This window comes from Streptomyces niger (assembly GCF_000718305.1).
GTDB classification, from domain to species: domain Bacteria; phylum Actinomycetota; class Actinomycetes; order Streptomycetales; family Streptomycetaceae; genus Streptomyces; species Streptomyces niger.
In genome coordinates this window covers 55,709-111,660 of record NZ_JOFQ01000018.1, presented here as the reverse complement: position 1 = coordinate 111,660, position 55,952 = coordinate 55,709, and the positions used below count along the sequence as shown (strand labels likewise).

Sequence of the window (55,952 nt, the reverse complement as noted above, 5' to 3'; positions counted from 1 at the left end):
ACAAGAAGCCCATGCCGAACTGGGGCTCGGACCTCTCCGGCATCGACTTCGACAACATCAAGTACTTCGTGCGGTCCACGGAGCAGCAGGCTGCTTCCTGGGAGGACCTGCCCGAGGACATCAAGAACACCTACGACAAGCTCGGCATCCCGGAGGCGGAGAAGCAGCGCCTGGTCGCCGGTGTCGCCGCGCAGTACGAGTCCGAGGTCGTCTACCACCAGATCCGTGAGGACCTGGAGGAGCAGGGCGTCCTGTTCCTGGACACCGACACCGCGCTCAAGGAGCACCCGGAGCTCTTCAAGGAGTACTTCGGCACGGTGATCCCCGCGGGCGACAACAAGTTCGCCTCGCTGAACACCGCGGTGTGGTCCGGCGGCTCGTTCATCTACGTGCCCCCGGGCGTGCACGTCGACATCCCGCTGCAGGCCTACTTCCGGATCAACACCGAGAACATGGGCCAGTTCGAGCGGACGCTGATCATCGTCGACGAGGACGCCTACGTCCACTACGTCGAGGGCTGCACCGCGCCGATCTACAAGTCGGACTCGCTGCACTCCGCCGTCGTGGAGATCATCGTCAAGAAGGGCGGCCGCTGCCGCTACACGACGATCCAGAACTGGTCGAACAACGTCTACAACCTGGTCACCAAGCGTGCCGTGGCCTACGAGGGCGCGACCATGGAGTGGGTCGACGGCAACCTCGGCTCCAAGGTGACGATGAAGTACCCGGCCGTCTACCTGATGGGCGAGCACGCCAAGGGCGAGACGCTGTCCATCGCCTTCGCGGGCGAGGGCCAGCACCAGGACGCCGGCTCCAAGATGGTCCACATGGCGCCGAACACCTCCTCCAACATCGTCTCCAAGTCGGTGGCGCGAGGCGGCGGCCGGACCTCCTACCGCGGCCTGGTCGAGATCGGCGAGGGCGCGGCCGGCTCCAAGTCCAACGTGCTCTGCGACGCCCTGCTGGTCGACACCATCTCGCGCTCGGACACCTACCCCTACGTCGACGTCCGCGAGGACGACGTGTCCATGGGCCACGAGGCGACCGTCTCCAAGGTCAGCGACGACCAGCTCTTCTACCTCATGGCGCGCGGCCTCTCCGAGGACGAGGCCATGGCCATGATCGTGCGCGGCTTCGTCGAGCCGATCGCCCGCGAGCTGCCCATGGAGTACGCGCTGGAGCTCAACCGGCTGATCGAGCTGCAGATGGAGGGCTCGGTCGGCTGACCGACCGTCCCCCGGGGGCCGGGCAGCCGGCCCCCTCCGCCCGCAGCAAACTTCTTGACCCAGAAAGTGAGCACGACGACAGCCATGGCTGAGGCTCAGAACACCCCGGTGGGCTCCTCCACCGCCGGCTCGATCGCGGTGGCCGCGGAGTCCACCGTCGCCACCCGGATGAGCGCCCCGCCGTCCTACGACGTGGCGGACTTCCCCGTGCCGCACGGCCGCGAGGAGGAGTGGCGCTTCACGCCGCTGGAGCGCCTGAAGGGCCTCCACGACGGCACCGCCACCGCCACCGGCGGTGTCTCGGTCGAGATCAACGCGCCGGAGGGCGTGACGGTCGAGGCCGTGGACCGGGACGACGCGCGGGTCGGCAAGGCCGGCAAGCCCATCGACCGCATCGCCGCGCAGGCCTACAGCTCCTTCGAGAAGGCCTCCGTGGTCTCCGTGCCCAAGGAGACCGTGCTCAGCGAGCCCATCCGCATCGCCGTCCACGGCGAGGGCGGGGTCGCCTACGGCCACCAGGTCATCGAGCTGGGAGCCTTCGCCGAGGCCGTCGTCGTCATCGACCACACCGGTGACGCCACCCTCGCCGCCAACGTCGACTACCTCCTCGGCGACGGCGCGAAGCTCACCGTCGTCTCCGTCCAGGACTGGGACGACACGGCGGTCCACGCCGGCCAGCACAACGCCCTGGTCGGCCGGGACGCCTCCTTCAAGTCCGTGGTCGTCACCTTCGGCGGCGACCTGGTCCGGCTGAACCCCCGCGTGACGTACGCCGCTCCCGGCGGCGAGGCCGAGTTCTACGGCCTGTACTTCACCGACAACGGCCAGCACCAGGAGCACCGCCTCTTCGTCGACCACGAGGCGGCCAACTGCCGCTCCAACGTCGTCTACAAGGGCGCCCTCCAGGGCGAGGACGCGCACGCCGTGTGGATCGGCGACGTCCTCATCCGTGCCGCGGCGACCGGCACGGACACCTACGAGCTCAACCGCAACCTCGTCCTCACCGACGGCGCGCGGGTGGACTCGGTGCCGAACCTGGAGATCGAGACCGGCGAGATCGTCGGCGCCGGCCACGCCTCGGCGACCGGCCGCTTCGACGACGAGCAGCTGTTCTACCTGATGGCGCGCGGCATCCCGGCCGAGGAGGCCCGCCGCCTGGTGGTCCGCGGCTTCTTCGCCGAGCTCGTCCAGCAGATCGGCCTGCCGGACGTCGAGGAGCGCCTCATCGCCAAGATCGATGAAGAGCTGGAGGCGTCCGTAGCATGACCGCCACCTACGTACGAGTCTGTGGGCTGAGCGAGCTCGAAGAGGACACCCCGAAGCGGGTCGAGCTCGACGGCACCCCGGTCTCGGTCGTCCGCACCGAGGGCGAGGTGTTCGCGATCAACGACATCTGCTCGCACGCGAACGTCTCCCTTTCGGAGGGCGAGGTGGAGGACTGCTCCATCGAATGCTGGCTGCACGGCTCCAGCTTCGACCTCCGCACCGGCAAGCCGTCCGGCCTTCCCGCGACGCAGCCCGTCCCCGTGTACCCCGTAAAGATCGAAGGGGACGACGTGCTCGTCTCCGTCACCCAGGAGTCCTGAGTTCCCCATGGCAACGCTTGAGATTCACGACCTGCACGTCTCCGTCGAGGCCGAGAACGGCCCGCGCGAGATCCTGAAGGGCGTCGACCTGACCGTGAAGCAGGGCGAGACGCACGCCATCATGGGCCCCAACGGCTCCGGCAAGTCCACCCTCGCCTACTCGCTCGCGGGTCACCCCAAGTACACGATCACCGGTGGCACCGTCACCCTCGACGGCGAGGACGTCCTGGAGATGTCCGTCGACGAGCGCGCCCGCGCCGGCGTCTTCCTCGCCATGCAGTACCCGGTCGAGGTCCCCGGCGTCTCCGTCTCCAACTTCCTGCGCACCTCCGCCACCGCCGTCCGCGGTGAGGCTCCCAAGCTGCGGACGTGGGTCAAGGAGGTCAAGGAGGCCATGGAGCGCCTCTCGATGGACCCGGCGTTCGCCGAGCGCAACGTCAACGAGGGCTTCTCCGGCGGTGAGAAGAAGCGCCACGAGATCCTCCAGCTGGAGCTGCTCAAGCCGAAGATCGCGATCCTCGACGAGACCGACTCCGGCCTGGACGTCGACGCGCTGCGCATCGTCTCCGAGGGCGTGAACCGGGTCCGCGAGTCCGGCGAGGTCGGCACCCTGCTGATCACCCACTACACGCGGATCCTCCGTTACATCAAGCCCGACCACGTCCACGTGTTCGCCAACGGCCGGATCGCCGAGTCCGGCGGCCCGGAGCTGGCGGACAAGCTGGAGGCCGAGGGCTACGAGGCATACGTGAAGGGTGGCGCAACCGCGTGACACAGCTGCCGGGCCTCCTCGACACAGAGGCGATCCGTAAGGACTTCCCCATCCTGGGGCGCGAGCTCCATGACGGGAAGAAGCTCGTCTACCTGGACAGCGCTGCGACCTCGCAGACGCCCAGCCAGGTCATCGACGTGCTGAGCGAGTACTACGAACGCTACAACGCCAATGTCCACCGCGGCGTGCATGTGCTCGCCGAGGAGGCCACGGCGCTGTACGAAGGTGCTCGCGACAAGGTCGCCGAGTTCATCAACGCACCGAGCCGGGACGAGGTGATCTTCACCAAGAACGCCTCGGAGTCGCTCAACCTCGTCGCCAACATGCTGGGCTGGGCCGACGAGCCCTACCGCGTGGACCACGAGACCGAGATCGTCATCACGGAGATGGAGCACCACTCCAACATCGTGCCGTGGCAGCTGCTCTCGCAGCGCACGGGCGCGAAGCTGAAGTGGTTCGGGCTGACCGAGGACGGCCGGCTCGACCTCTCCAACATGGACGAGATCATCACGGAGAAGACCAAGGTCGTCTCCCTGACCCTGGTCTCCAACCTGATGGGCACGGTCAACCCGGTCGAGGCCATCGTCCGCAAGGCGCAGGACGTCGGCGCGCTGGTCGTCTTCGACGCCTCGCAGGCCGCGCCGCACATGCCGCTGGACGTCCAGGCGCTCCAGGCCGACTTCGTGGCCTTCACCGGCCACAAGATGTGCGGCCCGACCGGCATCGGCGTGCTGTGGGGCCGCCAGGAGCTGCTGGAGGACCTGCCGCCGTTCCTCGGTGGCGGCGAGATGATCGAGACCGTCTCGATGAACTCCTCCACCTACGCCCCGGCGCCGCACAAGTTCGAGGCCGGTACGCCCCCGATCGCCCAGGCCGTCGGCCTCGGCGCGGCGGTGGACTACCTCAACTCCATCGGCATGGAGAACGTCGCGGCGCACGAGCACGCGCTCACCGAGTACGCGGTCAAGCGGCTGCTGGAGGTCCCCGACCTGCGGATCATCGGCCCGACCACGGCCGAGGACCGGGGCGCCGCGATCTCCTTCACGCTCGGTGACATCCACCCCCACGACGTGGGTCAGGTGCTCGACGAGCAGGGCATCGCGGTCCGGGTCGGCCACCACTGCGCCCGCCCGGTCTGCCTGCGGTACGGAATTCCTGCGACGACACGAGCGTCGTTCTATCTGTACTCCACGCCGGCCGAGGTCGACGCTCTGGTCGAGGGCCTGGAGCACGTCCGTAATTTCTTCGGATGAGGACGAGGACTGACTGACCCGTGAAGCTGGATTCCATGTACCAGGACGTCATCCTGGACCACTACAAGCACCCGCACGGCCGGGGCTTGCGGGACGGCGACGCCGAGGTGCACCACGTCAACCCGACCTGCGGTGACGAGATCACCCTGCGCGTCCGCCTGGACGGCGCGACCATTGAAGACGTGTCGTACGAAGGCCAGGGCTGCTCGATCAGCCAGGCCTCCGCGTCCGTCCTCAATGAACTCCTGGTCGGGAAGGAGCTCGGCGAGGCGCAGAAGATCCAGGAGACCTTCCTGGAGCTGATGCAGTCCAAGGGCCAGATCGAGCCCGACGACGCCATGGAGGAGGTGCTGGAGGACGCCGTCGCGTTCGCCGGCGTCTCGAAGTACCCCGCCCGCGTCAAGTGCGCCCTCCTGTCCTGGATGGCGTGGAAGGACGCGACCGCCAAGGCCCTCTCCGAGGAGGCGAAGACCGCATGACCGAGAACGCAAGCGCCACGGAGGCGCCGGCCGGGGCAGCCGCCCTGAAGCCGGCCACCGAGGAAGAGGTCCGCGAGGCCCTGTACGACGTCGTCGACCCCGAGCTGGGCATCGACGTGGTCAACCTCGGCCTGATCTACGGCATCCACATCGACGACGCCAACATCGCCACCATCGACATGACGCTCACCTCGGCGGCCTGCCCGCTGACCGACGTCATCGAGGACCAGGCGAAGTCCGCCACGGACGGCATCGTCAACGAGCTGCGGATCAACTGGGTCTGGATGCCCCCGTGGGGCCCCGACAAGATCACCGACGACGGCCGCGAGCAGCTGCGCGCGCTGGGGTTCAACGTCTGACGTTTCCCGGCGGCCGGGCCGCGTACAACAAGCCAGTGGGGTACTACGCTGAGTAGTGCCCCACTGGCTTTTTCCGGGGACGACGAGGACGGCGGGCCGATGACGGCTGATAACGCCGGCCTGAGCGACTCCGCCGCCCAGACTCCGCTGCTGGACCGCCGGGCCGAACTACGGACGATCGGCAACATGCTCAGGGCGTTTGCCGCCGACCCCAGCGCGCGGCACGGTCCGCTGCTGCTGGAAGGCATGTCCGGGATGGGCAAGACGACCCTGCTGGACGTGGTGCGGCGACAGGCCGCGGGACTCGGCCTCAGCACGCTCGGGGCCGTGGGCTTCCCGCACAGCGACCGGGCCTACCTCATGGCGCGGCAGTGGTTCCTCGACGTCGCGCGGGAGCTGGCGCTGACGCCGCTGGAACGCCGTCTGCTCGGCCTCGAACCACCGGGCCGGCTGGTCGATCGCAGCGTGAACAGCGTCTTCGCGCCGCTGGAGAGAGCCGTCGTCCTGGACGCCTGGGACGGCATCGCGGCCGGTGTCGTAGGACTGCGCGGCCCCTTGGTCCTGCTGCTGGACGATGCACACTGGGCCGATCCGTACAGTCTGGACTGGCTGCACCGGCTCATCCGGCAGCAGCCCGGCCGCCCGCTGCTGGTGGCCCTCGCGCGCCGCACGGAGGAACCGTCGCGCACCCACCGCCCGCTCACCGAGCTGGCCGGGCTGCCCGGCGCCGTGCGCATGGCGCTGCGCCCGCTGACGTACGCCGCGGTCTGCTCGATGGCCGAGGACCTGTTGCGCGCGCCGCCCGACCCCGCCTTCGGCAGCGCGCTCTACCGGGCCACCGGCGGCGTGCCCTTCACCGTCGTCGACACCTGCCGGCGGGCCGCGGCGGACGGGATACGGCCGGTTGCCGGGAACGCGCAGCTGATCGAGGGATATGCGCTGCCCGGGATCGGGGAGGGGCTGATCCGATTGCTCGGCCGCCTCGGCGCGGTGCACATGCGTACGGCTCGCGCGCTCGCCGTACTCGGACCGAACGCCACGCCCGTCCTGACCGGACGGCTGGCCGGGCTCACCCCTGACCGGGCCGCCGCCAGCCTGGACCGGCTGCGCAACGCCCTCCTGCTGGCGAACGAGCGGACGGCGTTCGTCCATCCGCCGTTCGCCGACGCCGTGTACGACGCGATTCCCCAGGGGGAGCGCGGCCGGCTGCACGCCAGGGCCGCCAGACTTCTCGTCGAGGCCGGGCACGGCCCCGAAGTGGCCGCGGTCCACCTGCTGGCCGCCCCGTCGGAAGGCTCGGAGTGGGCCGTCGAGCACTTGCGGGCCGCGGCCGCCCAGAGCCTGGCGGCGGGCGCTCCCGAGGACGCCGACCTGCTGCTGGCCCGCGCCCAGGAAGAGCCACCGATGCCCGGTCTCCGCGGGGACCTGCATTATGAACGGGGCGTCGCCACTTTCCCCGTCGACCCGCAGCGCTCGGCCGCCCACCTACGGGCCGCGCTCGCCGACGGCAGGCCCCGCGATGCGGCGGTACGGCTGTTGGCCAAGGCACTCGCTCACGAGAACCGGCTGCCCCAGGCGGTCGGCATGCTGCACCAGGAGTCCCGCCGGAGCACCACCTCGGGCAGCAGGAGACGGCTGCTCGCCGAGCGCTTCCTGTGGAGCGCCTTCTGGGAGGACGCCCCGGACGCCGCCGACCAGCACCGGCTGCTGGGCAAGCTGACCGACCGGCTCACCGGTGACACCGTCGAGCACCGCCGGTTGCTGATCCTGCGGGCCTGGTACGCCACCCTGCGGGGTGATCCGGTGGCCGGCGTGCTCGCCGCGGTCCGGCCGGGCACCTGCATGGGGCTTGTGTGGACCGGCGACCGAGGGGACTTCGACTGCGGCCTCCTGGCGGCGCTGGTGTACTTCTACTGCGGGCGGACCGGGCGCGCCGAGCAGATCCTCGACGACGGCATCGCCGAACTGCGGGCCCGGCGGTGGTGTGGCGGCCACCTCGCGCTCGCGCTCGCGCTGCGTGCCCTGGTCCTGCTGCACACCGGACGGCTCGCCGCAGCCCAGGCCGAGAGCGAATGTGCCCTGCGGATCGCTGCGGGGCTGCGGCCGATGGCCTATGCCCGGTGGTACGCGCTGAGTACCGCGCTCAGTGTGCTGCTGGCCCGAGGGAAGGCGGCGCAGGCGGCGGAGCTGTGCGCACGCGAGCGCTTCGACGCACCGTTCCCGGCGGCGGTGGTGCTGCCCACGCCGCGGTGCGTGCTGGCCGAGTTGCGCGCCGAGCAGGGCCGGACCGCGGAGGCCGTGAAGCTGCTGATGGAGGCGGGGCAGCGACAGTGGGCCCGCCTGGCGGAGAACCCCGCGGTGTACCCGTGGCAGTCCCTGCTCGCCCAGGTCCTGTCGGGGCGCGACCGGGCGGCGGCACGGGACCGTGCCGACGAGGCAGTGCGACGCGCCCGGGTGTTCGGTGAACCTGCCGCGACCGGTGAGGCACTGTCCCGTGCCGGGGTCGCGTACGGCGGCATGGCCGGGCTGCGGCTGCTGGCCGAGGCGGTGGAGCTTCTCCGAGGGACCGACGACACGTACCGCCGGGCGCAGGCGCTGACCGAGTACGGTGACGCGCTGCGCCGTGCCGGACGGTCGGCCGAGGCCCGGAAGGTGCTGCGGGAGGGCCGGGCGACGGCGTGCCGGGCGGGCGCCGAGAAGCTCGCCGAGCGCGCGCGAGCGGCGCGGCGGCTGGCGGGTGGCCGGGACCGCACGCGGATCGTCCCCGGCCTGGAAGGACTGACCGAGCGGCAGTGCGAGGTGGGGGCGCTGGCCGCGGCCGGCCTGACCAACCAGGACATCGCGAACCGGCTGGTCATCTCGACCCACACCGTTGCCAAGCACCTCACGACGATCTACGGGCTCCTCGGCGTCACCCGGGAAGCCCTGGGTGATCTGCCCTGGCCGGGCCTCGGGCCGGTGTGACCGGGCCGCCGCCCGCGCGGGAACGGTCCGCTTAAGGGTAGAGGGGGGTCGGTAATCGACGCGCGGCGGACCGGCTCGCATGCTGTGCAGGACGGTCCGGTCGTCCCGGCCTCTCCCTCGGGAGCGGCCGGGAACGGCGTGCGGCACCCGGCCCCCGTGGCGCGTCGCCGGTCCGGACCGTACGGCGAAGGCTGACACCCGGCAAGGACCGGGGAAACCGGGGAAACCCGGGGAAAATCGGGGAGAGGGGTGCCGAGATGCGCCACCTGTGGTGGGGAACAGCGACCCGTACGGAGAGCCCGAGTTGGGAGGACGAGACGTACCGGAGGGCGCTGGAGGCCGTGGAACGCCACGACATGGACACGGCCCGCAGGCGGGTGGAGCGGTTGCTGCGTGCGACCGGCGCCGCCCCCGCGTCCTGCTCCGGCACCGTGGCGCGGGCGCTGTACCTGATGGCGGGGCTGGACGCGGCCGAAGGGCTGCTGTTCACGGCACGGTCCCGGTACGCCGCGAGTGCCGATGCGCTGGAAGGGGCGCGGGACCGTGCCGAGCGCGACGGCGACGACGCATCGGCCGCCATGCTCGCCGAGTTCCGCGACCTTGCCCGTGCCGTCGCCGCCGACCTGACCGAGACCTGCGGCGTCGACGGCCAGGGACCGGACGGCCGGTGGCATCGGCCCCCACGCGAGCCGGCCGGCGCACCCGGACAGCCGATCCGTACCGGGGCAGGAGGGGAGGGGAGCGGGCGATGCAGCTGAGGACGTTGGTCCGGCGCCCGCCGCGGGTGCGCTGGCGGGGTGAGCTGCTGCTGCCGCTGGAGCGGAGCCACGGCGGTGCCTGGTACGGGTACGGCTTCGCCCTGGACGCGGTGCCGGCCATGGTGACCGGGGTCGAGGACGATCTGCGCATGAGCCGCGACCGGATCCAGGTGGCCTCCGGCCGATGCGTGGACCTGGGGCCGGGAGTGGTGGCCCCCGAGGCGGCCGTGGCCAGGAAGAGCCTGGCCACGGCCCACCCGGGTGCGCCGTGTCTGGTGCCGGTGCGGCCTCTGGAGCGCTGGCTCGCGGTGATCACGCGCCGCGGTCGGACCGCGCTGGTGCGGCCGATGGCCGTGGAGGCGCTGGCGGTGGTGGTCTGGGTCCAGGTCTGGGAGTGAGGGAGTCGAGCTGCCCGGGTCCGCCAGTGAGAGGAGCGAGCTGCCCGGCCAGGGCTCCGGAAGGGTTTGTGTACGGTCGTACGCATCGTTGTGTACGCTTGTACGCATGGCTTACGTGACGCTCGGTGCGGCGATTCTGGTGGAGGTGCTCGCGACCACCGCGATGAAGTACAGCGAGGGGTTCACGAAGCTGTGGCCTTCGCTGGGCACCGCGGCGGGCTACCTGGTCGCCTTCGTGCTGCTCGCGCAGACGCTGAAGACGATGAGCGTGGGCACCACGTACGCGATCTGGTCCGGGGCCGGCACCGCCGTGATCGCCGCCATCGGCATGCTGTTCCTCGGGGAGGCGGCCAATGCCGCGCGGCTGATCGGCATCGCGCTGATCATCGGCGGTGTGGTGCTCCTGAACCTCGGCGGGGCCCACTGATGCCCCGGCGCTACGACCCCGAGCGGCGGCAGCGGATCATCGACGCGGCGATCCGGGTGGTCGAGGAGCAGGGCATCGGGGCGCTCACCCACCGCGTGGTGGCCCGCGCGGCGGACGTCCCGCTGGGCTCGACCACGTACCACTTCGCGTCCCTGGACGACCTGCTGGTGGCCGCGTTGCGGCAGGTGTGCGGCGAGGCGGGCACCACGGTCGAGGGCTGGACGGAGTACCTGGACCGCGACGCGCCGCTCGCGGACCGGATCGCCGACCTGCTGGCCGCCTACATGGACGAGAGCCGGGACAGCGATGCCGCGCGCAGCGCGTCCGCCGGGGGCGGTGGCCGGGCGACGGGCGGGCGCGTGCGGATGGAGTACGAGCTCTACCTCGCGGCGCTGCGGCGGCCCGCGCTGAGCCCGGTGGCCGCCGAGTGGCTGGACAGCACGCTGGACGTGCTCGGCCGGTACACCGACACCGGCACGGCGCGCGTGCTGGGCGCGCTGATCGACGGGCTGCTGCTGCAGCTGCTGCTCACCGGCCGGCCGTTCGACCGGGACGAGGTGCGGGCCGAGCTGGCCCGGGTGACCGGCGAGCCGCCCACCGGGCGCCCTCGCACGTCTGACGGCTGAGACCGGTTCGCCAGGCCGGGGGCGCGCCGGTTAGGTTTTCCGCATGACCGAAGCAACCTCCCGCACCACCGGCGCCGTCGCCGCCGGCCTCGCCACCGTCACCACCGACGGCACCGTCCTGGACACCTGGTTCCCGGCGCCCGAGCTCGTCGCCGAGCCCGGCCCGGCCGGCACCGAGCGGCTCAGCGCCGAGCGCGCCGCCGAGCTGCTGGGCGATGCCGCACCCAAGGCGCTCGGCACCGACGCCCGCCGCGGCGTGGAGATCGTGGCCGTGCGTACGGTCATCTCCTCCCTGGACGACAAGCCGCTCGACGCGCACGACGTCTACCTGCGCCTGCACCTGCTCAGCCACCGCCTGGTCCAGCCGAACGGCCAGAACCTGGACGGCATCTTCGGCCTGATGGCCAACGTCGCGTGGACCTCGATCGGCCCGGTCGCCGTGGACAGCCTGGAGACCGTGCGTCTCAACGCCCGCGCCGAGGGCCTGCACCTCTCCGTCTTCGGTGTCGACAAGTTCCCGCGCATGACCGACTACGTCGCCCCGGCCGGTGTCCGCATCGCCGACGCCGACCGGGTCCGCCTGGGCGCGCACCTCGCGGCCGGCACCACCGTCATGCACGAGGGCTTCGTCAACTTCAACGCCGGCACGCTGGGCACCTCCATGGTCGAGGGCCGCATCAGCCAGGGCGTCGTGGTCGGCGACGGCTCGGACATCGGCGGCGGCGCGTCCACCATGGGCACGCTCTCCGGCGGCGGCAAGGAGCGCATCCGCATCGGCGAGCGCAGCCTGGTCGGCGCCGAGGCCGGTGTCGGCATCGCGCTGGGCAACGAGTGCGTGGTCGAGGCGGGTCTCTACATCACCGCCGGTACCCGCGTGACGATGCCCGACGGGCAGATCGTCAAGGCCGCCGAGCTGTCCGGCGCCGACAACATCCTCTTCCGCCGCAACTCCACCACCGGCGTGGTGGAGGCCCGCCCGAACAACGCGGAGTGGGGCGGCCTGAACGACGTGCTGCACCACAACTGAGCAGTGTGACGGCAGACGGCGGGCGGTCCGTACGGACCGCCCGCCGCTGTCGGTGGCACCGGCTAGGGTTGCCTCATGCGTGATCTTGTAGCCGGGGTGCGGTACTTGGGGAAGGGGCAGCGCTGGGTCGCACAGCATGGCAGGTGGTGGGGGTTCGGGTTGATTCCCGCGCTCATCGCGCTGGTGCTGTACGCCGCGGTGCTGACCGTCTTCGCCTTCTGGACGGACGACATCGCGGCCTGGGCGACGCCCTTCGCCGACGGCTGGGGCTCGCCCTGGCAGGGGCTGCTGCGCGGGCTCTTCGTCGCCCTGCTCTTCGGCGGCGGGCTGCTGCTGGCCGTTCTCACCTTCACCGCCGTGACGCTGCTCATCGGCGACCCCTTCTACGAATCGCTGTCGGAGAAGGTCGAGCAGTCGGAGGGGGACTGCCCGGACGGGCCGGACCGCTCGCTGTGGGCGGAGATATGGATCGCGCTGAAGGACAGTGTGTACGTGCTGCTGCGCGCGGTCGGCTTCGGACTGCTCTTCTTCCTTCTCGGGTTCCTGCCCGTCATCGGCCAGACCGTGATCTCGGCGATCGGGTTCTGCGTCTCGGGTTTCTTCCTCGCCGTCGAGCTGACCTCCGTGGCCATGCAGCGCCGCGGCATACCCGTCCGCGAGCGCCTGCGCCTGCTGCGTACCCGCAAGGGGCTCGCGGTCGGCTTCGGCACCCCGCTCGTGCTGCTGTTCCTGGTGCCGTTCATCGCCGTCGTCCTGATGCCGGGCGCGGTCGCGGGCGCCACGCTGCTGGTCCGGGACCTGGTGGGGGAGCCGGCGCCGGAGCCGGAACAGGGCTTCGCGGGCGGCACGGGGGAGGTTCCCGCGCCGCACCGCGGATTCACGGCCTGACGCGGCTCACGGCTTCACGCGCAGCACCTGCGGGTCGTGGTCGCTGGCCTGGTCGGCGAACTCGGCGTTGAGGTGGACGATGTCGTAGTCGGTACGGGTCAGGGCCGGGCTGGTGAGCATGTGGTCCAGGGCCTGGGAGTTGCCGTTGTAGACGTAGCCGTAGCGCTCGGCCTTCGGGAGCCGGTTCACCTGGTCGGTGAGGACGCCGCCCGCGGTGAGCTTCTTGAGCGCCGGGGAGAACTGGTAGTCGTTCAGGTCGCCCGCGACGATCACGGCCGCCTTCGGGTCGGCGGCGAGCACGTCCGCCACGAAGCCGTGCACGGCCTCGGCCTGCGCGGTGCGCTGCGTCTCCGAGGTGCGGGCCGGCGGCTGGAACCGGCTGTCCAGGCCCTGGTCGCCGCCCTTGGAGTTGAAGTGGTTGGCGACCACGAAGACCGGCTTGCCGCGGAAGGAGAACTGGCCCGCGAGCGGCTTGCGGCTGTCCTTCCAGGCCGCGTTGGCCGGGTCGATCCGGCCGGGGGAGACGGACAGGGCCGCGTGCCCGTTCTTCTTCTCGACCTTCACCGGCGTCGTCGCGTCGCCGCCGGGGATGTCGGTGAAGGAGACCCGGTCGGGGTTGTAGAGGAACGCGACGCGGATGTTGCCGCCCGGCTGGCCGCCGTCCTGGTCGTTCGCCGGGTCGATCTGCGCCCACTTGTACGCGGGACCGCCCGCCTTCGCGATGGCGTCGGTCAGCTTCTTCAGCGTGGCGCCGGCGGTCACCACCCCGTTGTCCGTGGGCCCGTTGTCGTCCTGGACCTCCTCCAGGGCGACGACGTCGGGCGCGGCGAGGTTCTTCACCAGCGCCTCGGCCAGCCGGTCGAACTTCGCCTGCGCGGTCTTCGGCGAGAGGTTCTCGACGTTGTACGTGGCCACCGACAGCTCGTCGGCCGACTGCTTGCGCGTCGTCTCGCGCTGCGGCCCGTGGTCGGCGAGGTCGCCCAGGTCGGTGGCCTCGATCGTGTAGCCGCCGAAGTTGTCGTAGTCCAGCGGGCCCGCGGTGGTGCCCCGCAGCGCGTCACCGACGTCGGCGACGGGGAAGGGCCGCTCGGCGAACGGAATCAGCGAGGCGACCTTCAGCCGGCCCGCGTTCGGGTCGGCGTACGAGCTGTAGAGCGTGCCGCCGCGGGCGGTGCGGTGGTGCTTGGGCTCGGCGGTCACCCACAGCTCGTGGTACGAGTTCGTCGGGCCGACGACCGGCGCGTCGGAGACCGCGACCCGCATGCCCTCCAGCGACTCGTAGCGATCCAGCGCGTAGGAGCCGGGGCGGAGCTTCAGCGGCTCGATGTCCTTGCCGCCGTTGCTCGGGGCGTATCGATTCGGCACGGACGCCGGGTCCAGCCGGAACGCCGCGGGGAGACGATTCTTCGCCGAGGTCACCGTCCACTTCGCGCCGGTGATCTCGGTGACGGACTGCAGCCCCGCGTCCTTGCCGCCGGGGTAGTACTCGCTGACCGTGCCGGTCACGTCCACCGCGTCGCCCACGGCGACGTCCGGGGTCTCCTTTCCGGTGAAGACGAAGATCGCCTCGCTGGTGGCCGCGTCGCGGTCCGGATGCGGGTCCTGGAACCAGAAGCCCCGCGCCGAGCCGAAGGCGCGTACCGCGGTGACCACCCCGGGTACCCCCGTGACCTGCTTGCCGGCCAGCGGGGATATGCGGGTGGTGCCCTGGATGTCGTGGATCCTGGCCTCGGCGGCCGCGGCGGACTGCGGGACCGCGAGCAGGCCGGCGGCGAGGGCCGCTGCGGCCACCGCGGAGAGCGTGAGCGGTCGGCGGAGCGTACGGCGGGACGGCATGGCTGCCTCCGGAAGCGTGGGGAAACGAGGGAGGAACTGCGTATCGGGCGACGGCCCGCTACGCGCGTCAAGCTCAGGAACTGCGTATCGGAGGACGGTCCGCTACGCGCGTCAATCTCTTGCGTGCGCACGGAAGTTGTCAAGGCTCGTCCGGTGTACGGGGGCGGGCGGACCGGTGAACCGCCCGGGATCGTCACGATTCCGTCTACGCTGGGCGGCGCACCAGCTGTAGTCCGCCCGAGGAGCTGAACCGTAGATGTCCGACGAGCGCCCCACCCTTCCCCCGGTGCGGCTGCACCCTGAAGCGGAGCTGGCCGGGGACGCACTGAGCGCCCCCCTCTTCGCCCGCGCGGCGAAGCTCGCCCGCTGGGCCGAGCGCGAGGTACCGGTCGGCGTCGGCGGCGACCTCCTCGAAGAGCAGCTCGCCGAGGCCGCGACCCACCTGGGCCTCGCCGTCGACGAGGACGGCACCGGCTACGCCGCCGAGGCCTGGCAGCTCGCCGTGGACACCGGCCTCGTCGAGATCGAGGAGCAGGCCGGCGACGACGAGGACCTGCCCGACGGCGCTCCGGCCGGCACCGCGACGCCCGGCGAGGAGCTGCGCCTGCTGACCGCCGGCAGCCCGCAGGACGTGCTGGCGATCTGGCTCGGCGGCATGGAGACCGTGCTGGCCGACGCCGCGGCGCCGGACCTCGGCGACATCGTCGAGCAGATCGCCGAGGGCGGCGAGCTCGACCTGGACTCCATCGACTGGAACCCGGAGGACGAGGCCGAGCTGCTGGACGGCATCCTCGGCAACCTCTACATGCTCTGCGCGCTGGCCGAGGACCCGGAGCAGAGCGTCCCGCTGCCGGCCCTCGCCGCCTCCATGATCGTCCCGGCCGACATGGACGAGCCCACCGACGACATCCTCGAAGAGGTCTCCGAGGCGATGATGCGCCTGGACGACCAGTTCCGGGTCCTGGAGCCGATCGGCCTGGTCGCGTACCAGCCGGTGGACGAGGCGCTCATCGAGGAGCTGGACGAGGACGGCGAGACGGTCCGGGCTTCCGAGCCGCTGGAGGAAGAGGACGTCAGCCGGTACGGCATGGTCCGCCTCACCCCGCTGGGCATGTACGCGGTCCGGGCGCGGATGCTGGACGCAGGCGTCGAGGCCCCGGCCGTCGGCGACCTCGTCGACAAGGGCGCCGACGTCCTGCTCGCCGCCCTGCCCGACTACCCGGAGAACCTCGCGCAGGCCGAGTCCGAGCAGTGGCTCGCGGCCCGCGACGCCCGCACCGCGGCGCGCGACCTGCTGTCCGCGGCACGCGGCGACGACGAGCGGGCGCCGCAGCGCCGGCTCGCCTGCCAGCAGACGCTGTCGCTGGTCGGCGCGGAGGCCGAGCCCGCGCTGCGCGAGGTGCTGGACGACCGGCAGCTGGGCGGGCTGGCGCGGGTGTGGCTTGCCGAGCACGGCGCGCCCGGCATCCCCGAGCCGTCCCAGGACATGATCTTCTGGCTCACTGTGGACACGCTCGCGGCGCAGCTGGGCACCGCCGACGAGGACGCGGCCGAGCTGCGCGACCTGGTCGAGGGGCTGGTGGGCCAGCACGCCGGCTTCTTCGACGCGGTCTGGCGGGTGGACCACCCGGCGACCGCCGACGTCCTGGAGGCGATGGGCCGGCTGCACCCGGACAAGAAGGCGGCGAAGGAGGCCCGCAAGGCGGCCTTCAAGGCGCGCTCCAAGAAGAGCGACTGACCGCAAGCCCTCGGCCGCAGCGGCCCGCCGCCGTACGTGCTCAGGCGTACGGGCGGCGGGCCGTTCCCGTTGCGGGCGGGGCCGCGCCGACGGGGGAGGGAAACGGTTCCTGGACGTAGTGCCCCGTTCAACTGGAATTCGGGCGGACCCGCCAGCCTGGCGCGCGGAAGCAAGGAAAGAATCCAGCCAGCCAGGAGATGACCATGCCCCTCACCCGCAGGGACTTCGCCAAGCGCGCGACGTACACCGGCGCCGGAGTGGCGCTCGCCGGCAGCGTCGGGGTGCTGGCCACGGCTCCCGGGGCCATCGGCGAGGAGGCCGGGGAGGCCGCCGGTGACGACGGGAAGCGGCAGCTCGGCTACGGCCCGCTGATCGACGACCCGAAGGGCGTCCTGGCCCTTCCCGCCGGTTTCAGCTACAAGATCATCACTCGTACCGGCGTCACCAAGCTGGAGAGCGGCGAGTACACGCCCGCCAAGCACGACGGCACCGCCACCTTCGAGGGCCCGCGCGGCGCGACCCTGCTCGTGAACAACCACGAGGTCAAGGGCCCGCGCAGCAAGGCGGAGCACCCGGTGCCACTCGTCGAGGGACTGGTCTACGACCCGGCGGCGGCCGGCGGCTGCACCGTCGTGGAGGTCTCCAAGGACGGCGAGCACATCAGTGAGTGGGTCGGCGTCGCCGGCACCTCCACCAACTGCGCCGGCGGGCGCACCCCCTGGGGCACCTGGCTGAGCGGCGAGGAGACCGAGGACAAGGCCGGCCAGAACGGCATGACCAAGGATCACGGCTACGTCTTCGAGGTCGACCCGCGCGACCACCGGGCCGCCCGCGACCCGAAGCCCGTCAAGGCGTTCGGCCGCTACCCGCACGAGGCCGTCGTCGTCGACCCCAAGCGCGGCCACGTCTTCCTCACCGAGGATGCCTCCGGCCCGAACGGCCTCTTCTACCGCTGGACCCCGCCGCAGGGCTTCCGGCACGGCCGCGGGCAGCTGCGCACCCTCGCCGACGACGCCGGCGTGCTCGCCGCCTTCAAGTGCTTCGACTCCGGCGGCCGCTTCGTCGACGACCTCTCCCGCGCCACCGAGCCGGGCACGGTCTACGGCGTGGACTGGGTCGAGGTGCCCGACCGGGACGCCCGCACCACCTCGGTCCGCAAGCAGTTCAAGGACGGCGAGGTCACCCGCGCCCGCAAGCTGGAGGGCATGTGGTGGGCGGACGGCGGCGCGTACGTCGTCTCCTCCTACGCTCGCGAGGAGAGCCCGGTCCAGCACGACGGCCAGGTGTGGTTCTACAACCCCGCGCGCCGCACGCTGACCTTGAAGGTCCGCTTCGGCGTCAACCCGCACCCCGAGCAGGACGGCGCCTTCGACGGCCCCGACAACATCAGCGTCTCGCCCTACGGCGGGCTGATCATCGCCGAGGACGGCGAGGGCGTGCAGCACCTCTTCGGTGCCACCGAGGACGGCCGCACCTACCCGGTCGCCCGCAACGAGATCAACATCGGCACCGCCGAGGAGCCGGAGTACAGCGAGTTCACCGGGCCGGTCTTCTCGCCCGACGGGCAGACGCTGTTCGCCAACATCCAGGAGCCGGGCATCATGCTCGCCATCACCGGCCCCTGGCGCCGCCAGCGCTGACGCTCGTGCCGACGCGCCGCCGGACCGGCCGGTTTCAGGGGGAACCCGGCCGGTCCGCGGTGAGTGCGTCCGGGTCAGGGGAACCCGGCCGGTCCGCGGTGAGCACGTAGTAGTCCAGCAGTCCCTTCTCGTACGCGGTCAGGAACCGGCGCGGCCACAGGTCGCACAGCTCCGGCAGCTGACCCAGGTAACGGTCGTACGCGGCCCACACCGACTCCCCGATCGCCCGGACCCGCACGTCCGACAGCCCGGCCGCCGCCAGCGTGGCGGCCACCTCGTCCGCCACGTGGGCGAGGTCGAGGCCGTCGGCGTAGGTGGGCAGCAGTCCGGGCAGCGCGCGGGCGGCCTCCTGGCCGGTGGCGAAGAACGTCGTCAGCGCCAGCCGGCCGCCCGCGCGCAGCACGCGCGCCGCCTCGCGCGCGAAGCCCGGCACGTCGGGGAAGTGCTGGGCCGCCTCGACCGAGAACAGGCAGTCGACGGAGGCGTCCGGCAGCGGCATGCGCTCGGCGGCGCCGCGCCGGTACTCCAGCCGGTCGGGGTGCGCGGCTCGCGCGTCGGCGTTCCGCTGGCGAGCCCGCTCCACCTGGTCGGGGTGGACGTCCAGGCCGGTCACCGAGGCGAAGCCGTATTCGCGGAGCGCCAGCGCCGAACCGAGGCCCAGCCCGCAGCCGACCTCGACGGCGTCCCGCCCCTCGGTCCGGCCGAGGTCGCGCAGCACGAGTCGGTAGAGCTCCTGCTCCGTGGAGATCCGGTCGGCCTCGGTCAACGGGCGGCCGGTCGGCGCGTCCGCCCAGTAGCCGAAGTTGATGAACCCGCCGGCGAACGCGGGGATGGTACTGAGGTCGAACTCCCCGTAGATCTGATCCAGGGGTGGGACGGTGGGCGGCTGGTCGGCGGGCATCGGGGGCTCCTCGCTGCTCGGCGGGGCCCGGAAGACCGGTGCGGAATCCCGTGCGCCCGAGAACGTTGTACGGAAGGTGAACTCCACGACAGCGGCCCCACGATTCTCGGTCCTGGACCGGTCCCGCACCAGAGCGGGACGGCCGCAGGCCGAAGCCCTTCAGGAGACGGTGCGCTTCGCGCAGGAGGCGGAGGCACTCGGCTACCACCGCTTCTTCGTCTCCGAGCACCACAGCGTGCCCGGCGTGGCCGGCTCCGCGCCCACCGTGCTCGCCGCGGCCGTCGCCGCCGCCACCGACCGCATCCGCGTCGGCACGGGCGGGGTGATGCTGCCCAACCACCGGCCGCTGGTCGTCGCCGAGCAGTTCGGCGTACTCGCCTCGCTCTTCCCCGGCCGCATCGACATGGGCCTGGGCCGCTCGGTCGGCTTCACCGACGGCATCCGCCGGGCGCTGGGGACGGAGAAGGACGCCACCGAGGACTTCGGTGCACAGCTCGCCGAGCTGACCGGCTATTTCACCGGCACCCAGACCGCCCACCCGCAGGTGCACGCGCGGCCCGCCGAGGGCCTGACCGTGCCCGCCTTCGTCCTGGCCACCGGCGCGGGCGCGGACATCGCGGCGGAGGCCGGGCTGGCCCTGGTCATCGGCGACGTACGCGGCCGGGACGCGCTGCTGCGCGCGATCGAGCGCTACCGCGCCGCCTTCCGTCCCTCGGCGCTGTGGCCGCGCCCCTACGTCGTCGTCTCCGCGACCGTGGCGGTCGCCGCCACCACGGAGGAGGCCCGCCGGCTCCTGCTCCCGGAAGCCTGGTCCATGGCCTACTCCCGTACCCACGGCGTCTTCCCGCCCCTGGAACCGGCCGAGGACGTACTCGCCCGCGAGCCGGCCATGACGCCCAAGGAACGCGACTTCTACGAGGCGGCGCTGAGGGGCCAGATCCACGGCACGGAGGCCGAGGTCCGCACGGCCCTCACCGACCTCTTCGCCACCACGGGCGCGGATGAGCTGCTGGTCACCACGAGCACGTATGACCGAGCGGCCCAACTGGACTCGTACCGACGGCTGGCGGGGCTGGCCGGGCTCTAGCGGCCGGCGCCGAGAATGAACGTGCCCTTCGCAGGCAGAGTCGCCACCACACCGCGCTCCCGGAGCAGCGCGACGGCGCGGCGCACGGTCCCGATGCTGACCCCGTAGACCTCCGTCATGCGGCGTTCCGCAGGCAGGGCAGCGCCCGTCGCCAGCTTCCCCGACCGGACCTCCTCCTGGATCTGGTCGGCCAGCTCTTCGTACCGATAGCGCGGCAGCTCGCTCACGATTCGTCAGCCGCTCCGGCGATGACGAACGTGCCCTTGCCGGCGAGGGTTGCCACCAGGCCCCGAGCGCGTAGTTCCTGGACGGCGCGGCGCACCGTTCCGGCAGAGACGCGGTAGACCTCCGCCAGCTCCCGCTCATTCGGCAGGCGGCCACCTTTCGGGATCTCCCCAGCCTCGATCTGGCGGGCCAGGGCCTCAGCGACGCGGACGTACTCGTAGACGATTTCCACGCCTACCAGTCTCCGCGCACGCCGTGCGCTGCGCGCGGTGGGGAGCACCCTGTGCGCACTGTGCAGGCTGTGCACAGTGCGCGTAGGCTAGACGAAGGAGACCCCGGCGGCCGGATCGGACCCGGCCCCGGGGCGTGGCCCTCGCTTCGAAGGAGCGAAGACATGCAGAGCCTACGACGACTCCCGTGGACCGATGAGGGGCGGGCGGCGTTCGTCCCGCCCGGGGACGGGCTGGTGAATGACCTCGCCGACGCCGTGGAGGCGGAGATGCTGGGGATGGCCCGAGCCGATGCCTCGCGGGGGCGGGCCCTCGCCGATGATCCGGCGGCGTGTGGGGTGGAGCTGCGCGGGGCGGTCTGGTACCTCGCTCGCGCGGTCGAGGACGCGGCTCTGGTCGCCGACCTGCGGGCGGAGCGGCTGGGGGGTGCGGAGGCGTAGCCGACACACGCAGTCGGCGCACGTGGCCGACAAGGGCTTGGCTCGCCGGGGCGGCGGCTCGTTGGCGTCGCCCCGGCGCGTCCGTCAGAGCGCCTGCGCGCCCGGCTTGATCATGCCGCGGACCGTGCGGGAATCGACGTATTCGCCGAGGGCCGTCATCTCCCACTCGCCGCTGTACTGGCGGATGAGCTTGGCCATCAGGACGCCCGTGCGCTTCTCCGAGCCGGTCAGGTCGAAGCGGACCAGCTCCTCGCCGGACTGGGCGTCGAGGAGGCGGCAGTAGGCCTTGGCCACGTCGGTGAACTTCTGGCCGGAGAAGCTGTTCACCGTGAAGACCAGGCCTGTGACCTCCGGGGGGAGGCCGCCGAGGTGGACGGTGATCGCCTCGTCGTCGCCCGCGCCTTCGCCCGTGAGATTGTCCCCCGAGTGCTGGATCGCGCCGTTGAGGATCGCGAGCTTGCCGAAGAAGCAGTTGTCGATCTTCTTGCGGTCCGGGCCGTACGCGATGACCGAGGCGTCCAGGTCGACGCTCCTGCCGCGGAAGGCGGGCTCCCAGCCGAGGCCCATCCGGACCGAGGAGAGCAGCGGCTTGCCGCCCTTGACCAGGGAGACCGTCTGGTTCTTCTGGAGGCTGACCCGCCCCTTGTCGAGGTTGATCTTCCCGGCGCCGGGAGCGGGCGCCTGCGGGGCGGCCGGCGGCGGCGCGGGAGTGCCCATGGAGCCCGGTGCGCCGGGGACGGCGGTCGGCGGGGCGAGCGGGGCGGGGGCGCCGCTGGGCGGTCCCCACTGGCCGGCGGCCGGGACGCCCGGGGTGTCGGGGGCGCCCGGGGCGGTCGGCGCGCCCGGGTGCGGCGGCGCGGGCGGCGTGACGGGCTGCTGCGGCTGCACCGGAGTGGCCGTGGGCACCGCGGGCTCCTCGACGGTCACGCCGAAGTCGGTGGCGATGCCGGCCAGGCCGTTGGCGTACCCCTGGCCGACGGCGCGGACCTTCCAGGCGCCGTTGCGGCGGTAGACCTCGACCACCACGAGGGCGGTCTCGGGGCCCAGCCGGGGCGGGGTGAAGGTGGCGAGCACGCTGCCGTCGTCGGCGCTGCGGACCGTGGCCGTCGGCTCCGTGCCCGCGAAGGTGGCGCCCGGCGCGTCGAGGCTGGCCGTGACGACGATCTTCTCGATGCCGGGCGGCACGGCGGCGGTGTCCACCGTGATGGTGTCGCCGCTGCCGCCCCCGCCCGCGGTGTGGGTCACGCCGGGGCCGCTCGGTTGGTTGTAGAAGACGAAGTCGTCGTCCGAGCGCACCTTGCCGTCGGCGGTCAGCAGCAGGCCCGACACGTCCAGCCGCACGGGTGCGGTGACGTCCACCGCCACCCGCGCTGCGGAGAGCGGGAGGTTCGAGCCAGGAGTCATAGCGGTCATGTCCTGGGTAACGACCGGCGCCGCTTTACGGTTCCATTACCAGCGGAGCAACCCGCGCACGCCGCCGGAGTCTCAGTGCCGTTCGCGGGAGTTGCCGAAGAGCAGCCGGTAGATGATCAGCAGGACCAGGGCGCCGGCGATGGAGGCGATCCACATGGACGGCTCGAAGAAGTCCTTCGGTATCGGCCGGTCGAGGAGCTTGGTGGAGAGCCAGCCGCCGACGAACGAGCCCACGATGCCGGTCAACGTGGTGCCGACCAGGCCACCCGGGTCCCGGCCAGGCAGCAGGATCTTGGCGATGACGCCGGCGACCAGCCCCAGTACGAGCCAGCTGACGATGCCCATGATGGTGTTCCTCGTTCCTGCAGTTTCTGCACAGGGGTTGTTACGCCTTCAAGGACGCGAGGAGGCCGCCCGGAGTTCCGTGCGGTATACCGCTACCTGCCGCCGGCCGGCGGGCCGTGCTCAGTACGGCCAGATCGGCGGGTCCGTGCAGAAGGCGCCGCCGAGGTGCGCGTGTTCGGGGTTGTCCGGGTCCAGCGGGCCCTGTTCCGCCAGGAGTTCGGCGGCGTACGCCTCGGAGTCGTCCTGCGGCTCGTACCCGAGGGCACGGGCGCTGGAGAGGTCCCACCACAGGCGGGTGTTGGCCGAGGAACCGTAGACGACAGTGTGGCCGACGTCCTGTGCGGTGAGCGCCGCGTGCAGCAGCCGGGCGCCGTCGCCGGGGCTCATCCAGATGGACAGCATGCGCACCGACGTGGGGCGCGGGAAGCAGGAGCCGATGCGGACGGAGACGGTCTCGATGCCGTGCAGGTCCCAGTAGAGCGAGGCCAGGTCCTCACCGAAGCCCTTGGACAGGCCGTAGAAGGTGTCCGGGCGGCGCGGGGTGTTCAGCGGGATGGCGCCGGAGCCGTCCTCGGGACGCGGGGTGAAGCCGACGGCGTGGTTGGAGGAGGCGAAGACGATCCGCCGCACGCCGGCCTCGCGGGCCGCTTCGTAGAGGTGGTACGTGCCCTCGATGTTCGCCGCGAGGATCTTCTCGAAGGAGGACTCCAGGGAGATGCCCGCCAGGTGGATCACCGCGTCGACGCCCTCCACGGCCTTGCGCAGCGCGTCCCGGTCGGCGAGGTCGGCGACGATCGCGTCCGGCTCGCCCTCGATGGGCAGCCGGTCGAAGAGCCGCAGCCGGTAGCCGTAAGGGGGCAGCAGTTCTCGCATCAGGGTGCCGAGGCCGCCGGCGGCGCCGGTCAGCAGAACGGTGCGGGGTGCGGTCATGGTCGTCAACGTAAAGAAGTGCGGTGTCCCGGTCAAGATGGTGGACGCGGGAGGGCTCTTGACCGGCCGTACGGGCTGTCTTAGCGTCATCGCGTTCATGCACATGGACAACGGCCATGAATGCGTCCGCCGCAGCCTCGGTGGACGTGATTCTTCGAAGGGAGCCCGATGCGCGCCGCCGCCTTCCTCTACCCCTGGGACGTCGTCGGGGATCCGGACGCCGCGCGCCGGATCGCCGGCCTCGGGGTCGCGCAGGTCACCCTCGCCTCCGCCTACCACTCCACCCGGGCCCTCACCCCGCGCCACCCCCGCCACCGCGTCGTCACCGCCCGGCACTCCGCCGTCCTCTACCCGGCGGCCCCGGAGCGCTGGGCGGGCCGCGCGCTGCGCCCGTACGCGCAGGACTGGCTCCCGGAGGCCGACCCGTACACGGAGGCCGCCCGCGCGCTCACGGACGCGGGCCTGGAGGTGCACTCCTGGGTCGTGCTCGCGCACAACTCCCGGCTGGGCGCCGAGCATCCGGAGTCCGTGGTCCGCAACGCCTACGGGGACGCCTACCCGTGGGCCCCCTGTATCGCCCGCGCCGAGGTGCACGAGTACCTGGTGACGCTGGCCGCCGAGGCCGCCGTACGGCCGCACACCCGCGGCACCGAACTGGAGTCGTGCGGCTGGTACGGCCTCGCGCATCTGCACGCGCACGACAAGACCGGCGGCGTCCCGCTGAGCGGCGCGGCGCAGTACCTGATGTCGCTGTGCTTCTGTGGCGCGTGCCGCGACGGTTACGCGGCGCTGGGCGCCGATCCCGAGGAGCTGCGGCAGACAGTGCTGCGCGCCCTGGAGCCCGTGTGGGCGGGCGGCGGCACCGGGGGAGCGGCAGGCCGCGACGGGGAGTGGGCCGACGTCGTCGAGGCGCTGGGGGAGGAGTACGCGCGAACCGTCGCCGACTGGCGGAACCGGGCCGCCGGGGAGCTGCGGCGCGCGGCCGTGGCCGCCGTACGGGCCGCCGCCGGGCCCGACTTCCGCGTCATGCTGCACGCCGACCCCGCCCCGCACCGCTGCGGCGCCAACGTCGGCGTCGCATCCCGCCAGGTCTTCGCCTACGCGGACGGCGTGGTCGTGCCGTGCACGGGGAGCGCGGCGGAACGGACCGCCGCGCTGACGCCGTTCGAGGGGCGCGGCGTACGGGCGGCGAACTTCACCGTCGTGCGGGGGATGGGGGGCAGCCCGGAGACGCTCGCGGCGGACGCCGCCCACGCGGCCGCGGCCGGCGCCGATGAACTCCGCCTCTACCACGCGGGGCTGGCCTCGGACGCGGACCTGGAGGCGGTGCGCACGGCGCTCACGGAGCTGAGCGGTTCGGGCGCCTGAGGAGCGGCGCGGCTCCGGCTCCTGAGAGGGGTGAGCCACGCGGCTCTTGAAGGCGAGCTCCGCGGCCCTTGAAGAGGCTGCGCCCCCGGTGTCCGAGGGAGCCGCTTCCCCGGCGCCCTAGAGGCGCCGCGTCGCCAGCGTCAGACGGTCCCGTGCGTCGAAGAGCGCGTCCTTGATCATCTGCTCGTGTGCCGGGGTGAGCCGGGCGACCGGCACCGAGCAGCTGATGGCGTCGCGGGCCGGCGTGCGGTACGGGATCGCGACACCGAAGCAGCGCAGCCCGAGGGTGTTCTCCTCGCGGTCCACGGCGTACCCCTGCTCCCGCACCGCGTGCAGCTCCTCGATCAGCTGCTCCCGGTCGGTCGTGGTGTGCTCGGTGAGCTGCGGCAGCGTCTCCGGGAGCAGCTTGCGGACCTGCTCGTCCGTGTGCGTCGCGAGCAGCGCCTTGCCCAGGGACGTGGAGTGCGCGGGCAGCCGGCGGCCGACCCGGGTGAACGGGCGGAGGTAGTGCTGGGACTGCCGGGTGGCCAGGTAGACGACGTTGGTGCCGTCCAGGCGGGCGAGGTGGATGGTCTCGGTGGTGTCGTCCGAGAGCCGGTCCAGGGTCGGCCGAGCGGCCGCCACGACCTCGTCGCCGTCGATGTAGGACGTGCCGACGAGCAGGGCCCGCACCCCGATGCCGTACCGCGTGCCGGTGGCGTCCGTCTCCACCCAGCCGAGGTCCACGAGCGTGCGCAACAGCATGTAGAGGCTGGACTTCGGATAGCCGACGGCCTCTTGTACGGAGGCGAGGCTGTGCATCCCGGGGCGGCCCGCGAAGTACTCCAGCAGTTCGACCGTCCGCACTGCGGACTTGACCTGTGATCCCCCGGTCTCGGCAGCCGGCATCGCCCTTGACCCCTCAGTTCGGACAGTCATAGAGTCACCGGTGTTCACACTCCGGGACGGAGTTCAGTATATCGAACAACGCCCGGTGTGCAGCAAGTACTCGGCCCGGGAGGAATGCACGGTGGCAGCACCAGTCTGGAGCGTCGACCCCCGTAGCGGGAAGCAGCGGGAAGAGGTTGCGGCCGAGGCCACAGCCGAGGAGGTGGACGCGACCGTACGGGCCGCGCACGAGGCGCGCGGCTCCCTCGCCGACCGGACCGTGCGCGCCGCCTTCCTGCGCCGCGCCGCCGACCTGCTGGACCAGGCGGGCGATTCGGTCATCGAGGCCGCCGACGCGGAGACCGCGCTCGGCCCCGGCCGGCTCACCGGTGAACTGGCCCGTACCACCGCGCAGTTGCGCGCCTTCGCGGACATCGTCGACGAGGGCGCCTTCCTGGACGTGCTCATCGACCACGCGGACCCGCAGCAGACCCCGCCCCGGCCCGACCTGCGGCGCTACAAGATCCCGCTCGGCGTGGTCGCCGTCTACTCGGCCTCCAACTTCCCGCTCGCCTTCTCGGTGCCCGGCGGCGACACCGCCAGCGCCCTGGCCGCGGGCTGCCCGGTCGTCGTCAAGGCCCACCCCGACCACCCCGCCACCTCCGAGCTGTGCGCGGCCCTGCTGCGCCGCGCCGCCACCGAGTCCGGCCTGCCCGCTGCCGTGGTCGGTTTGGTGCACGGCTTCGACGCCGGCGTCGAGCTGGTCCGCCACCCGCTGATCTCCGCCGCCGGCTTCACCGGCTCCGTACGCGGCGGTCGCGCCCTCTACGACGCGGCGGCGGCCCGCCCGCACCCGATCCCCTTCCACGGCGAACTCGGCAGCCTCAACCCCGTCGTCGTCACCCGGGACGCCGCCGAGGAGCGCCCCGAGCAGATCGGCGCGGGCCTGGCCGGTGCGATGACGCTGGGCGTCGGACAGTTCTGCGTGAAGCCCGGCCTGGTGCTGGTGCCCGAGGGCGCGGCCGGCGACGGGCTCGTCAAGGAGCTGACCGCCAAGGTCAGCGACACCGAGGCCGGCGTACTGCTGGACCACCGGATGCGGGACGCCTTCGTCGCCGGGGTCCAGGCGCGCGCCGAACTCCCCGACGTGGAGGCCCCGGTGACGCCCGGCGCGGGCGGCGAGCACACCGTCTCCGCCGGCTTCCTCACCCTCCCCGCCGCCCGGCTGGCCACCGAGGGCCCGCACGACCTCCTCCTGGAGGAGTGCTTCGGCCCGGTGACCGTCGTCGCGCGGTACGCCGACGACGCCGAGGCGACCGCCGTCCTCGGCCGGCTCCCCGGCAACCTCACCGCCACCCTGCAGCTCTCCACCGCCGAGGGCGCGGGCGAGGGCCGGGGCGGCGAACTGCTCGCCGAGGTCACCGCGCTCGCCGGCCGCGTCGTGGTCAACGGCTGGCCCACCGGCGTCGCCGTGGCCCCCGCCCAGCACCACGGCGGCCCCTACCCGGCGACCACGTCCACCTCCACCTCCGTGGGCGGCACGGCCATCGAGCGCTGGCTGCGCCCGGTCGCCTACCAGGACACCCCGCCCGCGCTGCTGCCCCCCGAGCTGCGCGAGGAGAACCCGCTGGGCCTGCCCCGGCGGATCGACGGCGTGCGCGAGGCGTAGCGGGCGGACACGACACCGTGCGGAACACCGCGAGCGGCCCGGACCTCACCGTCCGGGCCGCTGCCACGGCCGACCTCGATGCGCTGGCAGCGCTGCACTCCAGGGCCCGCGCCCAGTACTTCCGCGGGCGGCTGCCCGACACGATGCTGGACACCCCCGCCGAGCGGGCCCGCTGGCGGGAGACCTGGGAGCAGGCGCTGACCTGCCCCGGGACGGCCGTGCTGTGCGCCGACCGGTCCGGGGCGCCCGTCGGCGTCGCCGCGTACCGGCCCGGCACGGGCGCGCCCGTGACCGACGTGGAACTGAGTCAACTCCACGTCGACCCCGCCTACTGGCGCAGCGGCGTCGGCAGCGCCCTGCACGACGCCTGCGTCGCCGCGTGGCACGAGGCGGGCCACACCACCGCCCGGCTCCAGGTGTACTGGCACAACCGCCGGGCGCGGGACTTCTACGCCCGGCACGGCTGGCGGCCGGACGAGGTGCGCCGCCCGGTGCCCGACGCCACCCACCTCAGCCTGCTGCTCACGCTGACTCCCGGCGCGCGATGAGCTGCACCCGCCGTACGGAGTGACCGTGCAGCGCGCCGACGGTGACGCTGCGCTCCTCGGTCACGGCGAAGCCGTGCATCCGGAGCAGCCGCCGCAGCCGCTCCGGCTCGTGGTGCCGGACCACCGCGCCGTCCTCGGTGCGGAACACCCCGTACGCGCCGAACTCGTCCTCGTACGCGGCGTACCGGGCGCGTGCGCGCGGGTCGGTCTGCAGCGGCACGTCACTGAGGTGGAGCAGGCCGCCGGGGCGTACCAGGCGCGCCGACTCCCCGAGGACCGCCCGCTGCCCCGCGTCCTCCGGGATGCGGGTGAGCACTCCGAAGAGCAGCGCCGCCGCGAAGCGGCCGGCCTCGAAGGGCAGCGGCAGCCCGGGGCAGTGCGTCAGCCGCACCCCCGGGTGCTCGCGCCGTCCGTGCTCGACCGGCGTCCGTGACCCGTCGACGCCTTCGGCCGCGTACCCCAAGGACACCAGCGCCGCGACCCGCCGGCCGCGGCCGCAGCCGAGGTCCAGGATCCGCGCGCCGGGCGCCAGTTGTGCGCGCAGGACGGCGGGGTCGAAGGGGTGGCTGTCGGTGGTGGCGGTCCCGGCCGTCTCCCATGAGCCGAGACGTCCCTGCGGCGTCCTCATGTGCGGGACCGTACCGGGGCGCGACGGCGCGGACCGCCGAATGCACGGCACTTGCATCGGCGGGCGGGCAAGGACAGCGGAAAACCGCCCATGAATGGGTAAAAGTTATTGCTGACCCATCGGGGGAGGCGGCGCAGGGCGCCTGCTGGACGCGGTACTCCAAGCCGTCCTTGGAGCGTCCCCAAGGCGAAACGGGATGGACGGCCGGACCGCCGGCGATCACAGTGGGGGCCATGAAGCGACTGGCCGGCGCGGAGTTCGCGCCCGAGACGACGTACCTGAACACCCCGGGCAGCGGCCTGCTGCCCGCCAGGGCCATCGATGCGCTACGGGACGAGGCCGAGGCGGCCGCCTCCTACGGCACGATGGGCCGGGACTACTTCGGCCCGGCCGCCGCTGCCCGGGCCTCCTTCGCGCGGCTCGTCGGCACGACCCCCGAGCGGGTCGCCGTCGGCAGCTCGGTCGCCGTGTCCACCGCGGTGATCGCGGCCTCGCTGCCCGAGGGTGCCGAAGTGCTGCTTCCCGAGGACGACTTCAGCTCGCTGGTCAATCCCTTCACCGTCCGCGCCGGGCTGCGGGTGCGCTTCGCGCCGCTGGCGCGGCTGGCCGAGGCGGTACGACCGGGCACCGCGCTGGTCGCCTGCAGCGCGGTGCAGGCGCTGGACGGCCGGCTCGCCGACCTCGCGGCCGTCCGGGAGGCGGCCCGCGCGCACGGCGCCCGCACCCTGGTGGACATGACACAGGGCGCGGGCTGGCTGCCGCTGGACGCCGAGCAGTACGACTACGTCGTGTGCGGCGCGTACAAGTGGCTGCTGTGCCCGCGCGGCACCTCGTTCCTGGTGGTCGCCGAGGACGCGCCGCAGCCGCCCGCGTCCCACGCGGGCTGGGTGGCCGGCGCCGACCCGGGCGAGGCCAACTACGGGCCGATCGCGCACCTGGCCGAGGACGCCCGCCGGTACGACGAGCCGCACGGCCACCTCGTCCACGTCGGTGCCCAGCACTCCCTCGCGCTCCTCGAAGAGGTCGGGGTGGCCGCGGTGCATGCCCACGACACCGCGCTGGCCGAGCGGTACCGCGCCGGGCTCGCCGAGTTGGGGTACGCGCCGCTGCCCGCGTCGGGGTCGGCGATCGTCACCGTCCCGGCGCTGGCCGCCGCGCACGACGCGCTGGCCGAGGAGGGGATCCTGACCGCCGTCCGGGCGGGGAAGCTGCGGGCCGGGTTCCACCTGTACAACACGGCGGAGGACGTGGACCGGATGCTGGAGGTCGTCAAGAGGCTCGACCTGCCGAGGAGTTGACGTGGCGCGGGCGGGGCGGGAATTCCGCGGCGGTCCGGCTCGTTGGTCCCCGTGACCGCACCGCCCGTGAAAGGTAACCCTTGACCACTGCTTTCGACCCCGTCGACCTGGCCGGGCTGACGCTCGCCAACCGCCTCGTCATGGCACCGATGACGCGCAACCGCGCCACCGCCGACGGCGTCCCCACCCCGTCCATGGTCCGCTACTACACGCAGCGCGCCACGGCCGGCCTGATCATCACCGAGGCCACCCAGCCGAACGTGGTGGGCCGCGGCTACCCGCTCACCCCCGGGCTGCACACCCCCGAGCAGATCGCGGGCTGGCGCGAGGTCACCGACTCCGTGCACGCCGCGGGCGGCAAGATCTTCGCGCAGCTGTGGCACGGCGGCCGCATCGGCCACCCCGTCACGCTGCCCGACGGCCTGATACCGGTCGCGCCCTCGGCCGTCGTCGCCGACCAGCGGGTCTTCACCGACGAGGGCCTGAAGGACTGCGTCGTCCCGCGCGAGCTGACCGACGAGGAGATACGCGAGACCATCGCGGACTTCGCGGCCGCCGCGCGCAACGCCATCGAGGCCGGCTTCGACGGGGTGGAGCTGCACGGCGGCAACGGCTACCTGATCCACCAGTTCCTCTCGCCCGCGAGCAACCTGCGCACCGACGACTGGGGCGGCTCGGACGAGGCCCGCGCCCGGTTCGCCGTCGAGGTCGTCAAGGCCGTCGCCGCGGAGATCGGCGCGTACCGCACCGCCCTGCGCATCTCGCCCGGCAACCCCTTCAACGGCATGACGGCGCCCGAGCCCGAGGCCACCTACACCACGCTGGTCGAGGCGATCGCCCCGCTCGGCCTGGCCTACCTGCACGCCTGCGACGTGCGCGACACCGAGCTGCTGGCCCGGCTGCGGAAGCGCTTCGGCGGCATGTTCATGCTGAACCCCGCCACCGACGGCGCCCCCGCAGGGCCCGAGGTGCTGTCCGTGGTCGAGGACGGCGAGGCCGACCTGCTGGCGTACGGCCGGCTCTTCCTCGCCAACCCCGACCTCCCCGCGCGCCTCGCGGCCGGCGGCCCGTTCAACGAGCCCGTACGGGAGGCCTTCTACGGCGGCGACGACAGCGGCTACGTGGATTACCCCGCGCTGACCGGCTGATTACCCCGCGTTGACCGGCTGACGTCCCCGCGGGACCCCGGGCGCCCGGCCGCGCACCGCGACCGGCCGCCCGAGCCCGCGCCGGTCGTCCAGGACCCGCCCCGGTCGCCCCGGCTCCGCACCGGCCGGTCCTCAGACCTCGCCGCGCGCCATCCGCAGCAGCCGGTCCAGGACCGCGCCGTCGCCGGCGGTCAGCCCGTCGTGCTCCCACTCGTTGGTCACCCACGCCCGCAGGCCACGGATGCGCTCCGCGGTACGCAGCGAGTGCCCGGCGTCGACGTACATGTCGTCCGCGTACACCGCCGCCACGACCGGCACCTCGCACGCCGCCAGCCGCTCCACGTCGTACAGGTCGGGCCAGTCGGTGCGCTCGGCCAGCGCATGGGCGGTCTCCTTGAGCGGCCGCAGCGCCGGGTCGGTGTCGAACAGCCAGGGGAAGATCGTCTCGCCTGTGAAATGCAGCGGGCCGCCGTCCGCCAGCGCCCGGTCCACGTCGAACTGCGGGAACTCGCCGCGCACCGCCTCGGCCGCCCAGCCCGTGCCCTTCGCGTCCACCGACCGCTGGCCGTAGATCGACTCGTGCAGCACGGCGAACATCGGGGACTCGGCGAACGACAGCCGCGCCCGCACCCGCTCCAGGAACGCGTCCGACAGCTCGGGCCCGGACACCCCGGTCACCCAGGCCTCGGCCAGGAGGTCGTGCAGCGCGTACGAGCCGCTGCCGGCGCCCAGCATCATCCCGAGCCCCTGGAACGCCTCGGCGGTCAGCCGCCCGCCGCCCGGCAGCCGCACCTCCCGCTCCCGCAGGCGCGCGGCGATCCGCAGCACCGCCGCCACGTCCTGCGGGTAACGGGCGTAGTGCGCCGCGTTCTTGCGCGCGATCCGCGGATACGCCGCCCGGTAGACGTCCCGGGCGCTCACGTCCAGGCCCGGCAGGCCGCCGGTGACGAACGCCTCGCGCAGCCCTTCGGGGGCGTACGAGAGGTAGTGGACGGTACAGAAGCCGCCGAAGCTCTGGCCCAGCACGCTCCACGGCTCCTCGCCGATCAGGTGGCGGCGGAACAGCTCGGCGTCCCGGACGATCGAGTCGGCGCGGAAGTGGGCGAGGTAGTCGGCCTGTTCCCGCGGCGAGCCGCGGCGCGCGAGGGTCTGCCGGGTCGCGGGCGTGGAACGCCCCGTGCCGCGCTGGTCCAGGAACAGCACGCGATAATCGCGCAGCGCGCGGTTCAGCCAGGAGTCGCGGGCCAGTGGGCGGGGCGTCGCGAGCCCCGGGCCGCCGCGCAGGTACAGCAGCCACGGCAGCCGCTCCCGCTCCCGTCCGGCCGCCACCGCCTCCCGCGCGAACACCTCGATCCGCTCGCCGTCGGGCGCGGCATGGTCCAGCGGGACCTGTAGGACGTGATCGGTCAGAACGACCCCCGGGCGGCGGTCGACGGTCATGTGGCTCCCTCGGTTCGAGTCGCTGAGGTGTGTCCGCTTGTTCCCTGCCGGGACGGCGCCACGTCAGGCTAGCCTCCGGTGCGCGCCGGGCAATTCGGCCGGGCGGACGGCTACCGCGCGGCGGCGCGGACGGCTAGGAATGGCAGCACGACCTCACGAGGTGGTGCCGGTGGACCGGAGAGCTGCAAGCCCATCAACTCCGCCGCGCGACGAGGACCTGCACCGGCGACTGGTGTACGGCGACGAGTCCGCCCTCGGCGAGGCGTACGACGCCTTCGGCGGGCTGGCGCACGCCGTGGCCCACCGCGTCACGCGCAGCACGCACACCGCGGAGGAGGTCGTCCAGGAGGTCCTCACCCACCTGTGGGCCCGCCCCTACGCGTTCGACCCGGCACGCGGCTCGCTGCGGGCCTGGCTCAGCATGCAGGCCCACCGGCGGGCCGTGGACCGGATGTCCGAGGCGGCGGGGTGCGGCACCCTGCCGGCCGGCACGGCGCTGCTGCCGCACGCCGCGCTCGCCGAACTCCCGCCGGCCCAGCGGCAGGTGCTCCACCTCGCCTACTTCGCCGGGCGCACCTACCGCCAGGCCGCGGTGGAACTGGGCATTCCCGAAGGCACTGCCAAGACCAGGCTCCGCGTCGCGCTGCGCAGCCTCGCCGACCGGCTGGCCGACCCGCCGGATCCGGCCGTCGAGAAGGGCATGTGATGGGCTGGGACCCCGCGGAGGAGCACCCCGAGATCGCCGAGCTGCTCGCCGCCTGGGCGCTGGACGCGGTGATGTCCGGGGACGCGGAACGCATCCGTGCGCACGTCGAGGACTGCGCGGACTGCGCGGAGGAACTGGGGCGGCTGCGGGAGGCGGTGCACCGGCTGGACGGGCCGCCCGCCGCGCCGGCCAAGGGCGCCCGCCGGGGTGCGGACAAGGTCGGCCGGGGGCGGCTGATGGCGGCGGCCCGGGCGGCGCGCACCGGGCACGACGCGCCGGCCGCGCACGCGGCGCCGTACGCCGCCGCGGTCGCGAGCCTGGAGGCGCTGCTGCGCGAGCTGGACGGTACGCCTGCGCGCTGGGGCACGCCGGTGGTGCACGACTGGGACGTCCAGGGCACGGTCGCGCACCTCGTCGCGGCGGACGAGCCGCTGGCCGAGCGGCTGGGGATGCTGCCGGTGACGCGGGCCGAGGCGGGCGGCACCGGGGACGCGGCGCCCTGGGAGGTGCGCTGGGCGGCCCGTACGGAAGAGGTGGTGGCGTACGAGCACACCCGGCCGCCGACCGAGACCGCCGAGGCGTGGCGGACCCAGGCGCACGGCCTGCTGGACCTGCCGGAGGCCAGGGCGGAGGAGCCGGCGTCCCTGCCCACCGCGCTGATGGGCAAGCGGCTGCCGGTCGCCGACCACTACGTGATCCGGGCGTTCGAGACCTGGATCCACACCCGGGACATCGGGCGGGCGCTGGGGCTGACCGTGCCCTCGCCGCCGTCCGTGCACCTGCAGCGGCTGGTGGTGCTCGCGGTGCGGATCGTGGACCTGGCGCTGGGGGACGGTACCCGGCCCGTGCTGCTGGGGGTGGAGGGTGCGGCGGGCGGCGACTGGGTGCTGGGCCCGGCCGCCGAGCCGGTCGCCGCCGAACTGGTGCTGGACGCGGTCGACCTCTGCCTGCTGGTGGGCGGCCGGCTCACCCCGCAGGAGGTGAGCCGGGGCCAGGCAGGCGACGCGGCCGCCGCTCAGCACGTGCTGGCGACGGCCGCGTCACTGGCCTGGTTGTGAGCCGGGGACCCCTGGCGGGGCCAAGACCCCCCGGCCCGGAACCGGGCTCCTGCTCACGAGGGAGCGGACACCACGGACTCGCGCGTCACTTGACCGGGGTGAAGTCCCGGGCACCGATGTACTCCGGGCGCCGTACCGGGGCCGCGAAGGGCTCCACGGCGGCGTTCTCCACGCTGTTGAACACGATGAAGACGTTGCTGCGCGGGTACGGCGTGATGTTGTCGCCGGAACCGTGCATGCAGTTGCAGTCGAACCAGGTCGCCGAGCCGGCCTTGCCGGTGAACAGCTTGATGCCGTACTGGTCGGCCAGCTTGGTCAGCGCCTCGTCCGAGGGCGTGCCCGCGTCCTGCATCTGCAGCGACTTCTTGTAGTTGTCCACGGGCGTCTCGCCCGAGCACCCCAGGAAGAACTTGTGCGACCCCGGCATGATCATGAGACCGCCGTTGGTGTCGTAGTTCTCGGTCAGCGCGATCGAGACGGACACCGTCCGCATGTTCGGCAGGCCGTCCTCGGCGTGCCAGGTCTCGAAGTCCGAGTGCCAGTAGAACCCGGACGCACCGAATCCCGGCTTGACGTTGATCCGCGACTGGTGGACGTAGACGTCGGAGCCGAGGATCTGACGGGCGCGTCCCACTACGCGCGGGTCGGAGACCAGCTTGGCGAACACCTCGCTGATCTTGTGCACCTCGAACACGGACCGGACCTTGTCCGACTTCGCCTCGACGATCGAGCGCGGGTCGGCCTTGACCTCCGGGTCATGGGTGAGCCGGTCCAGTTCGGCGCGGTACACCGCGACCTCGTCCGCCGTGATGAGTTCCTCTTGGGCGAAGAAGCCGTCGCGTTCGAAGTCGCTCAGCTCGGACGGCTGGAAAGGGCCTGCCGTGCCGGGCTGCGACCACACCACCGGGTCCTGCCGCGGGGTGATCACCTCGGTGGCCCCACGGGTCGGGTACAGGTCGGCGGTGCGCTCGGGTGCGGTGGTCATGGTGTTGCCTTCCTCTCCTCTCGTACGTGCCTTCCTCAACTGCCGGACGGGGCAGCGGGCCTGATTCCAGCGGCGTCAGCTCGTCTCGGGCTCGGTGAGCAGCGGGTACACGCCGTTCTCGTCGTGGTCCTCGCGACCGGTGACCGGCGGGTTGAAGACACACACGCAACGGAAGTCCGTCTTCGGCCGCAGGGTGTGCTTCTCGTGGCCGTTGAGCAGGTACATCGTGCCGGGCTCGATCCAGTGCTTCTCCCCGGTCTCCCGGTTCTCCAGCTCCGCCTCGCCCTCTACGCACAGTACGGCCTCGATGTGGTTCGCGTACCACATGTCGGTCTCGGTGCCCGCGTAAAGGATGGTCTCGTGCAGCGAGAAACCGACGCGCTCCTTGGCGAGCACGATGCGCTTGCTCTCCCAGGTCCCCGAAGCGGACTTGACGTGGCGGTCGGTGCCTTCGATGTCCTTGAACGAGCGAACGATCACGTGGTTGTGCCTTTCTGTTCTGCGGGTGGTGAGGTCCGAACGGAGGGGCCGGCCGGATGGCCGACCCCTCCGAAGAGCGTCCGTCAGACGCTGTCGCGGACCGCGCGGGCGAGGATGCGCAGACCCTCGTCCAGTTCCTCGGGGGTGGTGGTGAGCGCCGGAAGCAGCTTCACGACCTCGCTCTCCGGCCCCGAAGTCTCGATGAGCAGACCCAGTTCGAAGGCCCGCTTGGAGATCTTGTTCGCGAGACTCTTGTCCTCGAACTCCATCCCCCAGACCATGCCGCGGCCGCGGTAGTCCACGCCGGCCCGCGGGTGCTCCTCGGCGATGGCTCGCAGGTGCGACTCGATGATCTCACCGCGGGCGATGGTCTGCTTCTCCATCTGACCGTCGGCCCAGTACGTGTCCAGGGTCGCGGCGGCCGTGACGAAGGCCGGGTTGTTGCCACGGAAGGTGCCGTTGTGCTCGCCCGGCTCCCAGATGTCCAGCTCCGGCTTGAACATCGTGAGCGCCAGCGGCAGGCCGTAGCCGCTGATGGACTTGGAGACGGTGACGATGTCCGGCACGATGCCCGCCTCCTCGAAGGAGAAGAAGGCACCCGTTCGGCCGCAGCCCATCTGGATGTCGTCGACGATGAGCAGCATGTCGCGGCGCTGGCACAGGTCGGCGAGCGCGCGCAGCCACTCGGGCCGGGCGACGTTGATGCCGCCCTCGCCCTGGACCGTCTCGACGATCACGGCGGCGGGGGTGTTCAGGCCGGAGCCCTGGTCCTCCAGCAGCCGCTCGAACCAGAGGAAGTCCGGGTAGCGGCCGTCGAGGTAGTGGTCGAACGGCATCGGGGTGCCGTGGACCAGCGGGATGCCGGCGCCGGCGCGCTTGAAGGCGTTGCCGGTGACGGCGAGCGAGCCGAGCGACATGCCGTGGAAGGCGTTGGTGAAGGACACGATCGACTCGCGGCCCTTGACCTTGCGGGCCAGCTTCAGCGCGGCCTCGACCGCGTTGGTGCCCGTCGGGCCCGGGAACATGACCTTGTACGGCAGGTCACGCGGGCGCAGGATGACGTTCTGGAAGGACTCCAGGAACGCCCGCTTGGCCGTGGTGGACATGTCCAGGCCGTGGGTGATGCCGTCGCGCTCGATGTAGTCGATCAGCGCGCGTTTCAGCACCGGGTTGTTGTGGCCGTAGTTCAGCGACCCGGCACCGGCGAAGAAGTCGAGGTACGCGTGGCCGTCCTCGTCGTAGAGACGGCTGCCCTGGGCCCGGTCGAAGACGGTGGGCCAGCCGCGGCAGTAGCTCCGCACCTCGGATTCGACGGTCTCGAAGACGCTCAGGTCCGGCTGGGTGATGGTCACAGCATGCTCCTGGGAGATGTGGGGTGTGACGGAGAGGGGAAGTCTTGGGGTGGGCTCAGCGCTGCGACGGTGCAGGAGGAGCGAAGGGACCGATGCGGTGCAGGACCTCCGGCTCGTGTCCCTCTTCGGGGAACACACCGGCGTCGAAGAGGACGTCGCGCTCCACGGAGGCGTGGTGGCGCTCGGCGAAGGCGGCGAAGAGCCGGTTCGACGCGGTGTTGTCCGGTGAGATCGTGGTCTCGAGGCGAGTGACACCCTGCTCCTGCGCGACACGGCCGGCCAGGCCGTCCAGGAGAGCTGCTGCCAGTCCGCGGCCCCGGTGCGCGTCGTCGACGGCGACCTGCCAGACGACGAGGGTCTCGGGGCGGGCGGGCCGGATGTAGCCGGTGATGAAGGCGGCCGGCTCGCCCTCCGTGTCGCGGGCGACGACGGAGGTGGCGGCGAAGTCACGACACCACAGCAGGTAGCTGTAGGACGAGTTGAGGTCCAGCGTCCGGGAGTCCCGGGCTATGCGCCAGATGGCCGCCCCGTCCTCCACTCGCGGGGCATCGAGCTTGAAGCCCTCCGGCATTTCTCTGAATTCGCTTCGGGCACGTGCAAGGTCTGCTTGTGCGGCGGTCATGGGAATTAAATTTACCGAGGGAAATTGGAAAATGCATCGCGGGTTGGGGTTACGGAGACGGGGGGTTCTGTGTTATCGCGCGGGGGCGCACGGGCGCACGAATGACCTCTGGGATGTCTTGGTTTGCCCGGAAAATACTGGGCAAATCACCCCGCTTGTGTGGTCGGTCACATGTGCGTAACGACCGCGAGATCCGTCCGAATTACGGGCCTTGCCGGTCACCCGAATCGACGCGTTTGAGCTGCGGAAAAGCGGGCAGAAGAATACGGGAAGCTGCGCACCCGAAGAATTGGAAATTCTTCGGTAACAGGTGTACAGCAAGGAAAGCCCGGAGCGCCATGGGGTTTCCGTGATTCTTCCGCCGGGACCGCCCCGTCCAGGCCGCGGCGCCCGGCTCGTACAGTGCGTGCATGACCGATAGCGCCGTGCTGCACATCAAGGGGAGGGTCCTGGCCGGGCCCGACGACGTACGTGAGGATCTGTGGGTCGTCGGCGGACGCGTCACGTTCACCCGACCGGCCGAATCGCGGGAGATCACCACCGTCGAGGGCTGGGCGCTGCCGGGCCTGGTCGACGCCCACTGCCACGTGGGCCTGGACGCGCACGGCGCGGTCGACGAGGCGACCAGCGAGAAGCAGGCGCTCACCGACCGGGAGGCGGGCACGCTGCTCATCCGGGACGCCGGCTCGCCCGCGGACACCCGCTGGATCGACGACCGCGAGGACCTGCCGCGGATCATCCGCGCCGGGCGGCACATCGCGCGCACCCGTCGCTACATCCGCAACTACGCGCACGAGATCGAGCCCGAGGACCTGGTGGCGTACGTCGCCCAGGAAGCGCGGCGGGGCGACGGCTGGGTCAAGCTCGTCGGCGACTGGATCGACCGCGAGACCGGCGACCTGTCGTCCTGCTGGCCGCCCGGCGCGGTGGCGGCCGCGATCGCCGAGGCGCACCGCCTCGGGGCACGCGTCACGGCCCACTGCTTCGCCGAGGAGTCCCTCGCGCCCCTCGTGGAGGCCGGCATCGACTGCATCGAGCACGCGACGGGCCTCACCGAGGAGACCATTCCGCTCTTCGCCGAGCGCGGCGTCGCGATCGTGCCGACCCTGGTGAACATCGCGACCTTCCCGCAGCTGGCGGCCGGCGGCGAGAAGAAGTACCCGCGCTGGGCCGACCACATGCGGCGGCTGCACGAGCGTCGTTACGACACCGTACGGGCGGCGTACGACGCCGGGGTGCCGGTGTACGTCGGTACGGACGCGGGCGGGGCGCTCGCGCACGGTCTCGTCGCCCAGGAGGTGGGAGAGCTGGTCAAGGCCGGTATCCCGGCTCTGGACGCGGTGTCGGCTGCCGCCTGGGGTGCGCGGGAGTGGCTGGGCCGTCCCGGGCTCACCGAGGGTGCCTCTGCCGACCTGGTGGTGTACGAGGCCGATCCGCGGGCGGACGTACGGGTTCTCGGTACGCCGCGGCGGGTGATTCTGCGGGGGCGGGTGGTGAGCTGACGCCTGCGGTGCGGGGGCGCTCGATGGGCGGCTGCGGGCCGGTGGCCGGTACCGGGCCGTCCGCAAACGCCGGACGGGCTGGAGGGGGACGCGCGCTTACGCGCCGTCCCTCCGGGCGCCGCGGGCCATCCAGGCCGCGACCACCGCGCCGGAGATGTTGTGCCAGACCGAGAACACCGCTGCCGGGAGCGCGGCGGCGGGGCTGAAGTGGGCCGTGGCCAGGGACGCCGCCAGGCCGGAGTTCTGCATGCCGACCTCGAAGGCCATCGCGCGGCTCGCCGGGCGGCCCAGCCGGGCCAGCGAGCCGGCCCCGTAGCCGAGCGCCAGGCCCAGCCCGTTGTGCAGCACCACGGCCAGCAGCACCAGCGCCGCCGCGTCCTTGATCTGCGCCGCGCTGCCCGCGACCACGACCAGCACGATCACCGCGATGGTCAGCGCCGACAGCCAGGGCAGCGCGCGCAGCAGCCGGGCGATGAAGCGGCCGGCGACCAGCCGCACCAGCAGGCCCGCGAAGACCGGCAGCAGGACGGTCTTGAGGATGTCGGTCACCATCACCCCGGCGTCCACATGCATGAACTGGCCGGCGAGCAGGTACGTCAGCGGCGGCGTCACGAACGGCGCGACCACGGTGGAGACGGTGGCCACCGACACCGACAGGGCCACGTCGCCGCGTGCCAGGAACGTCACGACGTTGGAGGCCGTGCCGCTCGGGGCGCAGCCCACCAGGATCACGCCGGCCGCCAGCGCGGGCGGCAGGTCCAGCACGGTGGCCACCAGCCAGCCCAGTCCTGGCATGATCACGTAGTGCGCCACCAGGCCCAGCCCGACCGCCCACGGCCGCTTGGCGACCGCGGCGAAGTCCGGGACGGTGAGCGTGAGGCCCATGGAGAACATCACGACGCCCAGCAGCCACGGCACGGCCGGGGCCCAGCCGGTGAAGTGCGCAGGCCGGAACAGGCCGATCAGCCCGGCCACGATCACGAGCAGCGGAAAGAGGGTGACGGCGCGCCGCGCGGCGCGGTCGGACGCGGGGAGGTCGTCGCCGGCCGGATGAGGGGCCGCCGCTGGCTTCTGGTTCGTCTGCTCGTTCGTCACGGCCGCACCTTACGGCGACCTTACGTGTAACGAGCAACGGGGTTCCGGATGGTGGACAGCCCTCGGACCGCCTTCGATCGGCCCTCGGACCGCCTTCGGTCGGCGCTCAGACCGCCTTCGCCAGGGCTGTCACGAACCGGTCGGTGGTGTCCCGGTCCCGCACCGCCAGCCGCAGCCAGTCGGTCCCGAGGCCGGGGAACGTGTCGCCGCGCCGGGCCGCGAAGCCCAGCTGCCGCAGCCGCTCCCGTACGCCTGCCGCGTCCGGCAGCCGGATCAGTACGAACGGCCCGGCGGCCGGCTCCGCCACGGTGACGGCCGGGAACTCGGCCAGCCGCGCGATCAGGTACGCGCGGTCGGCGGCGATGTCCGCGGCCGCCGCCTCGGCCTCCGCGAGCGCCTCCGGCCCGCAGCACGCCTCAGCGGCGGTGAGCGCGGGCGAGGAGACCGGCCACAGGGGCTGGGCCCGCTCCAGCGCGGCGACGACCTCCGGCTCGGCCAGCACGTAACCGACCCGCAGCCCGGCCAGCCCCCAGGTCTTGGTCAGGCTGCGCAGCACCACCAGGCCCGGCAGGTCCGTACGGGAGGCCAGCGACTCCGCCTCGCCCGGCACCGCGTCCATGAACGCCTCGTCGACCACCAGCGTGCGGCCCGGCCGCGCCAGCGCCGCCACGGCCTCGGCGGGGTGCAGCACGGACGTGGGGTTGGTCGGGTTGCCGAGCACCACCAGGTCCGCGTCGTCCGGTACCGCCTCCGGAGTCAGCCGGAAGCCGTCCCCCTCGGGCAGCAGCACGCGCTGCACCTCGTGCCCGGCGTCCCGCAGGGCCGCCTCCGGCTCGGTGAACTGGGGATGCACCACGACCGGCCGCGCGGCGCCCACGGCCCGCGCGAGCAGCACGAACGCCTCGGCGGCGCCGGCCGTCAGCAGCACCCGGGACACCGGCAGCCCGTGCCGCGCCGCGACCGCTGCGCGCGCCGCCGTGCCGTCCGGGTACGCGGCCAGCCCGTCCAGCGACGCGGCGATCCGGGCCTTGAGCCAGGCCGGCGGGGTGCCCGTACGGACGTTGACGGCCAGGTCGGTCAGGCCGGCCGCGGCGCCGCGTACCTCGGCGTCCCCGTGGTGGCGAAGGTCGGGCAGGGGGGTCACGGCATCTCCTCGTGCGTGCGTACGGTCTTTTGCGTGCCGCTGTCGTGGGGCGCGGCGCGGCGGGCGACCGCACAGGTGGCCCGGGCCGTGCCGCCGCCCGCGGGCGCGGCGGTCCGCTTCGGGACGGCCAGTGTGCCGTCGGGGCCGGCCGCGGCCAGCGCGGCGGCCTCGGCGACGGAGGGCGTCCCGGTGGCGGCCAGCACCGTGCCCGAGGGATGCGGCACCGGCACGGTGGCCAGCAGGGCGGGCGGGTACGCCAGCAGCTCCACCCCAAGCAGTGCAGCGGCGGCCCGCAGCCCCGGCTCCCGGGCCCTGGCGTCCACGGTGGCCAGCGCGCCCACCGCGGCGAGCGGCAGCGCGGACTCCGCGAGTACGGCCCTGACCAGCGCCGTCAGCTCCTCCGCCGGTATTCCGGGCCGTGCGCCGACCCCCACCACCAGGTCCCGCCGCGGCCCGTGCACACCACGCTCAGCAGGCACGGCGGGTCCTTTCAGGGGGAGGGAGCCGGACATGCGGGACCGGCCGGGGATCAGTAAGCAGGTGACACGGGTACCGGCAGCGGTACCGGTCCGCAACCGTCGGCGAGAGGGGCGGCACAGTGCCTGTGGTCATCGCGGTCGGCGCGTTCCTGATGACCCTCATCGGGGGCTGGGTCGCCCACCGGGTCACCGACCGCCGCCACCTCGTCCTCGGCCTCGCCGGCGGCCTGATGCTCGGCGTCGTCGGCCTCGACCTGCTGCCGGAGGCCCTGGAGGCGGCCGGTGTGCAGCTCCTCGGGGTGCCCGCCGCGCTGCTCTGCTTCGTGCTCGGCTTCCTCGCCGCGCACGCCGCCGAACGCCTGCTGGCCGTACGGAAAGCCGCGCACGGCATGGACCCGGAGGAACGCGTCCCGCAGGTAGGGCTGACGGCCGCCGCCGCGATGGTCGTGCACAGCCTGATGGACGGCTTCGCGATCGGCGCGGCCTACCAGGTGGGCAGCGACATGGCGGTGGCCGTGGCACTCGCCGTGATCGCCCACGACTTCGCCGACGGCTTCAACACGTACACCATCGCCAGCCTCTACGGGAACGCCCGGCGCAAGGCGCTGCTGCTGCTCTCCGCGGACGCGCTGGCCCCCCTCGTGGGCGCGGCGGCCACGCTCCTGGTCACCCTGCCGGAGCAACCCCTCGGGTTCTACCTCGGTTTCTTCGGCGGCGTCCTGCTCTACCTCGCGACCTCCGACATCCTGCCCGAGGCCCACCACGACCACCCGGCCCTGTCGACGCTGGCCTGCACGGTCGCGGGCGTGGGCTTCATGTGGCTGGTGGTCGGCGTATCGGGCTGAGGCCCGGCAGCCGGACGCCGCGGCGGTCATCAGGCGCTCGCCGCCCATGCCGCGGCGCGCGCCGCCAGGCGGTGCGCCAGCGACGGCTCGGCGGCCCAGTGCACATGCAGGTACGAGGCGTGCACCCCGTCCCGCACGAAGCCCTCGGTACGCCGCTCGGGGCGCACGAACCCCCACGCCGGGCTGTCGCCCGTGCCCGGCTCCAGGACCGTGCGGTGGAACTCGTGGCCGCGCACCCGCGTCCCGGCCGCCGCCAGCGCGCTGTCGCCGACCGCCACCGCCTCCCGGTAGCCCAGCGTCAGCCGCTCCGACATCCGCCCGTCCGCCGGCAGCACCCCGCACATCGGCTTCCCGTCCAGTGACCGGGACAGGTACAGCAGACCCGCGCACTCCGCGGCGACCGGGGCACCCGCAGCGGCCAGCCGGGCGACCTCCGCGCGCAGCGGCTCGTTCGCCGACAGCTCCGGCGCGTACACCTCGGGGAAGCCGCCGCCGATCACCAGCCCCGCGGTGCCCGCCGGCAGCTTCTCGTCCCGCAACGGGTCGAAGGTGACCACCTCGGCGCCGGCCGCCGTCAGCAGCTCGGCGTGCTCGGCGTAGGAGAACGTGAAGGCGGCGCCGCCCGCCACCGCGATCACCGGTCGGCCCGCGGCGGGCGCTTCCGGGGCCTGCGGCTCCCACGCCGGGCCGGACAGCTCCGGCGCGCTGTGCGCCAGCGCCAGCAGCCCCTGAAGGTCGCAGCCGGTACGGATCTGCTCCGCGAGCGCCGCCACCGAGTCCACCGCCTCCGGAGCCCGCTCCGCGACCGGGACCAGACCCAGGTGCCGGGCCGGGGTGTTCATCCGCGGCGCGCGCCGCAGACAGCCCAGCACCGGTACGCCCGCGCCGCCCAGCGCCTCGCGCAGCAGCGCCTCGTGCCGGTCGGAGCCGACCTTGTTGAGGATCACCCCGGCCAGCCGCACCTCCGGGTCCCAGGACGCGAAGCCGTGCACCAGCGCGGCCACCGAGCGGGACTGCGAGGACGCGTCCACGACCAGCACGACCGGCGCCCGCAGCAACTTCGCCACCTGCGCCGTCGAGCCCAGCTCGCCCATCCCCGAGGCACCGTCGAACATGCCCATGACGCCCTCGACGAGCGCCAGGTCCGCACCCGCCGCACCGTGCAGGAACAGCGGCTCGATCCGCTCCGGACCGCACAGGTACGCGTCGAGATTGCGGCCCGGACGCCCGGTCGCGAGCGCGTGGTAGCCCGGGTCGATGTAGTCGGGGCCGACCTTGTGCGGCGACACCGCGAGGCCCGCCTCGCGGAACGCCGCCATCAGGCCGGTGGCGACGGTGGTCTTGCCGCTGCCCGAGGAGGGCGCGGCGATCACCAGGCGCGGAACGTTCACCACTGGATCATCACTTCGGTCATCGCTGCGGTCGTCACCACTCGATGCCCCGCTGGCCCTTCTGACCCGCGTCCATCGGGTGCTTGACCTTGGTCATGTCGGTGACCAGGTCGGCGAAGTCCTGGAGCTCCTGCGGCGCGTTACGGCCCGTGATCACCACGTGCTGGGTGCCGGGACGGTTCCGCAGCACCTCGATCACCTCCGCGGTGTCGATCCAGCCCCAGTGCATCGGGTACGCGAACTCGTCCAGCACGTACAGCTTGTACGACTCCGCCGCCAGGTCCCGCTTGACCTGCTCCCAGCCCTCGCGGGCCGCCTCCTCGCTGGACTCGATGTCGCGCTGGACCCACGACCAGCCCTCACCCATCTTGTGCCAGGCCACCGTGCCGCCCTCGCCGGTCTCGCCCAGGACGCGCAGCGCACGCTCCTCGCCGACCTTCCACTTGGCGGACTTCACGAACTGGAACACCCCGACCGGCCAGCCCTGGTTCCACGCCCGCAGCGCCAGCCCGAACGCGGCGGTGGACTTGCCCTTGCCGGTGCCGGTGTGGACGAAGACGAGCGGGCGGTTGCGGCGCTGACGGGTGGTGAGGCCGTCGTTCGGTACGACGGTCGGCTGTCCCTGCGGCATCAGGCGGCCCTCCGGTGGGTGGTGTCGGTGACGTTTCGTACGAGCGCGGAGACGCTGTCCGCGCGCAGCTCGTCGAGGGTGACGGCGGTGCCCTGCAGATCGCGGGCCAGCTCCCCGGCCAGCCCGAGGCGGACCGGGCCCGTCTCGCAGTCCACGACCACCGAGGCGACGCCCTCGGAGGCCAGCAGCTGCGCCGCCTTCGAAGCACGCGGGCGCGGCTCCACGCCGCCGGTCGCCCGGCCGTCCGTGACGACCACGACCAGCGGGCGACGCGAGGCGTCCCGCAACCGCTCCACGCGCAGCACCTCATGGGCCTTCAGCAGGCCCGCGGCCAACGGCGTCCGGCCGCCGGTCGGCAGCTGCTCCAGCCGGGCCGCGCCCGCCTCGACGGAGGAGGTGGGCGGCAGCGCGAGCGCGGCGTCCGCGCCCCGGAAGGTGATCATGCCGACCTTGTCGCGCCGCTGGTACGCGTCCATCAGCAGCGACAGCACCGCGCCCTTGACCGCGGTCATCCGCTTCCGCGCGGCCATCGAACCGGACGCGTCCACGACGAACAGCACCAAATTGCCCTCGCGGCCCTCCCGTACGGCCTCGCGCAGGTCGTCCCGGCGGACGACGAGCCCACGGCCGCTGCGCCCGCGCACCTTCTGGTGCGGCGCCGCGGCCTGCACGGTCGCGGCCAGGTGCAGCTTGCCCAGCGCACCCTGGGGGCGACGCGAGCCGGTGGTACGGCCGTGCGCGGTACGGGCCCGCGAACGGCGGCCGTCGGCGCCCTCGCCGAGCCCCGGCACGTCGAACCGCTTGGTCTTGAACGGCTCGGCGGCACCGACCGCGGCCTTCTCGGGCGCGGTGCCGCCCTCGGCGGCGTCGTTCCCGGGGTTCCCGGGCTGGGCGGGCTGCTGTTCCGGAGCGCTGTCCGAGCGCTGGTCCGGTACGGAGGGCTGCTCGGGGCCCGCGTCCGCGCCGGACGGCTGCGGCGCGTCGTCCGGACCGTCCTGCGGCGGCAGCCCGCCGCCACCGTCCGGGCCGCCACCGTCGGGGCCGTCGTCCGGGCCCTCCGGCTCGGGGTCCGGCTCGTCGTCCGGCGAGTCCTGGGGGTCCTGGGCGTCCTCCTGGGGGCCGTACTCCTCCAGCGTCCGGTCGAGCTTGTCCTCGTCGAGGCCGGGGGCGTCGAAGGGGTTGCGGCGGCGCCGGTGCGGCAGCGCGAGCAGCGCGGCCTGCCGCACGTCCTCCTCGGCCACCTCGGCCCGGCCCGCCCAGGCGGCCAGCGCCGTCGCGGTACGCGCCATCACGATGTCCGCGCGCATGCCGTCCACCTCGAACGCCGCGCAGGTCGCGGAGATCTGGCGGAGCGCCGCGTCGCCGAGCACGACGTCCGGGAGCAGCGCGCGGGCCGTGGCGATCCGCTGCCGCAGCGCCTCCTCCTCGTCGGCCCAGCGCGCCGCGAAGCCGGCCGGGTCGGCGTCGTACGCGAGCCGCCGCCGGACGACCTCGACCCGCTGGTCGGGCTCGCGGGAGGCGGCGACCTCCACGGTCAGCCCGAAGCGGTCCAGCAACTGCGGCCGGAGCTCGCCCTCTTCGGGGTTCATCGTGCCGACCAGCAGGAAGCGCGCCGCGTGCCGCACGGAGACGCCCTCGCGCTCCACGTAGGAGGATCCCATGGCGGCGGCGTCCAGGAGGAGGTCGATCAGGTGGTCGTGGAGCAGGTTGACCTCGTCGACGTAGAGGATGCCGCGGTGCGCGTCGGCGAGCAGGCCCGGCTCGAACGCCTTGACCCCCTCGGACAGCGCCCGCTCGATGTCGAGGGCGCCCACGAGGCGGTCCTCCGAGGCGCCCACGGGCAGCTCGACCATGCGGGCGTCACGGTGTTCCGTGGGCCCCGCCCCGTGCGGCCCGTCGGGGCACTGCGGGTCCGGGGCCGCGGGGTCGCAGCTGAAGCGGCAGCCGGGAACGACCGGGACGTCGGGCAGCAGCGCGGCCAGGGCACGTACCGCCGTCGACTTGGCGGTGCCCTTCTCGCCGCGTACCAGGACGCCGCCCACCGCCGGGCTGACGGCGTTGAGCAGCAGCGCCAGCCGCAGGTCGTCCATGCCGACGACGGCGGTGAACGGGTACCGGGTGCTCACGTGCTGATCACTCCTTCGAGTGGCTTCGGGTCTGCGTCTGCGTGTGCGTACGGGAATCGGTCGTCGGTCACGGCGCCCCCGGTGGTACGAACGGCAGGCCCTCGGGGACGCCGTTCTCGATCAGGCGCAGCAGGGCCTCCGTGTCCGCGTGTTCCTCGATCAGGTCGCCCAGCGCGTCGAGCTGTTCCTCGCGCAGCGCGTCGAAGCAGGTGTCCGGCGCGGGCACGAACGCGCGCCCCGCGGCCGCGGCCACCCGGCGCAGGAAAGCGCGCCGGAAGCCGTCGCTCTCCAGGGAGCCGTGCCAGTGCGTGCCCCATACGGAGCCGACGCGGCAGCCGTCCAGGAAGGGCTCGTCGCCCGCCCGGACGTCGGCGACGCCGTGGTGGATCTCGTACCCGGCCACCGGCTCGCCCAGGGCCTCACCCTCGGGCCTGGCGAGGGTCTTCTCGGCGGCGAACCGCACCCGTACGGGCAGCAGGCCGAGCCCGTCGACCGCGCCGGCCCGCGACTCCACCTCGTCCTCGATGTGCTCGGCGAGCATCTGGAAGCCGCCGCAGATGCCCAGCACCGGACGGCCCTCGGCGGCCCGGCGGGCCACCGCGTCCGCGATGCCACGCTCACGCAGCCACTGGAGGGCCCGTACGGTGCCGCGGGTGCCGGGCAGCACGACCAGGTCGGCGTCGGCCAGCTCCTCGGGGCGGTCCACGAAGCGGACGACGACGCCCGGTTCGGCGGCGAGCGCGTCCACGTCGGTGAAGTTGGACATCAGGGGGACCGCGGCGACGGCGACGCGGAGGATGTCGGCGCCGTGCGGCGCCGCGACCACGCTCTCGCGGACCGCGCCGCGCAGCGAGACGCGCAGGCCGTCCTCCTCGTCGATGCCGAGCCCGTGCCGGAAGGGCAGCACGCCCAGCGTCGGCCGGCCGCTCAGCTTCTTGAGCATGTCCAGGCCCGGCTCCAGCAGCGTCACGTCGCCGCGGAACTTGTTCACCAGGAAGCCCGCCAGGTGCGCCTGGTCGGCCTCGGAGAGCAGCGCGGTGGTGCCGAAGAAGGACGCGAAGACGCCGCCGCGGTCGATGTCGCCGACGACGACCACGGGGAGGTTCGCGGCGCGTGCGAGGCCCATGTTCACGATGTCGGTACGGCGCAGGTTGATCTCGGCCGGGCTGCCCGCACCCTCGCAGATCACCGCGTCGTGCGTACGCCGCAGCTCGGTCAGGCAGTCGGTGACCGTACCGAGGAGCCGCTCCTGGCGCCCCGAGTGGTAGCCGCGCGCGCTCAGCTCGCCCACCGGCTTGCCCAGCAGGACGACCTGGCTGCTGCGGTCGCTGCCGGGCTTGAGCAGCACCGGGTTCATCAGCGCGGTCGGCTCGACCCGGGCCGCCGCGGCCTGCATGGCCTGGGCCCGCCCGATCTCCGCGCCCTCGCGTGTCACGTACGAGTTGAGCGACATGTTCTGCGCCTTGAAGGGCGCGACCTTGACGCCCTTGCGCGCCAGCCAGCGGCAGATGCCCGCCGTCACCACGCTCTTGCCCGCGTCCGACGTCGTCCCCGCGACCAGCAGGCCGCCGCCGAGAGTCCTGTCCGTACCGCTCACCGGGATCTCCTCGCCTTCCGGGCCGTACGGACCGCGCCCACGGCGATCCGCGCTCCGACCGTCGTCGCCAGCGCCAGTGCGCTCACCCGGCGCGAGAGGCGCACCGCGCGCGCGATGTCCGCGCCTTCGACGGTGCGGCCGCCGTCGTTGAGCACCGGGCGGTGCTCGACCCGCCCCGCGTACGCCAGCGTGCCGCCCAGCCGTACGCCGAGCGCCCCGGCGAACGACGCCTCCACGGGGCCCGCGTTGGGGCTGGGGTGGCGCCCGCCGTCGGCCCGCCAGGCGCGCCACGCGCCGCGCGGATCGGGCCCGGCGACGGTGGCCAGCAGCGCGGTCAGCCGCGCTCCGGGCCAGCCCGCCACGTCGTCCAGCCGGGCGGAGGCCCAGCCGTAGCGGCGGTAGCGGTCGGACTTGTGGCCCACCATCGCGTCCAGCGTGTTCACCGCGCGGAAGGCGACCAGGCCCGGTACGCCGCCGACGGCGCCCCAGACCAGTGCGCCCACGACCGCGTCGGAGGTGTTCTCGGCGACGGACTCCACGACGGCGCGCGCCATCTGCTGCCCGTCCAGGGCCTGCGGGTCGCGGCCGCACAGGTGGGGGAGGAGCTCGCGCGCCACATCCAGGTCGCCGGCCTCCAGCGCGCTGCCGAGGGCGCGCGCCTCCCGGCCCAGCGTGGTGCCGCCCAGTACGGCCCAGGTGGCGGCGGCGGTCAGCGCCACCCGTGCGGGGGCGCAGCGGCGTACGGAACGGGCGAGCAGGGCGGCGCCCAGGGCGGCACCGCCGGCGCACAGCGCGGTGTGCGCCGCGCCGTATCCGCGGTGGTCGCGCCACAGCCCGCGCTCCACGGCGGCGGCGGCCCGCCCGAAGGCGGCCACCGGGTGGCCGCGGCGGGGGTCGCCCACGGCCAGGTCGCCGAGGAAGCCCAGGGCCGCGCCGCACGCATAGGTGGCGTGTTCGGCACGCATGATCGGATCAGCCCGCCGTGCCTCGGTCGGACGGCCGTACGCGGCGGTGTGCCGGGCGTACGGCGGAGGGCTGGGGTCTCGGCTCGGAGCCCGGCATGGCGTGTGTCCTCACTCAGGGTCCGCGCCCTGGCTCGACGTGACCGGCGACGAGAGTCTCCTGGCTCCCGGATCGACGCTTCCCCCGGCCTTCCAGCCCGTGCTCGCGACGGGCCGTGGCTTCTCTGGAGGAGCGCTCCCCGGTGACAGTGGCGGGACCGCGCCGGATTCTCACCGGACTTCCTCATCTGTCGCCGAATGGCACCGGGCAGTCCACCACGTGCCGCGAATGCCGTCAACTCACCCTTGACCTGCGACGCAGTCGTATGGCACGGCCTGTGGTCAAGGACACAGCGTGGACCGTTGTTGACGGCCTGTTGCCTGCCGCGCGTCCGGCGCGACACCATCGGTGCACCTATGGCAAAGGTGCCGCAGGAGGGGGACGGGATGACGGAGAGCCGGCAGCGTCACGAAGTACGCATGAGAGTCACCGGGACCCATGACGGGGGCCAGGATCTGGAAGACCTCCGGCGGTGGCTGGAGCGCGAGTCGTGGCTGACGCCCGACAACCACGGCTGGCGCCGGGCACCGGGCGCGGGGACCGCCCCGCCCACCGGCGCGGACGCGGCGGGCCAGGGACCCGAGATGGCCGTCGGCGTCGACGACCTCGTCCTGGTCCTCATCGGCGCGGTCGCCGCGCCGATGACCGAGCAGCTCCTCATCGCCCTGCGGGAGTGGCTCGCCCACCGCAGGGAGACCGCCGCCGACGGCGAGACACCGGCACTCGACATCAGTGATGCCTCCGGACTCCACCGCCTCGACGACCCCGATCCGCGTGCCGAACGCGGCGACCAGGGTGGCCGCGTCGGCACGGAGTAACCGGCATGCCCCTCTACGACGCGCGGGGCAAGCAGAACCGCGCGCTCCTCATCGGCGTCAGCAGCTACCAGGACCCTCGGCTGCCCGACCTCGACGCGGTCTTCGCCAACCCCGACGAGCTGGGCCGGGTGCTGTGCGCCCCGGCCACCGACCTCTTCCTGCCCCAGGAAGTGACGCCGCTGCGCCCGAAGACCCCGGAGGAGCTGACCGCCGCGCTGCGCACCGCGGCCCACGAGGCCCGCGGACTGCTGCTGGTCTACTTCTCCGGACACGGCCGGGTCCGGCGCGACGGCGGCGACCTGCACCTGCTGGTCGAGACGTCGCGGGTGGCGCAGGACAAGCCCCGGGTCGCCTCGTACGAAGCGGTCTCCTGGGTCAAGGACGTCCTGCCGCGCCTGGAGAGGTCGCGCGCCGACCGCGTCGTCGTCGTGCTCGAATGCTGCTTCGCGGGCAACGCGGACGACAGCTTCCGCACCGACGACAAGCCGGTCTCACTGCTGATGGCCGCGCAGCCGAACCGCCGGATCTTCAGCGGCACCGAGCCCGGCGGCGGCACCACCTTCACCCGGGCCGTGCTCGACATCCTCGAACACGGCATCGAGGGCAAGGAGTGCGTCACCTTCGAGGACCTGGCCGGTGAGCTGCGTCGGCGACTCGCCGACCACACCACCCCGCAGGGCGGCGCCTGGGTGCCGCGCGCCTCCAAGCGGAACACCGTCGACGACGTGGTCGTCTCCTTCGCCACCAGGGAAGCGCGCCCTCGTACGCCGTTCGTCGTCCGCGCCCGACGCTGGTGGCGCTCCCGCCCGCGGCGCCGGTTACAGCTGCTGTCCGCCGCCGCCGCGCTGGCCCTCGTCGCCACCGCCCTGGTGGTCACCGACCGGCTGCGGCCGCCGGGGGACTGCCCGCCCGCCCAGGAACTGCGGCTGCTCACCGCCCCCGAGGCCGAACCGACGCTGCGCGCCGCGGCCCTCGCGTACGAGATGTCCGACCTCAACACCGCGCCCGTGCCGGGCGAGGACGACGTCCCCGACGGCTGCCGGCGCACCCAGATCACCGTCTACTCCGCCGCCAAGGACCAGGTGGCACAGGGCTTCGCCGCGGCGGACCGCTGGCGGGGCGAGGCCGAGGGGGAGGACGAGGCCCCGGAGGGAGGCGCCGGCGGCGAGGCCGTCGAGCCGCTGTATCGCCCCGGTCCCCAGCCCGACCTGTGGGTGCCCGAATCGACCGTCGACCACCTCCAGGTCCGCCAGGGCATGGCCGCACACGCCCCCGTCACCCTGCACCGGGTCGGCCCGGTCGCCTACACCCCGCTCGTCGTCGGCGTCCCCGAGACGCGCGGCCTGTCCGACGTGGAACAGGCCGGCAGCAGCTGGCACGAGATCCTGGACGACGCGGCCGACCGGAAGCTGCGGCTGCTCCGCCCCAGCCCCGTACTGTCCGGCGTCGGGCTGATGCACACCATCGGCCTCTACCTGGCCGACGACGGCACCCCCGTCGCGCTGGACGGCGGCGCGCCCCGGACGGGCGTGGCCGAGCGCGCCGAGAACCGGCTGCGGGCGCCGGGCAGCCAGTACGCCGGCAGCGCGGAGCTGCTGTGCTCCCTGCGCCCGGGTGCGGCGTCGGCCGGCGCGGTGTCACGCGCCACCGCGGCGCCGCTGGTCACGGAGAAGTCCCTCACCGACGCCAATCTCGGGCACGCCGTCGGGAACTGCCCGGCCCTCGCCACCGTTCCCGAGAAGGAGGACCGCTACGAGGCCTACTACCCGTCCGGCGTGCCGGGCCTGGACCACCCGCTGATCCGGGTGGCCTGGAAGGGGGCGGCGGACGCCGCCCGCCGGCGGGCCGCCTCGGACCGGTTCGCCGACTGGCTGCGGCGGCCGGACGGTGGCCAGAAGGTGATCACGCGGGCCGGGTACCGCGGAGTGAACGCGAAAGGCGCCGCCGCCCCGGCACCCACCGACTCCCCGCTCCGGGACAGCCGCGCCGGCGTCCTGCCGGACATCGGCGTGGAGCCGTACACCGCAGGGCGGCAGCGGGTCTCCCAGGTGCTGGCGGCGTACGACTCGGCGCACCGCCCCGGTCAGCTCCTCTTCCTCCTCGACACCTCCACCTCCATGGCGGACGGGGGCCGGATCTCCGTGGCGGCGGACGCGGTCGGCCGCGCCCTGGAGGTGCTCGGGCCGAAGGACACGTACGGACTGTGGACCTACCCCCGGGCCGGCACCGCGGCCCGGGACCGCGAGCGCCCCGTCGAACGGGTCAGGGCCGGCAGCACCGACCCGGCAGCGGGGCGCGAAGTGCTGGACCGCCTCCAGCGGGACGACGGCGGCCTCGTCGACCAGGGCGCGTGGATGCAGGAGGCGCTCACCGCCGCGCTGGACCGGCTGCGCGACGGCCCGGCCGAGCGGACGAAGGCCGTGGTGCTCGTCCTGGACGAGGACGACGGCGCGGGCAAGCGGTCGGCGGCGGCGCGCGAGGCGCTCTCCGACGCGCTCGCCGCGCACCCCCGGATTCCCGTGGTCGTGCTGGCGGCCGGCAAGGGCGGCTGCGACGCGGCCCCGGTGCGGCACGTCGTCGAGGGCTCGGGCGGCAACTGCGTGGCCGGTGGTCCGGGAGCCGCGGACACCCTGGCCGGGTTGGTGGCCTCCTTCGGTACGGGCGGACAGGAGGCGGGCCGGTGAAGCGCGTGGCCGCGGCGGTCGCCGCCGTGCTCTGCCTGCTCGCGGGGGGCTGTACGGACCCGGGGCCGACACCCGCGGCGGACGGCGACATCGTCCTGGCCACCGGCAGCGATCTCAGCAGTACGGGGGTGCGCCGCGAACTGATCCGCGCGTGGGAGCGGCGGACCGGCAAGCACGTCCGCATCGTGAAGCTGCCGGACACCGCCGACGCGCAGCGCAGCCAGCTGCTGGCCGCGGGCCAGTCCGGCAACGGCGGGTACGACGTGCTCAACATCGACGTGGCCTGGACCGCGGAGTTCGCCGCGGCGGGCATCATCCGGCCCTGGGGCAGGGAGCTGAGCGGCGACTTCCTCGCCAGCGTCAAGAAGACGACCACCACCGGCTCCGACGGCACCGTCTGGGCCGTCCCCTTCAACACCGACGCCGGGCTGCTCTACTACCGCAGCGACCTGCTGGCGAAGTACGGGTACGACGGGCCGCCCGACACCTGGGAGCAGCTGCGGACCTGGTCGCAGAAGATCATGGCCGAGGAGAACGCCCACCGCCCGGCGGACGAGAAGCTGTACGGCATGGTCGCCCAGCTGCGGCCCTACGAAGGCCTCACGGTCAACACCCTGGAGTCGGTCTGGGCGTCCGGCGGCGACCCGGAGCGGACCGCCCATCTCGCCGGGGCGTTGCAGCAGGGCGTGTACGCGCTCAAGGAGCGGTTGCGCACGATCATGCCGCAGGAGGCGACGGCGATGGACGAGACCGCCAGCCGGCAGTGGTTCGCCGAGGGCCGGGCGCTGTTCATGCGGAACTGGCCGGTGGAGTACGCCTCGGTCGCCGAGAAACTGGCACCGGGCCGGCAGTTCGACGTGGCCCAGCTGCCCGCGGGCTCGCCGGAGGGCCGGCACCGCACGGTCCTGGGCGGCCAGAACCTCGCCGTGGCGGCCGACGCCGCGCACCCGGCCGAGGCCCGCTCCCTGATCACCGCCCTCACCTCGGCCCGCAGCGAGCGCTGCCTGCTGCAGCGCGGCTTCGCGGCCACCCGCGCCTCGGCGTACGACGGCACGGCGCCCGCGTGCGACCTGCCGCCCGAGGACGCCCGGCGGGAGGAGGACGACGGCGCCCGGCACGGCGCCGCGCCGGCAGGGCAGGACCCGCCGTACACGGACCTGCTGCACCGCGCGCTCGACGACGCGGCGCCCCGCCCGCGGAGCGCGCACTACGCCACGTACAGCAAGGTCGTCCAGCTGTACGTCTCCGCCTACCTCACCGGCAAGGACGATGCCTCGATCGCCGACGAGCTCGCCGAGGAAGCGACGAAGGCGCTCAGCGGCCGCGGGGAACGCGGCGGCTGAGCGCCTTCGGGTGGTGCGGGGCGTCCGGGCGCGGGCGCGCCCGCCGGTCAGCCGGCGACGATCAGGAAGATGCCGTAGCCGACGGCCGCGAGGCAGAGCGCGAAGCAGACGTATCCGCCGGCGCGGGTTGCGGCCGAGGAGCCGCTGCCGGCGACCGCGGTGCCGCCCGCCTCGCCCTCCTGCGCGGCCTTGCGGGAGGTCCCCACGATGCCCAGGGTGAACAGGCCCACCATGCCGACGGTCACCGCGAGCGTGGTGCCGAAGACCTGGCCGAGTGCAGCCCAGTCGATGTTCATGGCGTCGGTTCCTTAACGGGAGCGGCCGCGGTCAGCGGACGGCCGTGGTGGCGGGGGTGGGGGAGTGCGGCGCGGCCTGCGCCGGGATGCCGTCGATGGTGCCGGCTCCGGTCGTGGTCGTGCCCGCGGGCGGCGGGGAGACCGTCTGGAGCGCGGCGGTGACGACACCGGCCGGCTCGGCGGACTCGACGGGTGTCACGTCGTTGACGTTGCTGCTGTCCACCGGCTTGCGGCGGGAGGCGGCCCAGATGGCGCCGCAGATGGCGAGGCCCAGCACGGCGACCGTGGTGATGCCCCAGTCGCCCTGGCCGGCCAGGAACGCCGCGCCCGCGGAGACCAGCCCGGCGGCCGGCAGCGTCAGGCCCCAGGCGATCACCATGCGGCCGGCCGTCGACCAGCGCACGACGCCGCCCTTGCGGCCGAGGCCGGAGCCCATGACGGCGCCGGAGCAGACCTGGGTGGTGGAGAGCGCGAAGCCGAGGTGCGAGGAGGCCAGGATGGTGACGGCCGCGCCGGTCTGGGCGGCGAAGCCCTGCGGCGGCTGGATGTCGGTGATGCCCTTGCCCATCGTCCGGATGATGCGCCAGCCGCCCAGGTACGTGCCGAGGGCGATGGCGAGGCCGGCCGAGGCGATGACTCACATCGGCGGGTCGGCCTGCGGGGCGAGCGCGCCGCCGGTGATCAGGGCGAGGGTGATGACGCCCATCGTCTTCTGGGCGTCGTTGGTGCCGTGGGCGAGGGAGACCAGGGCCGCCGAGGCGATCTGCCCCGCGCGGTAACCCTTGGCGGTGTCCTCCTCGGCGCGGTGGCGGGCCAGCCGGTAGGTGAGCCGGGTGGCGGCGGTCGCGGCGATGCCCGCGACGATCGGCGCGGCCACGGCCGGTATGAGGACCTTCATGACGACGGCGTCCGCGTTGACCCCGCTCGTGCCGACGGACACCAGGGTCGCGCCGATGAGGCCGCCGAAGAGGGCGTGCGAGGAGCTGGAGGGGAGACCGGCGAGCCAGGTCAGGAGGTTCCAGACGATGGCGCCGACGAGGCCGGCGAAGATCACCTCTGGTCTGATGCCGGCGCCTTCGTCGATGATGCCGCCGGAAATGGTCTTGGCGACCTCCACGGAGAGGAACGCGCCGACGAGGTTGAGCACCGCCGACATCGCCACCGCGATCTTGGGCTTGAGTGCCCCGGTGGAGATGGTGGTGGCCATCGCGTTGGCCGTGTC

The 55,952-nt window shown here is 73.2% G+C and carries 53 protein-coding genes, 1 pseudogene and 1 riboswitch (2 of these 55 running past the window's edge); of the genes and pseudogenes, 30 read left to right on the top strand and 24 right to left on the bottom strand.

Going from position 1 to position 55,952, the window contains the following annotated elements; translation table 11 throughout:
- From sufB to IF20_RS28980, 14 genes are all read left to right on the top strand, one after another.
- Positions 1–1,226 carry the 3' portion of a Fe-S cluster assembly protein SufB gene (gene sufB / locus IF20_RS29045; RefSeq protein ID WP_052868335.1) on the top strand. Its footprint begins 196 nt before the window's first position, so the window shows 1,226 of its 1,422 coding nt (coding positions 197–1,422); the start codon falls outside the window, past its left edge; the stop codon is at positions 1,224–1,226.
- A gap of 84 nt (positions 1,227–1,310) precedes the next feature.
- Positions 1,311–2,492, top strand: a complete 1,182-nt coding sequence (sufD, locus tag IF20_RS29040; RefSeq protein ID WP_052868334.1) for a Fe-S cluster assembly protein SufD — start codon at positions 1,311–1,313, stop codon at positions 2,490–2,492.
- Positions 2,489–2,812 (top strand): bifunctional 3-phenylpropionate/cinnamic acid dioxygenase ferredoxin subunit, encoded by a 324-nt coding sequence (locus IF20_RS29035; protein WP_052868333.1) that lies wholly within the window; start codon positions 2,489–2,491, stop codon positions 2,810–2,812. Before sufD ends, IF20_RS29035 begins: the two co-directional genes overlap by 4 nt.
- A gap of 7 nt (positions 2,813–2,819) precedes the next feature.
- Positions 2,820–3,584 (top strand): Fe-S cluster assembly ATPase SufC, encoded by a 765-nt coding sequence (sufC, locus tag IF20_RS29030; protein ID WP_052868332.1) that lies wholly within the window; start codon positions 2,820–2,822, stop codon positions 3,582–3,584.
- Complete coding sequence (locus IF20_RS29025) at positions 3,581–4,837, top strand: cysteine desulfurase (RefSeq protein WP_052868331.1); 1,257 nt, start codon at positions 3,581–3,583, stop codon at positions 4,835–4,837. Before sufC ends, IF20_RS29025 begins: the two co-directional genes overlap by 4 nt.
- A gap of 20 nt (positions 4,838–4,857) precedes the next feature.
- Complete coding sequence (gene sufU, locus IF20_RS29020; protein WP_052868330.1) at positions 4,858–5,316, top strand: Fe-S cluster assembly sulfur transfer protein SufU; 459 nt, start codon at positions 4,858–4,860, stop codon at positions 5,314–5,316.
- Positions 5,313–5,675: a metal-sulfur cluster assembly factor gene (locus tag IF20_RS29015; RefSeq protein ID WP_030619167.1), complete on the top strand. Its 363-nt coding sequence runs from the start codon at positions 5,313–5,315 to the stop codon at positions 5,673–5,675. The genes sufU and IF20_RS29015 overlap by 4 nt, the downstream gene beginning before the upstream one ends.
- Positions 5,676–5,774: 99 nt before the next feature.
- Positions 5,775–8,639: a helix-turn-helix transcriptional regulator gene (locus IF20_RS29010; RefSeq protein WP_052868329.1), complete on the top strand. Its 2,865-nt coding sequence runs from the start codon at positions 5,775–5,777 to the stop codon at positions 8,637–8,639.
- 257 nt (positions 8,640–8,896) lie between these two features.
- Complete coding sequence (locus IF20_RS29005) at positions 8,897–9,397, top strand: hypothetical protein (RefSeq protein ID WP_199896779.1); 501 nt, start codon at positions 8,897–8,899, stop codon at positions 9,395–9,397.
- A complete protein-coding gene (locus IF20_RS29000) occupies positions 9,388–9,795 on the top strand; it encodes a hypothetical protein (protein ID WP_052868327.1) in 408 nt (135 codons plus the stop codon). Before IF20_RS29005 ends, IF20_RS29000 begins: the two co-directional genes overlap by 10 nt.
- A gap of 106 nt (positions 9,796–9,901) precedes the next feature.
- Positions 9,902–10,222: a DMT family transporter gene (locus IF20_RS28995; protein WP_052868326.1), complete on the top strand. Its 321-nt coding sequence runs from the start codon at positions 9,902–9,904 to the stop codon at positions 10,220–10,222.
- Positions 10,222–10,848: a TetR/AcrR family transcriptional regulator gene (locus tag IF20_RS28990; RefSeq protein ID WP_052868325.1), complete on the top strand. Its 627-nt coding sequence runs from the start codon at positions 10,222–10,224 to the stop codon at positions 10,846–10,848. Before IF20_RS28995 ends, IF20_RS28990 begins: the two co-directional genes overlap by 1 nt.
- A gap of 43 nt (positions 10,849–10,891) precedes the next feature.
- Positions 10,892–11,875 (top strand): 2,3,4,5-tetrahydropyridine-2,6-dicarboxylate N-succinyltransferase, encoded by a 984-nt coding sequence (dapD, locus tag IF20_RS28985; protein ID WP_052868324.1) that lies wholly within the window; start codon positions 10,892–10,894, stop codon positions 11,873–11,875.
- Between the two features lie 75 nt (positions 11,876–11,950).
- On the top strand, positions 11,951–12,763 hold the full coding sequence (locus IF20_RS28980; protein ID WP_110944632.1) for an EI24 domain-containing protein: 813 nt from the start codon (positions 11,951–11,953) through the stop codon (positions 12,761–12,763).
- A gap of 6 nt (positions 12,764–12,769) precedes the next feature.
- Here IF20_RS28980 and IF20_RS28975 read toward each other — a convergent pair whose 3' ends face one another.
- Positions 12,770–14,599: an endonuclease/exonuclease/phosphatase family protein gene (locus IF20_RS28975; protein ID WP_052868322.1), complete on the bottom strand. Its 1,830-nt coding sequence runs from the start codon at positions 14,597–14,599 to the stop codon at positions 12,770–12,772.
- Between the two features lie 256 nt (positions 14,600–14,855).
- Between IF20_RS28975 and IF20_RS28970 the strand changes: the two genes are divergently transcribed.
- Both IF20_RS28970 and IF20_RS28965 read left to right on the top strand, forming a co-directional pair.
- The gene (locus IF20_RS28970; protein WP_052868321.1) at positions 14,856–16,337 is read left to right on the top strand and encodes a hypothetical protein; all 1,482 of its coding nucleotides are present in this window, start codon (positions 14,856–14,858) and stop codon (positions 16,335–16,337) included.
- A 203-nt stretch (positions 16,338–16,540) separates the two neighbouring features.
- Positions 16,541–17,977: an alkaline phosphatase PhoX gene (locus IF20_RS28965; protein ID WP_052868348.1), complete on the top strand. Its 1,437-nt coding sequence runs from the start codon at positions 16,541–16,543 to the stop codon at positions 17,975–17,977.
- Between the two features lie 34 nt (positions 17,978–18,011).
- Here the strand turns inward: IF20_RS28965 and IF20_RS28960 are convergent, their stop codons facing one another.
- Positions 18,012–18,878, bottom strand: coding sequence for a class I SAM-dependent methyltransferase (locus IF20_RS28960; protein ID WP_052868320.1), 867 nt, complete (start codon positions 18,876–18,878; stop codon positions 18,012–18,014).
- A 76-nt stretch (positions 18,879–18,954) separates the two neighbouring features.
- On the opposite strand from IF20_RS28960, the gene IF20_RS28955 reads away from it, so the two are divergent.
- Positions 18,955–19,965: an MsnO8 family LLM class oxidoreductase gene (locus IF20_RS28955; RefSeq protein WP_052868319.1), complete on the top strand. Its 1,011-nt coding sequence runs from the start codon at positions 18,955–18,957 to the stop codon at positions 19,963–19,965.
- Here the strand turns inward: IF20_RS28955 and IF20_RS28950 are convergent.
- Both IF20_RS28950 and IF20_RS28945 read right to left on the bottom strand, forming a co-directional pair.
- Entirely contained in the window at positions 19,962–20,192 is a 231-nt protein-coding gene (locus IF20_RS28950; protein WP_052868318.1) for a winged helix-turn-helix domain-containing protein, read from the bottom strand. The two genes, IF20_RS28955 and IF20_RS28950, sit on opposite strands and share 4 nt — an antisense overlap.
- Positions 20,189–20,422 carry a GntR family transcriptional regulator gene (locus IF20_RS28945; RefSeq protein ID WP_234426854.1) on the bottom strand — a complete coding sequence of 78 codons (234 nt, stop codon included), beginning with the start codon at positions 20,420–20,422 and terminating at the stop codon, positions 20,189–20,191. The genes IF20_RS28950 and IF20_RS28945 overlap by 4 nt, the downstream gene beginning before the upstream one ends.
- Before the next feature lie 162 nt (positions 20,423–20,584).
- Between IF20_RS28945 and IF20_RS40595 the strand changes: the two genes are divergently transcribed.
- Positions 20,585–20,860, top strand: coding sequence for a hypothetical protein (locus IF20_RS40595; RefSeq protein WP_052868317.1), 276 nt, complete (start codon positions 20,585–20,587; stop codon positions 20,858–20,860).
- A gap of 84 nt (positions 20,861–20,944) precedes the next feature.
- Here IF20_RS40595 and IF20_RS28935 read toward each other — a convergent pair whose 3' ends face one another.
- From IF20_RS28935 to IF20_RS28925, 3 genes are all read right to left on the bottom strand, one after another.
- Positions 20,945–22,264, bottom strand: coding sequence for a TerD family protein (locus IF20_RS28935; RefSeq protein ID WP_052868316.1), 1,320 nt, complete (start codon positions 22,262–22,264; stop codon positions 20,945–20,947).
- A gap of 81 nt (positions 22,265–22,345) precedes the next feature.
- The gene (locus IF20_RS28930) at positions 22,346–22,618 is read right to left on the bottom strand and encodes a GlsB/YeaQ/YmgE family stress response membrane protein (RefSeq protein ID WP_052868315.1); all 273 of its coding nucleotides are present in this window, start codon (positions 22,616–22,618) and stop codon (positions 22,346–22,348) included.
- 120 nt (positions 22,619–22,738) lie between these two features.
- Positions 22,739–23,548 carry an NAD-dependent epimerase/dehydratase family protein gene (locus IF20_RS28925; RefSeq protein ID WP_052868314.1) on the bottom strand — a complete coding sequence of 270 codons (810 nt, stop codon included), beginning with the start codon at positions 23,546–23,548 and terminating at the stop codon, positions 22,739–22,741.
- A 168-nt stretch (positions 23,549–23,716) separates the two neighbouring features.
- On the opposite strand from IF20_RS28925, the gene IF20_RS28920 reads away from it, so the two are divergent.
- Complete coding sequence (locus IF20_RS28920) at positions 23,717–24,916, top strand: hypothetical protein (protein WP_052868313.1); 1,200 nt, start codon at positions 23,717–23,719, stop codon at positions 24,914–24,916.
- A 117-nt stretch (positions 24,917–25,033) separates the two neighbouring features.
- Here the strand turns inward: IF20_RS28920 and IF20_RS28915 are convergent, their stop codons facing one another.
- Entirely contained in the window at positions 25,034–25,804 is a 771-nt protein-coding gene (locus IF20_RS28915; protein ID WP_052868312.1) for an IclR family transcriptional regulator, read from the bottom strand.
- 121 nt (positions 25,805–25,925) lie between these two features.
- Here IF20_RS28915 and IF20_RS28910 point away from each other — a divergent pair, with 121 nt between their 5' ends.
- Positions 25,926–27,452, top strand: a complete 1,527-nt coding sequence (locus IF20_RS28910) for an aldehyde dehydrogenase (NADP(+)) (protein WP_110944631.1) — start codon at positions 25,926–25,928, stop codon at positions 27,450–27,452.
- A gap of 17 nt (positions 27,453–27,469) precedes the next feature.
- Complete coding sequence (locus IF20_RS28905; protein WP_052868310.1) at positions 27,470–28,000, top strand: GNAT family N-acetyltransferase; 531 nt, start codon at positions 27,470–27,472, stop codon at positions 27,998–28,000.
- On the opposite strand, the gene IF20_RS28900 is transcribed toward IF20_RS28905, so the two are convergent.
- Complete coding sequence (locus IF20_RS28900) at positions 27,975–28,628, bottom strand: class I SAM-dependent methyltransferase (RefSeq protein WP_052868309.1); 654 nt, start codon at positions 28,626–28,628, stop codon at positions 27,975–27,977. The genes IF20_RS28905 and IF20_RS28900 overlap by 26 nt on opposite strands.
- A gap of 233 nt (positions 28,629–28,861) precedes the next feature.
- Between IF20_RS28900 and IF20_RS28895 the strand changes: the two genes are divergently transcribed.
- Both IF20_RS28895 and IF20_RS28890 read left to right on the top strand, forming a co-directional pair.
- Complete coding sequence (locus IF20_RS28895) at positions 28,862–29,926, top strand: aminotransferase class V-fold PLP-dependent enzyme (RefSeq protein WP_052868308.1); 1,065 nt, start codon at positions 28,862–28,864, stop codon at positions 29,924–29,926.
- Positions 29,927–30,006: 80 nt separating this feature from the next.
- Positions 30,007–31,074 (top strand): alkene reductase, encoded by a 1,068-nt coding sequence (locus IF20_RS28890; RefSeq protein ID WP_052868307.1) that lies wholly within the window; start codon positions 30,007–30,009, stop codon positions 31,072–31,074.
- Between the two features lie 132 nt (positions 31,075–31,206).
- Here the strand turns inward: IF20_RS28890 and IF20_RS28885 are convergent, their stop codons facing one another.
- Positions 31,207–32,514: an alpha/beta fold hydrolase gene (locus IF20_RS28885; protein ID WP_052868306.1), complete on the bottom strand. Its 1,308-nt coding sequence runs from the start codon at positions 32,512–32,514 to the stop codon at positions 31,207–31,209.
- 139 nt (positions 32,515–32,653) lie between these two features.
- Here IF20_RS28885 and IF20_RS28880 point away from each other — a divergent pair, with 139 nt between their 5' ends.
- Together IF20_RS28880 and IF20_RS28875 are read left to right on the top strand one after the other, a co-directional pair.
- A complete protein-coding gene (locus tag IF20_RS28880) occupies positions 32,654–33,220 on the top strand; it encodes a sigma factor-like helix-turn-helix DNA-binding protein (protein ID WP_052868305.1) in 567 nt (188 codons plus the stop codon).
- The gene (locus tag IF20_RS28875; protein WP_052868304.1) at positions 33,220–34,278 is read left to right on the top strand and encodes a maleylpyruvate isomerase family mycothiol-dependent enzyme; all 1,059 of its coding nucleotides are present in this window, start codon (positions 33,220–33,222) and stop codon (positions 34,276–34,278) included. Before IF20_RS28880 ends, IF20_RS28875 begins: the two co-directional genes overlap by 1 nt.
- Before the next feature lie 85 nt (positions 34,279–34,363).
- Here the strand turns inward: IF20_RS28875 and thpD are convergent, their stop codons facing one another.
- The 4 genes from thpD to ectA all read right to left on the bottom strand — a co-directional run bounded on the left by thpD (position 34,364) and on the right by ectA (position 37,717).
- Positions 34,364–35,263 (bottom strand): ectoine hydroxylase, encoded by a 900-nt coding sequence (gene thpD, locus IF20_RS28870; RefSeq protein ID WP_052868303.1) that lies wholly within the window; start codon positions 35,261–35,263, stop codon positions 34,364–34,366.
- Positions 35,264–35,338: 75 nt separating this feature from the next.
- Positions 35,339–35,743, bottom strand: a complete 405-nt coding sequence (locus tag IF20_RS28865) for an ectoine synthase (RefSeq protein WP_052868302.1) — start codon at positions 35,741–35,743, stop codon at positions 35,339–35,341.
- A gap of 83 nt (positions 35,744–35,826) precedes the next feature.
- A complete protein-coding gene (ectB, locus tag IF20_RS28860; RefSeq protein WP_052868301.1) occupies positions 35,827–37,095 on the bottom strand; it encodes a diaminobutyrate--2-oxoglutarate transaminase in 1,269 nt (422 codons plus the stop codon).
- Between the two features lie 55 nt (positions 37,096–37,150).
- On the bottom strand, positions 37,151–37,717 hold the full coding sequence (gene ectA, locus IF20_RS28855; RefSeq protein ID WP_110944630.1) for a diaminobutyrate acetyltransferase: 567 nt from the start codon (positions 37,715–37,717) through the stop codon (positions 37,151–37,153).
- 410 nt (positions 37,718–38,127) lie between these two features.
- Between ectA and IF20_RS28850 the strand changes: the two genes are divergently transcribed.
- Entirely contained in the window at positions 38,128–39,219 is a 1,092-nt protein-coding gene (locus IF20_RS28850) for an amidohydrolase family protein (RefSeq protein WP_199896778.1), read from the top strand.
- Positions 39,220–39,315: 96 nt separating this feature from the next.
- Here IF20_RS28850 and IF20_RS28845 read toward each other — a convergent pair whose 3' ends face one another.
- The 3 genes from IF20_RS28845 to IF20_RS28835 form a co-directional block, all read right to left on the bottom strand.
- On the bottom strand, positions 39,316–40,314 hold the full coding sequence (locus tag IF20_RS28845) for a bile acid:sodium symporter family protein (RefSeq protein WP_052868298.1): 999 nt from the start codon (positions 40,312–40,314) through the stop codon (positions 39,316–39,318).
- A 106-nt stretch (positions 40,315–40,420) separates the two neighbouring features.
- Positions 40,421–41,458 (bottom strand): Rv2231c family pyridoxal phosphate-dependent protein CobC, encoded by a 1,038-nt coding sequence (gene cobC / locus IF20_RS28840; RefSeq protein WP_052868297.1) that lies wholly within the window; start codon positions 41,456–41,458, stop codon positions 40,421–40,423.
- Positions 41,455–41,937: a cobalamin biosynthesis protein gene (locus IF20_RS28835; protein WP_052868296.1), complete on the bottom strand. Its 483-nt coding sequence runs from the start codon at positions 41,935–41,937 to the stop codon at positions 41,455–41,457. Before IF20_RS28835 ends, cobC begins: the two co-directional genes overlap by 4 nt.
- A 152-nt stretch (positions 41,938–42,089) precedes the next feature.
- Between IF20_RS28835 and IF20_RS28830 the strand changes: the two genes are divergently transcribed.
- Positions 42,090–42,782 carry a ZIP family metal transporter gene (locus tag IF20_RS28830; protein ID WP_407702565.1) on the top strand — a complete coding sequence of 231 codons (693 nt, stop codon included), beginning with the start codon at positions 42,090–42,092 and terminating at the stop codon, positions 42,780–42,782.
- A gap of 29 nt (positions 42,783–42,811) precedes the next feature.
- Here the strand turns inward: IF20_RS28830 and IF20_RS28825 are convergent, their stop codons facing one another.
- The 5 genes from IF20_RS28825 to IF20_RS28805 form a co-directional block, all read right to left on the bottom strand.
- Positions 42,812–44,176, bottom strand: a complete 1,365-nt coding sequence (locus IF20_RS28825; RefSeq protein ID WP_052868294.1) for a cobyrinate a,c-diamide synthase — start codon at positions 44,174–44,176, stop codon at positions 42,812–42,814.
- Positions 44,177–44,207: 31 nt separating this feature from the next.
- Positions 44,208–44,804: a cob(I)yrinic acid a,c-diamide adenosyltransferase gene (gene cobO / locus IF20_RS28820; RefSeq protein ID WP_052868293.1), complete on the bottom strand. Its 597-nt coding sequence runs from the start codon at positions 44,802–44,804 to the stop codon at positions 44,208–44,210.
- The gene (locus IF20_RS28815) at positions 44,804–46,930 is read right to left on the bottom strand and encodes a putative cobaltochelatase (protein WP_052868292.1); all 2,127 of its coding nucleotides are present in this window, start codon (positions 46,928–46,930) and stop codon (positions 44,804–44,806) included. Before IF20_RS28815 ends, cobO begins: the two co-directional genes overlap by 1 nt.
- A 67-nt stretch (positions 46,931–46,997) precedes the next feature.
- Positions 46,998–48,527, bottom strand: a complete 1,530-nt coding sequence (locus IF20_RS28810; RefSeq protein ID WP_052868291.1) for a cobyric acid synthase — start codon at positions 48,525–48,527, stop codon at positions 46,998–47,000.
- Positions 48,524–49,492 carry a cobalamin biosynthesis protein gene (locus IF20_RS28805; protein ID WP_052868290.1) on the bottom strand — a complete coding sequence of 323 codons (969 nt, stop codon included), beginning with the start codon at positions 49,490–49,492 and terminating at the stop codon, positions 48,524–48,526. The genes IF20_RS28810 and IF20_RS28805 overlap by 4 nt, the downstream gene beginning before the upstream one ends.
- Before the next feature lie 150 nt (positions 49,493–49,642).
- Positions 49,643–49,774, bottom strand: a riboswitch (cobalamin riboswitch).
- A 234-nt stretch (positions 49,775–50,008) separates the two neighbouring features.
- Between IF20_RS28805 and IF20_RS28800 the strand changes: the two genes are divergently transcribed.
- From IF20_RS28800 to IF20_RS28790, 3 genes are read left to right on the top strand one after another with little or no spacing between them, the layout of a single operon-like run.
- Positions 50,009–50,407, top strand: a complete 399-nt coding sequence (locus IF20_RS28800) for a hypothetical protein (protein WP_199896777.1) — start codon at positions 50,009–50,011, stop codon at positions 50,405–50,407.
- 5 nt (positions 50,408–50,412) lie between these two features.
- A complete protein-coding gene (locus IF20_RS28795; protein ID WP_052868288.1) occupies positions 50,413–53,091 on the top strand; it encodes a caspase family protein in 2,679 nt (892 codons plus the stop codon).
- On the top strand, positions 53,088–54,434 hold the full coding sequence (locus IF20_RS28790) for an extracellular solute-binding protein (protein WP_052868287.1): 1,347 nt from the start codon (positions 53,088–53,090) through the stop codon (positions 54,432–54,434). The genes IF20_RS28795 and IF20_RS28790 overlap by 4 nt, the downstream gene beginning before the upstream one ends.
- Positions 54,435–54,481: 47 nt before the next feature.
- On the opposite strand, the gene IF20_RS28785 is transcribed toward IF20_RS28790, so the two are convergent.
- Positions 54,482–54,730, bottom strand: coding sequence for a hypothetical protein (locus IF20_RS28785; RefSeq protein WP_052868286.1), 249 nt, complete (start codon positions 54,728–54,730; stop codon positions 54,482–54,484).
- A gap of 31 nt (positions 54,731–54,761) precedes the next feature.
- Positions 54,762–55,952, bottom strand: a pseudogene (locus IF20_RS28780) (anion permease); it runs 75 nt beyond the window's last position.

Coding starts and splice junctions, on each gene's coding strand:
- IF20_RS28830 (WP_407702565.1), top strand. CDS start 42,090: ATGACCCTCATCGGGGGCTGGGTCGCCCACCGGGTCACCGACCGCCGC.
- IF20_RS28800 (WP_199896777.1), top strand. CDS start 50,009: ATGAGAGTCACCGGGACCCATGACGGGGGCCAGGATCTGGAAGACCTC.
- cobO (WP_052868293.1), bottom strand. CDS start 44,804: ATGCCGCAGGGACAGCCGACCGTCGTACCGAACGACGGCCTCACCACC.
- IF20_RS28885 (WP_052868306.1), bottom strand. CDS start 32,514: ATGACCGTCGACCGCCGCCCGGGGGTCGTTCTGACCGATCACGTCCTA.
- ectA (WP_110944630.1), bottom strand. CDS start 37,717: ATGACCGCCGCACAAGCAGACCTTGCACGTGCCCGAAGCGAATTCAGA.
- IF20_RS28970 (WP_052868321.1), top strand. CDS start 14,856: ATGTCCGACGAGCGCCCCACCCTTCCCCCGGTGCGGCTGCACCCTGAA.
- IF20_RS28795 (WP_052868288.1), top strand. CDS start 50,413: ATGCCCCTCTACGACGCGCGGGGCAAGCAGAACCGCGCGCTCCTCATC.
- IF20_RS28920 (WP_052868313.1), top strand. CDS start 23,717: ATGCGCGCCGCCGCCTTCCTCTACCCCTGGGACGTCGTCGGGGATCCG.
- dapD (WP_052868324.1), top strand. CDS start 10,892: ATGACCGAAGCAACCTCCCGCACCACCGGCGCCGTCGCCGCCGGCCTC.
- IF20_RS28960 (WP_052868320.1), bottom strand. CDS start 18,878: ATGCCCGCCGACCAGCCGCCCACCGTCCCACCCCTGGATCAGATCTAC.
- IF20_RS28805 (WP_052868290.1), bottom strand. CDS start 49,492: ATGCGTGCCGAACACGCCACCTATGCGTGCGGCGCGGCCCTGGGCTTC.
- IF20_RS28895 (WP_052868308.1), top strand. CDS start 28,862: ATGAAGCGACTGGCCGGCGCGGAGTTCGCGCCCGAGACGACGTACCTG.
- sufD (WP_052868334.1), top strand. CDS start 1,311: ATGGCTGAGGCTCAGAACACCCCGGTGGGCTCCTCCACCGCCGGCTCG.
- IF20_RS29000 (WP_052868327.1), top strand. CDS start 9,388: ATGCAGCTGAGGACGTTGGTCCGGCGCCCGCCGCGGGTGCGCTGGCGG.
- sufC (WP_052868332.1), top strand. CDS start 2,820: ATGGCAACGCTTGAGATTCACGACCTGCACGTCTCCGTCGAGGCCGAG.
- IF20_RS28880 (WP_052868305.1), top strand. CDS start 32,654: ATGGCAGCACGACCTCACGAGGTGGTGCCGGTGGACCGGAGAGCTGCA.
- IF20_RS40595 (WP_052868317.1), top strand. CDS start 20,585: ATGCAGAGCCTACGACGACTCCCGTGGACCGATGAGGGGCGGGCGGCG.
- IF20_RS28785 (WP_052868286.1), bottom strand. CDS start 54,730: ATGAACATCGACTGGGCTGCACTCGGCCAGGTCTTCGGCACCACGCTC.
- thpD (WP_052868303.1), bottom strand. CDS start 35,263: ATGACCACCGCACCCGAGCGCACCGCCGACCTGTACCCGACCCGTGGG.
- IF20_RS28900 (WP_052868309.1), bottom strand. CDS start 28,628: ATGAGGACGCCGCAGGGACGTCTCGGCTCATGGGAGACGGCCGGGACC.
- IF20_RS28965 (WP_052868348.1), top strand. CDS start 16,541: ATGCCCCTCACCCGCAGGGACTTCGCCAAGCGCGCGACGTACACCGGC.
- IF20_RS29005 (WP_199896779.1), top strand. CDS start 8,897: ATGCGCCACCTGTGGTGGGGAACAGCGACCCGTACGGAGAGCCCGAGT.
- IF20_RS28875 (WP_052868304.1), top strand. CDS start 33,220: ATGGGCTGGGACCCCGCGGAGGAGCACCCCGAGATCGCCGAGCTGCTC.
- IF20_RS28975 (WP_052868322.1), bottom strand. CDS start 14,599: ATGCCGTCCCGCCGTACGCTCCGCCGACCGCTCACGCTCTCCGCGGTG.
- IF20_RS28930 (WP_052868315.1), bottom strand. CDS start 22,618: ATGGGCATCGTCAGCTGGCTCGTACTGGGGCTGGTCGCCGGCGTCATC.
- IF20_RS28990 (WP_052868325.1), top strand. CDS start 10,222: ATGCCCCGGCGCTACGACCCCGAGCGGCGGCAGCGGATCATCGACGCG.
- IF20_RS28915 (WP_052868312.1), bottom strand. CDS start 25,804: ATGCCGGCTGCCGAGACCGGGGGATCACAGGTCAAGTCCGCAGTGCGG.
- IF20_RS28995 (WP_052868326.1), top strand. CDS start 9,902: ATGGCTTACGTGACGCTCGGTGCGGCGATTCTGGTGGAGGTGCTCGCG.
- IF20_RS28935 (WP_052868316.1), bottom strand. CDS start 22,264: ATGACTCCTGGCTCGAACCTCCCGCTCTCCGCAGCGCGGGTGGCGGTG.
- IF20_RS28925 (WP_052868314.1), bottom strand. CDS start 23,548: ATGACCGCACCCCGCACCGTTCTGCTGACCGGCGCCGCCGGCGGCCTC.
- IF20_RS28980 (WP_110944632.1), top strand. CDS start 11,951: ATGCGTGATCTTGTAGCCGGGGTGCGGTACTTGGGGAAGGGGCAGCGC.
- IF20_RS29010 (WP_052868329.1), top strand. CDS start 5,775: ATGACGGCTGATAACGCCGGCCTGAGCGACTCCGCCGCCCAGACTCCG.
- IF20_RS29015 (WP_030619167.1), top strand. CDS start 5,313: ATGACCGAGAACGCAAGCGCCACGGAGGCGCCGGCCGGGGCAGCCGCC.
- IF20_RS29035 (WP_052868333.1), top strand. CDS start 2,489: ATGACCGCCACCTACGTACGAGTCTGTGGGCTGAGCGAGCTCGAAGAG.
- IF20_RS28850 (WP_199896778.1), top strand. CDS start 38,128: ATGACCGATAGCGCCGTGCTGCACATCAAGGGGAGGGTCCTGGCCGGG.